Raw genomic sequence first — 57,671 nt, forward strand, 5'->3', positions numbered from 1 at the left:
TGGTATTATGGCAGCTATTGATCATATTAATGCTTTAAAAGATTTAGTTAAACGCTTTCCAAAATTTGCAGATTTACCAAAAATTTATGGGGGGGGGGTCTTATGGAGGATACTTATCTTTACTCATAGCAAAAATAGCTCCTTGGTATGTGGATGGTGTGATTGATAATTCAGGATCCGCCTTACCTCCTTTGATTTATATTTTAGGAAGAGAAATGGAAGGCGGTTGTGATTATGTATTTAATGATCCAAATACTCTAATAGAATGTTTTCTAAAGACCCACTGGACACGTAAAGAAAATTCACCTTATTTTTTTAATAATGAAAATTATTTTATTAGAACATTGTTAAATAAAGATCATTTGATTTTACAAAGTCAAAAAAATAAAAATATCATTTATGTGAGTTATCATAGCAAAGAAGATCCTCTAACTCCAGCAAATTTTAAAGAACAAACCATGCAAATATTAAAAATTTTAGGATATGATGTAAGCTTAAATTTGATAGATGAAAATAAAATTGATGGAAAATTTATTAAAAATTTAGATCATGGTTGTGGTATACCTGATAAAGCCTTATTTAGAAAAGAACTTCCTTTAATGCTTGAAAAACTACAAGGAAGAAAATCTTTAATACAAGAAAATTCCATCTCTTATCCTTGTGGAAATAAAGTATTTACTTTTAAAGATGTGGGAGATAAATTTAAATTAGAGATAAAAGATTAAAACCTTAAAGGTTTTAATCAAGCTTTGCTAAATCGATTAAATCACTCACTTTTTGACAATTTTTCAAGTCCTCGGCTGTGATTTTTAAAGCAAAAAGATTTTTATAAAGCACCATCACAGATACAAAAGCCAAACTATCCCACTCATCTATATCATCAAGTAGCATATCTTCATTTAAGTCTTCATCTCTATGCATAGCTTCTTTAAGCTCTTCTAAAAATTCAGTTTTTGTCATTATTTCTCCTTTGTGTAAATTAAAATATCTTTTGTGTATAAATCCTTGAAATTTAGCACCGCACTTCCCCAACTAAGCCCTGCGCCAAAAGCACTTAAACTCGCTTTAAATTCTTTTGGAGTATCTAACTCGCAAAGTAGGGCAGGTAGTGAACAAGCACTTAAATTAGCGTATTTTTCCATGATGAAATTAGGAACTTTATCATCATTAAGTTTTAATTCTTCTTTAATACAATCAATCAAATACGCATTAGATTGATGAAAAAGATGAAAAGCAATGTCTTTTTCTTCTACCTTGGAAAATTCTAAAATTTCTTTAAAGCTTTTAGGTTCGCATTCTAAAGCCATATTAAAAATATTTGCTCCGTCCATGTAAAGATTTTCTAATTGTCTAAACTCCTCAGTTTGCATGAGCGAATCATCGTTAAAAATATCTGCTTTAGGTATTCTCATCGCACCTTTTGGAATGATGAGTTTATCAAAATATTTTCCATCACTTCCAAGCTCAAAAAAAGCTTCATTAAAATCCGTTTTTTCAATCAAAGTTGCACTTACTCCATCGCCAAAAATAGGGGCTAAATTCATATTTTTAGGATGGATGAATTTGCTTAAAGTATCCCCGCAAATGAGTAAAATTTTACCTAAGCCACTTTGTATTAAAGAATGAGCGACAAATAAGCCGTATAAATATCCTGCACAAGCTTGTCCTAAATCAAAAGCTATGGTTTTAGAGCTTAAATTTAAAAGCCGATGTAAATAACAAGCCGTAGAAGGCATGAAAAAATCAGGACTTTGAGTTACTACGATGAGTGCATCAAGGCTATTTTTATCTATATTTAAACCTTGCAAAAGTGTATTGGCTGCGTGTTTTCCAAGATCACTTACGCAAGTGTTTTCATCGCAAATATAACGCGTGTTTAAACCTATGACTTTTTTCATTCTTTTAAGGGTTTTAATATCGTTTGAAAAAACGTTCTCTAACTCATCATCAATGCAAATTTTATGTTCAGGTACGCTTACGCAAATGCCTGAAATTTTGGCTTTATCAAATTTAGTTTTCATGGATTATAAGTCCTTTAAAATTTAAATTTTGAAATGAAACAAGGGCTGAGTTTTTTTCAATTTCTTTAGAAATTTGTTCTAAAAAGCTTAAAAATGGCATATTTCTTTCGCCTTTTTGATAATAAAGCCTTGCATTATTGTTTTTAAGATTGAAGAATTTTAAAGCTAGTTCAAAGGCTTTAAAAAACATTCTAGTTTCAAGTTTTCTACCTAAAGCCCTACAAGAAATACAAAGATCATCGATAAATAAATTTCCTTCTTTGCAAGAAAAAACAAAAATAGCGATAATCCCACTATCGCTTAATTTATCACTCATGCTCACACTTACAATGAGTTCTTTTTGCATATATTGTGCGACTTTTTCTTGATTTAAGCGTGTGTAATTAGCGATAAATTGATTGGTTTTGCCTAAAAGTTCGCTAATGCGAGGGATATTTTGTAGATCATTTTTGCTAAAATTTAAGCTGATTTCAAGATTTTGAAAATATTCTTCATCACTTAAGCTTTTAAGCTCTTCTCTTAAAGCATTGGCTGCTATATCTTTGGCACGAATTTGATCTTCTTTGGTATTTGAAAGTTTTAAAAGATTAGGAAAAAGCTTGATTTTATAAAGTATATTTTCATCACATAAAAGTGTTTTAACACCTGTAAATTTGGTATTTTCAAGCTCGGCGATATTATCATCTATAAAAAGCATAGCGTTAGTATTTATATTAAATTTTTTAGCAATTTTTAAGATATTTTCACCTTTTGGCTCCCAATTGATCATTCTAGCATCAAAATCATCCCATTGTAAGATGAAATCTTTCCTTGTTTCAAAAAGTTTTTTTGCGTCTTTTTCTTCATTTTTTGAAGCTAGGGCAAGTAAAAAGCCTTGTTTTTTAAAAGTTTTAATTTTTTCTTGTAAGGTTTTGTGCAAAGGACTTAAATTAAGATTATCTATACCCTCTTCACCTAAAATTCCTTGATACAAGGTATTATCAAGATCAAGCACAAGAGCTTTAAGAGCAGGTTTTATGAGTGCAGGAATGAGACTGAGTCCTAAAATTTGTGCTAAGAAAATCAAGGCTTTATTATTAAGCTTAGAGCCTGTAAGTTCTTCTTTAGCTAGGTCTAAAATATCTTCTTCATCAAAATACTCTTTTATGAGTTTTTCTATGTTGAAAATTTCGCAATTTAAAATTTTTTTATCTGTTTTAAATTCTCCTAAACTAAGGACTAAAATAGGGTTTTGTGAAATTTTTCTTAATTCTAGAAGTTTTTCTTCTAGAAAATTTTGCACATTATTTTTATAGCGGGTTAAATCCAGCCATAAAAGTTCTAAATTAGCTTCTTTAAAATTATCAAAACTCAAGCTATCATCATAAGAGCTGAAATTAAACTCAGCTCTTAAATTGGCAAAATGTAAAAAAGGAGCAATGATACTTTGCACTCCTTCAAAAGCATGATTTCTATGGATATTGATAAGAAGATCTTGACTTTTACTAAAGTCTAATTCTTTGGCAAATTTTATAAGCTCATTGCGTTTTAAATGAGGCGAGAAAAGATTCATTTTAGCTCCACAAGTTCGATTAAAAGCCTATTTGGCATCATGATAAAACAAAGTTTAGCAAAATAGCTTGCTTGCATAATAGGAACAATGCAAATGCCTCCTTGTTGTTCTAAAAGAATTAAATCTTGGGCGATATTTTTACTTTCATAGGCTAAATGATACATTTTGGTATTATTTTTCAAATAGCTATCTAGTGGACCTTTATCGTTTAAATTTTGCAAAAGTTCAAATCTATACTGTGGAAATGCTTCATTGCAAGGAATGATAAATTCGCCTCTTACTCCTTGTTTTTCATCTATAAATTCTGCTTCTTTGTAAAAACCTAGTTTAAAAAAACATTCCCTTTCTTTTTCTAAATTTTTACAAGCCACACCTATATGATGAAGGGGTAAATTGAGTGTTTTATCAAGCATTTAAAACTACTGCCATAGTGATAGCATTTTTAAATTTCAATGCTTTTTCTAAACTATAATCATTTGCCATAAAACATTCATAAGTCTTAAGCTTTAAGCCCGATTTTTCTATTAAATCTTTAACTTCATCAGGATGGGAAAATAAATAAATATGATCAATAGCAGGAGCATTGATAGGAATAGTTGCAAAAATTTCTCCTCCATCACTAAGAAGCTCTTTAGATCTTTTAAGAAATTCAAGAGGTTTTTCTACATGTTCTAGCACTTCTCCAATCGCTATCAAATCAGCTTTTTTATCAAAATCATAAGTAAAAAAATCTTGACATAAAAAATCACATTTTGTAATCAGTTCTCCTATTTGTTGTTTTACCATCTTTTGAGTAAGTTCGCAACTCGTTGGAGAGATATCAAGTCCATAAAAGGCGGAAAATTTACCACTTTTAACTGCTCTTGCAAAATATTCTCCATGACCAGGGCCTATTTCAAAATAAGTTGTTTTTGGAGTGAAATTTTGCAAATATTGTGAAAAATACTTTCTCACTTTAATATGAGCTATCCAAACAAAAGAAGAAAGAGCTAAGCCTATCATGTATTGTTTCATATAGCTTTCATTAAAATAAACTTTATCCTTAACTTCATCAAAGTTAGAATAACGATAAGTCCCATTTTCTATGAAAAATTTTGTTTCTTCTAAAGTATCGTTAAGGATCAATAAATAACAATCGCATTGTTCTTCTATGTTGATACCATCTTGAATATAATAAGAAATTAATTTATCAAATTCTTCTTCGTCTTCTTGTGAAAATTCAATTTTTTTAAGATATTTAGAATGGATAGGATTTTTTTGAGCAATGGCTTGAAATAATTTTTCAATATTTTCTTTCATTTTTTGGCCTTTAGGGTTTGAATTTTTTCTAGTAAAGCGTTTTGGGATTTTAAGAGACTTAAATCTTCTTTGCTAAATTTGATTTCAAATTCTTCTTCTAAACTCATGATGATATCAATATGAGCTAAAGAAGTCCAGTTCTTGCAATTTTCCATGTTTAAATTTGTATTTTCATCTACTTTGGTTTCAAGTATATTTTCTAAAATTTCATAAAATTGTTTTTCCATTGTATAGCACTTTCTTAAGAATGTTGAAAATTAATATATTGTATCATAATTTTCTATTAGAATTGTTTGGTTTGTATCTAATTTTTCCCATAAAATTTCTATATATTCTTTAGCGTTGTAAATGTTTATATGATCTCCTGCAAAATTATTTTTTTTAAAATTTTTAGTACTATTAACAATATTGATAATGTTAATTAAATTGGGTTCAGAAGATATGTCAAGTTTTCTAACATAATAACTAATGGTTTTATTGTATGATATATTGTTTTCATCAATTAAAATTCCAGAGAAAATTTTATGATATCTGTAAAATACATTAAATTGTTCTTCTGCATAATGTGTTAGTGTATGCCCTTGGCCTCCAAATGTCATATATTTTCCATTCTCTTTGGTTAAAACCTCATAAACACAATTTTCTCCAAAACAACTTGTTGTATCTTTTAAAAATAATTCTTCTTTTGCTCCTTTTATAGCAAAAGAAAATATAGGATCATTTGTGCGTTTTACTCCTGTTTGTTTGCGAAAATATTCATTTAATGCTCCCATTTTTGTTTTGGAATTTATTTTGTCATAAACTTCATTTTTACAAAAACTATAAGTAAAGGTTGGCATGATCAAAGTGCCTTCTTTGCCTATAACTTCAAAAAAACAATTGAGTATAGTCTGTAAAAATTCATTTCTAGAAAGCAAAGGCATGCCAAAGTTAAAAAGTTCTGTATGTACGCATAAAATATCACCCCTTTTTATACCTAGTTGATAAAAAGCATCTATTAAATCTTTATCGGAGTATTTTTTGCCATTGTGTTCTAAAAAATATTTCATTTTACTAGTCCATAAAATTTTATTTTTTCCAAAAGTTCTTTAAATTTATAAGCTTGCATATTTAAGATATTGGCTATATCGATGATATCATTCTCTCCATCGCAGTAAGCTAGAAAATTACAAGCTAAAGGAATGTCATTGGCAGTGCTAAGGGTATGATATAGTCCTCTTTTGCCAAGATTGGGTTCGCATACTATGGTGTTTTCATATACGGCGTTGATTTCTAGATTTAAAATTATTTCTTGCATGCTTTGAAGTCCACCCATTAAACCTTTTTCAGAGATAAAATTGAGATCATCTTTTGAGTTATGATATCCATCATAATCACCATACCTTGTGCGACATACTCCTACTATACCAAGATTTACAAGCGGAGCATTGTATTGTCTTTCATCGCTTCCACGATCTAAAAAACTAAAAGCTTTGAAATTTTCTTTATTTTTAAGCGTATGCAGGGCGACTTTATCGCTTAGAGTATTTTCTTTAGGCGTGTGTATGAGTGAGTAAGCATGATCATCGCCTAAGCAAGAAAGCACAAAGCCTGCTTTAACATGTTTTTTTAAATGTTCTAAATGTTTACTAAGATAGACTATAGAGCCTATGGTTTCAGGGATGATGACAAAGCGGTAATTATATCTTCTTTCTTTTAAACTCAAAAGCCATTTTGCTAGAAAAATAGCTACCACAGGCCCGCTAAGCTCATTATTTGCCATGGAAGGGTGGCAAAGATAGGTTGAAATTAAAATTTCATCTTTTGAATTTTGCGTACTTGGTAGGATAAAATCAGCATAATCTAAAACCCCATTTTCATCATGTTTCGCATCGATATAGACTTTGTATTTGCCTTTTTTAAGTTTTTTTCTTTCATTGTGTGTGAGACAAAATCCCCAACGCCTTTTATAGTAACTCGTTACGTAAGGAATGGCATCAGGTATTTCTTCTATGGAGTAAAGATGATCTTGAAGCTCTTCTAGTTCGATTTCTTGATCGATGGCTTCGCTATAGTTTAGAAGGTGTAAATTATGCTTTTTAAAATCACAAATTTTTTCTCCCTCTGGAGTGATGATATAGGCTTCTTTAACATTCCATTCATCAGGGACTATCCAGTCAAAAACCTTTGTACCACTTTTTATAGAGTGAAATTTGAGTATACCCCCCCCCCAGAGTTTTATTTAAAATTTCTAAGCTATCTCTAAAACCTTGCCCTGTGATACTCCTAGCGATAGGAAAAAGTTCACAAGCTAGTTCATACATAGCCTTTCCGGTTTGGCTAAAATCTTGACCTCTAAAGTCTAGCTTATCCACAATATCCCTTTTTAACTTTTTCAAGAATGCTAAATAAAGTATCTTTTATAAATTTTGCATCTTTTAGATTCATTTCTTGATGACAAGGTATGCTAAGCTCGGCTTTGTAAAAATTATCCGCATTTTGGAGTTTTATTTCTCCTAAGAGTTTTTTATAAAAACTAAACTCATAAGTTGGTTTATAATGTACCTGTACGCCAATTCCTGCATGAAGTAAGCTTTCAAAAAGCTCTTCTTTTTGACAATAAAATTCAGGAAAAAGCAAAATAGGATACAAATGTCTTGAACTTTTTTTATAATCTTTGATTTTTATCGTGGAAAAATAAGGATTTTTTTCAAATTCCTTATCATAAAAACTTGCGATTTCTTCTCTTTTTCCAAGATTGTGATCGAGTTTTTTAAGCTGATTTATCCCTAAAGCACAAGCAACATCACTTAAGCGGTAATTATAGCCAAGTTCTACCATATCGCTATCCCAAAGTCTTTTTTTAATTATGCCGTGACTTCTTAAAAGCTTGATTTTAGCGATAAGCTCTTCATTATCACTCACCACAGCCCCGCCTTCAAAAGTGGTAATAGGCTTAACAGGGTGAAAAGAAAAGATAGAAAGATCGGCTTTTTTCCCTACTTTTTCACTTTTATACAAAGCGCCTAAAGCATGGCTTGCATCATCGATTAAAGGAATATTATATTTTTTAGCAAGGTTTGAAATTTCATCCATTTCAACGCTATTGCCCGCAAAATCCACTACGCTAATAACTCCTATATTTTCACTATCTTTTAAAAGTCTTGCTTCTAGTTTTTTTTCATCAATATTGCCATCGTTTTTAATGTCGATAAACTCTACCTTGGCCCCAGCCATTAAGGCCGCATTAGCTGTAGCAGCGAAGGTTAAAGGAGTGGTTAAAACGATTTTTTCTTGGACACCTAGTGCTGTGTAGGCAAGATGAAGGGCTGAAGTGGCTGAGTTTAACACACAAGCGTATTTTACATCCACATATTCACAAAGGGCTTCTTCAAATTCATCTACCTTTTTACCCCCTGTTAAAATTTCATCTTTTAAAGCTTTTATAAGTGTATCTATATCACTTTGATCGATGTTTTGATGAGAATAAGTAAGCATTTTAAAAACCTTCGGTGTGATTGATGATTTCTAAAAGTTCTTTTTCACTTGCCCATAAAGGATTATTATCCGAGCTATAAGAAAAACCATCTTTTACTTTTTGTCCTTTTTCACCTAGGGCATTGATACTAAAGTCATTATCTTTATCTACAAATTTAATACTCGGGCTTATAGCATAGTAGTTTTCAAATTCATAGGTTAAATGACTATCATCGCTTGAAATCATGATTTCATGTAGTTTTTCTCCTGCTCTTATACCTATGATTTTATGGCTTAAATTAGGAGCTAAAGCATGGGCTAGATCGGTGATTTTCATAGAAGGAATTTTAGGGATGAAAATTTCTCCTCCATGCATTCTTTCAAAATTACTCAGCACAAATTTTACTCCATCTTCAAGGCTGATCCAAAAACGAGTCATTCTTGTATCAGTGATAGGAAGTTCTTTAGCTCCTTCACTGATGAGTTTTTTAAAAAAAGGCACCACTGATCCTCTTGAGCCTACAACATTGCCATATCTTGTAACACCAAAGCGTGTTTGTTTGTTACCTGCTATATTGTTTGCAGCGACAAAAAGCTTGTCGCTTGCAAGTTTGGTTGCACCGTATAAATTTACAGGATTGCAAGCCTTATCTGTGCTAAGAGCGATACATTTTTTAACCCCATTTTCAAAACAAGCATCGATAACATTTTGCGCACCGTGGATATTGGTTTTTATACATTCCATAGGGTTATATTCAGCAATAGGCACATGCTTCATCGCGGCAGCATGTATAACAAAATCCACATCACGCATAGCAGCACTTAAACGCTCTTTATCTCTTACATCTCCTATAAAATAACGCATACAAGGAGCATTAAAAACGCTTGCCATTTCAAATTGTTTGAGCTCATCACGAGAATAAATGATGATTTTATTAGGTTTATAGTTTTCTAGCAAAACCTTAGTATAGGTTTTTCCAAAAGAGCCTGTTCCGCCTGTGATTAAGATATTTTTTCCGTTAAACATTTTGCCTTCCTTTGCTTAAGTTTTTTTAAAATTAAAGCAACAAGTGTTCCTATTTTAAAATTCTTGGCAAGGTTATGCCAGTTTGGGCTTGATACTTGCCTTTTTTGTCTTTATAAGTGGTGTCGCATTTTTCATCGCCTTGTAAAAACAACACTTGTGCTATGCCTTCATTAGCATAAATTTTTGCAGGTAAAGGTGTAGTGTTTGAAATTTCTATAGTGATATGTCCTTCAAAACCCGGTTCAAAAGGGGTAACATTGACGATGATGCCACATCTTGCATAAGTGCTTTTGCCAAGACAAATAGCTAAGACATCATCAGGCATTTTAAAATACTCTATAGTTCTAGCTAGGGCAAAAGAATTTGCAGGAACTATACATACATCGCCTTCAAAATCTACTACATTTTCTTCTACGAAATTTTTTGGATCTACTACGGTTGAATTAACATTGGTAAAAATTTTAAACTCACGCCCTACGCGTATATCGTAGCCATAACTTGAAAGTCCATAGCTTATTACACCTTTTCCTATATTTGCTTCGCAAAATGGCTCGATCATCTTGTATTCTAATGCCATTTTTCTTATCCAGTTATCTGCTTTTAAGCCCATTTTTAACCTTTTAATATTTGTAATTTTTTATAAGGATTATAACCTAAAAAATCTATATTTTTTATGATTTTTTTCTTTTTTAAAGTTAAATTTTAAGTTTTTTTATATAATACAAGATTAAGTTCTTAAATTTTAGGAGAATTTTATGACAAAAGAAGAAATTAAAGAGTTAGTAAATCTTTTTGCTGAAGCAAATATTAGTAAAATTAAGATCAAAGAACAAGATGGTTTTGAAATAGAACTTGAAAGAGATATGTGTTGCGATGTTCCAGCTCCTGTTTGTCCTCCAGTTCCAGCTCCACAACCTATCAATGTAAGTGTTGTAAATGAAGCTCAACCTAGCCAAAATGCAAAATCAAACAAGCCAAGTATAAACAGCCCTATGGTGGGAACTTTCTATCAAGCTCCAAGCCCAGGTGCAGCACCTTTTGTAAAAGTGGGTAGCACGGTTAAAAAAGGCGATACTATAGCTATTATCGAAGCGATGAAAATCATGAATGAAATTGAAGCGGAATTTGATTGCAGGATTGCTGAAATTTTAGTTGCTGATGGTCAGCCTGTAGAATTTGGAATGCCTTTATTTGCGGTGGAGAAATTATAAAATGGAAATTAAAAGCATATTAATTGCTAATCGTGGAGAAATAGCACTACGCGCTTTAAGAACGATTAAAGAAATGGGTAAAAAAGCAATTTGTGTGTATTCTGAAGCAGATAAAGATGCTTTATATTTAAAATACGCTGATGCAAGCATTTGTATAGGAAAAGCAAGAAGTTCTGAAAGTTATTTAAATATCCCAGCTATTATCACAGCAGCTGAAATTGCTGAAGCAGATGCGATTTTTCCAGGATATGGATTTTTAAGTGAAAATCAAAATTTTGTTGAAATTTGTGCTAAACATAACATTAAATTCATAGGTCCTTCTGTAGAGGCTATGAATTTAATGAGTGATAAATCAAAAGCTAAACAAGTAATGCAAAGAGCAGGCGTGCCTGTAATCCCAGGAAGTGATGGGGCTTTAGCAGGAGCTGAAGCAGCTAAAAAACTTGCTAAAGAAATAGGCTATCCTGTGATTTTAAAAGCAGCTGCAGGTGGTGGTGGTCGTGGTATGCGTGTGGTTGAAAATGAAAAAGATCTTGAGAAAGCGTATTGGTCGGCTGAAAGCGAGGCTATGACAGCATTTGGCGATGGAACTATGTATATGGAAAAATATATTCAAAATCCGCGCCATATAGAAGTGCAGGTTATAGGAGATAGTTTTGGTAATGTGATTCATGTGGGTGAAAGAGATTGTTCTATGCAAAGACGCCATCAAAAACTTATCGAAGAATCTCCCGCGATTTTGCTTGATGAAAAAACACGCACTAGGCTTCATGAAACTGCTATTAAGGCAGCCAAAGCTATAGGATATGAAGGTGCGGGAACTTTTGAGTTTTTAGTTGATAAAAATTTAGACTTTTATTTTATAGAAATGAATACACGTTTGCAAGTTGAACACTGTGTAAGTGAAATGGTAAGTGGGATTGATATCATAGAACAAATGATTAAGGTAGCAGAAGGTTATGCCTTACCATCTCAAGAAAGTATTAAGCTTAATGGGCATTCTATAGAATGTAGAATTACAGCTGAAGATTCTAAAACTTTCTTGCCAAGTCCAGGTAAGATTACTAAATACATTCCACCAGCAGGACGCAATGTAAGAATGGAAAGTCATTGTTATCAAGATTACAGCGTGCCTCCTTATTATGATTCTATGATAGGCAAACTTGTAGTTTGGGCAGAAGATCGCAATAAAGCTATTGCAAAAATGAAAGTAGCTTTAGATGAGTTGCTTATAAGTGGGATAAAAACAACCAAAGATTTTCATCTTTCTATGATGGAAAATCCTGATTTTATTAACAATAACTACGATACAAATTATCTTGCAAGACATTAAAACTTCCCTATTAAAGGGAAATTTTAATTGTAATTTTTATCTTAAATATTCTATATTGATTTTAGAGCGGAGTTTATCAAAATAATCTTGTATAAAATTTTGTCTTTGTTCGCTTACATAAGCGTTTAAAACTTCATTTTTAACTTGCTCATATTCAGGAGTTTGTGCTCCATCTTTGCTTTTAACTTCATAAAGCTCATAGCCATTTTTTCCATTTAAAACAGGGGAAAAGCCTCCAACAGGAATTTGCGATAAAAGCCCTAAAAGTCTTGGATCGGCATTGCTTGTGTTTAAAGATGCATTTTGTGGTTTAAGGATTGTTTTTTTTGTATTTTTGATATTTTCTAAAGTTTGAGGATTATTTAATACATAAATATTTACATTAATTTGTGTATAAAAAGTGAATTTATCTTTATTTTGTTCGAAAAATTTTTTTGCTCCATCATCACTAAAATCAGTTTTTGCCATACTTGCGATTTTTTCATAAAGTTTTCTTTTTTCTAAATCTTTTTTAAAATTTGCATGAAATTGTTCATAGCTTTGATTTTTGGATTTTAAATTTGCTTTGAAAGCATTTAAAGTGGTTTTGTTTTGAGCAAGCATTTTATTTATAGCATCATCAAGCTCTAGATCATTGACTACAATACCTAGTTGTTTCATTTGTGAAATTTCCATTTTTTCATTGATGAGTACGCCTAAAGCTTTATTTCTATCAATTTTAAGTGCTTTCATAGTTTGATCTATATCATAAGTTGTGATAGGCTCTTTGTCTACAACTACAGCTATAGCATTAATGGTATTTGCGCTAGCTAAACTTGCAAAAAATGCAAAACTTAATAAAATTTTTTTCATTTCAAACCTTTATTTAAGTATAAATATCGCATTATATCAATAAAAATTTAAGAAAAGGCAAAAAATGCACGAAAAACTTACAACGCGTTTTGCTCCAAGCCCAACAGGGTATTTGCACATAGGTGGACTTAGAACAGCTCTTTATAATTATTTATACGCTAGAAAAAATGGTGGAAATTTTTTACTTCGTATTGAAGATACGGATTTAAAAAGAAATTCTAAAGAAGCTACTAAAGCAATTATCGAAGCTTTTAAATGGTGCGGTTTAGAACATGATGGAGAAGTAACTTACCAATCAGAGCGTTTTGATCTTTATAAAGAATATGTCAAAAAGCTTTTAGATGAAGGCAAGGCGTATTATTGTTATATGAGTAAAGAAGAATTAGAAGAATTGCGCGCCAAGCAAGAAGCCGCCAAAGAGCGCCCAAGATATGATGGAAGATATAGAGAATTTACAGGCACGCCACCTCAGGGTATAGAACCTGTTGTGCGTATTAAAGCGCCTCAAAGTGGCGAGATTGTTTTTGAAGATGGGGTTAAAGGCGAGGTAAGATTTAAAGCAGAGGATATAATGGATGATTTTATTATTGCAAGAAGTGATGGAACTCCAACTTATAATTTTACTGTTGTTATTGATGATGCTTTAATGGGGGTAAGTGATGTGATTCGTGGGGATGATCATCTTTCAAATACTCCTAAACAAATTGTGCTTTATGAAGCATTGGGTTTTAAAATTCCTAAATTTTTTCATGTGGCTATGATACATGGAGAAGATGGTAAAAAGCTTTCAAAAAGACATGGAGCAACTGATGTTATGGAATACAAAGAAATGGGAATTTTACCTCAAGCTTTGCTTAATTTTCTTGTGCGTTTAGGTTGGAGTCATGGTGATGACGAGGTTTTTTCACTAGAAGATTTGAAAAAACTTTTTGATCCTTATCATATTAATAAAAGCGCATCTTGTTATAATGCTAAAAAGCTTGAATGGCTTAATGCTCATTATATTAAAACTTTGCCTTTTGAAGAGATTAACCGTCAGCTTAAAGATCTTGGCTTTGATTTATCTGTTTATGAAAAGGCAGGATTTTTACTTGATTTATTAAGAGAGCGTGCAAAAACCTTGCATGATATTATCAATAGTGCAAAAAGCATAGTTAATGCACCGCAAAATTATGATGAAAATGCAGTGCAAAAATTTGTTAACGAAAATAATTTAGAATTGCTCCAAGCATTTGCTAATACACTTAAAGATCAAAAAACAGGTAAAGATTTTGAAGATTTTACAAATGATTTTTTAGAAAAAAAAGAAGCAAAGTTAAAAGATTTGGCTCAGCCTATACGCATAGCTTTAACAGGGAGTGCGGTAAGTCCTAGTATTTTTGAAGTATTAGAATTTTTAGGGGTTGATGAGTGTAAAAAAAGAATAGAAAATTTTTTAAAAGTTAGAGGAAAATAAAATGAATTTAAAAGAAGAAGCTTTAAAATACCATTTAGGTGGGAAAATTGATATTGTACCAAGTAAGCCAATGGCTACAAGTCATGATCTATCTTTGGCGTATAGCCCAGGAGTTGCAGAACCTTGCCTTGAAATCGCTAAAGATAATGAGCTTGCTTATACTTATACAAATAAGGCTAATTTAGTAGCTATAGTTAGTGATGGTTCTGCTGTTTTAGGACTTGGAAACATAGGAGCACAGGCTTCAAAACCTGTTATGGAAGGTAAGGCTTGTTTGTTTAAAAAATTTGCAAATGTCAATGCTTATGATATAGAAATTGATGTTCATAGTATAGAAGAGATTGTAAATTTTTGTAAGGCTTTGGCTCCGACTGTGGGTGGGATAAATTTAGAAGATATAGCTGCTCCAAAATGTTTTGAAATTGAAGCGGCTTTGCAAGATTTAGGAATTCCTGTAATGCATGATGATCAGCATGGAACGGCTATTATTTCAACTGCGGGACTTATGAATGCTATGGAGATAAGTGGTAAAAAATTTAAAGACATTAAGGTGGTTGTAAGTGGCGCAGGTGCCGCAGGTATAGCAAGTGCTAAGATGTATAGAAATTTAGGGGTCGAAAATATTATTTTAGTAGATAGCAAAGGTGTTGTTTCTAAGGATAGAAATGATTTAACTCCTCAAAAGCTTGAATTTGCTGTTGATTCTAAGGAAAAGACTTTAAAAGAAGTTTTAAAAGGAGCTGATGTTTTCCTAGGACTTAGTGCGCCAAAAATTCTTGATGATGAAATGGTTTTAAGTATGGCAAAAGATCCTGTAATTTTTGCTTTGGCAAATCCTATCCCTGAAGTGATGCCTGAAGATGTGGCTAGACTTAGAAAAGATGCGATTGTAGGAACAGGAAGAAGTGATTATCCAAATCAAATCAATAATGTTTTAGGTTTTCCTTTTATTTTCCGTGGGGCTTTAGATGTGCGTGCAAGTAAAATCACTGAAAATATGAAAGTAGCGGCTGCTAAAGCATTAGCAGATCTTGCAAAACTTCCTGTAAGCGATGCGGTTAAAAAAGCTTATAATTTAAGCACTTTAGAATTTGGAAGAGATTATGTTATACCAAAACCTTTTGATGAAAGAGTAAAAGCTGCAGTTAGTACAGCTGTAGCAGCAGCTGCGGTAAAAGATGGTGTGGCTAAGGTGAAAAATTTTGATGAGAAAGCTTATTTTGAAAGCTTAAAATGAAAAATATTCATTGTATCAATCATCCATTGATCGAACATAAATTAGGAATTTTAAGGGCTAAAGAGACAAAGCCCTTTCAATTTCGTATGTTAATCGATGAAATTTCATCTTTTTTGCTTTTTGAAGCGAGTAAAGATTTTTCTTTAAAAGAAATTGAAATTTCAACACCTATACAAAAAGTCACGGTAAAAAAACTTGATGAAAAGATTATGATTTGTCCTATTTTAAGAGCTGCACTAGGAATGCTTGAAAGCGTTTTTAAGATGATTCCTGATGCAAGTGTTGGATTTTTGGGATTTGTGAGAAATGAAGAGACTTTAAAGGCGGATTTTTATTTTCAAAAACTTTCCAAAGATGCAAAAAAACGCACTGCTATTGTTATAGATCCTATGTTTGCTACAGGTGGGACTGCTATAGAGGCTTGTAATTTTTTAAAAAGCCAAGGAGTTAAAAAAATAAAATTTATATCCATGCTTGCTGCTCCACAAGGTTTGAAAAAATTTAGCCAAATGCATGATGATGTAGAAGTTTTTGTGGCTTGTATTGATGAAGGTTTAAATGAAAAAGGTTATATTATCCCAGGGCTTGGAGATGCAGGAGATAGAGTGTTTAACACTCTTTAAAAGAGATGATTTTTGGAAAAATTGATTATATTAATCTTTTACCTTTGCATATATATCTTAAAAAATATCCCTTACCCAATGGTTATAAAGCAAGTATGGAGTATAAAAAAGGAGTTCCAAGTAAGCTAAATAAAGATTTATTTTATAGAAGAATTGATGCAGCTATCATTTCAAGCATAGAAAGCGCTAGAAAAAAATATAAAAATTTAGATTTGGGTATTTGTGCTAATAAAAGAGTTTTAAGTGTATTAGTAGAAAAAAATACATCAAATGCCAAAGATCCAAGTTCAGCAACTTCAAATGCTTTAGCTAAAGTATTAAAACAAGATGGAAAAGTAATTATAGGTGATAAGGCTTTAAAGCTTTATCTAAAAGATCCTTCTAAATATATCGATTTATGTGCAAAATGGCATGAAAAAACAGGATTGCCTTTTGTTTTTGCTAGATTTTCTTGTGTGCAAAAAAAAGCTTTATATAAACAAATTTTGAAAAAATTTCCAAAAACAAAGATTAAAATTCCTTATTATATACTGCAAAATTATGCCAAAACAAGGGATTTAGATATAAAAGATGTTAGATATTATTTAGATGAAGTTATATATCATAAAATTTCTACCAAAGAAAAAACAGCCTTAAAGCGTTTTGTAAAGGCTTGTAAGGCTTTAAATCTTGCTTAGTGTTCAAATTCTCTAAGTTCTTTAACTGTTCCAAGGAGTATTACAACATCTCCACTATAAACTGTCGTGGTTTCTAAATCAGGTAGTATTTCCCAGTCGCTATTTAATTTTTTATAAGAAATCACTTTCATATTTTGTGCTACATGTTTTAAAGAATTTCCTGCTAATTTTTCATCTATATTGATCTTAATAGCTCGTATAGTATTTGCTGAAAGATCAAAAACTTCATAATCAGCATCTTTAGTTAAAAATTCTTTTACTAGTCTTTTAGCACTTTCTTTTTCAGGATAAATAACCTTTGTTGCGCCTAACTTAGAAAGAATTTGACCATGGATATTAGAGGTTGCTTTAGCAATGATATTTTTAACACCTATATCCTTAAGCGCCATAAGAGTAAGGATTGATTTTTCAACATTTTCTCCTATGCTAACAATAACAACTTCAACATCATGAAAGCCTGCTTCTTTTAGGGCTGAAATATTTGTAGAATCTAAAATATAAGCATAGCTTGGAGGATTTTGTATACTTTTTAAAGCTTCCTCATCTTTATCCGCAACGATAACAGTATGACCTCCAGCAATGAGTTCATCTGCTACAACTGAGCCAAATTTTCCAAGTCCTATGATTCCATAATTAAGATTTTTCACGATTTTACCTTTATAAATTAACCTTTCCTTCAGGGAATTTTAAATGAATAGCTTTGTCTTGTTTGAATACCGAGAGTAAAAAAGCAAAAACACCTATCCTGCCACTTAGCATCATAATGATGATAATCACCTTGCTAGGATCACTAAATAAAGCACATAAAGATAAAGTTCCACCATTTCCTACTGAAATTCCTACGGTTGCAAAAGCCGAAGAAGTTTCAAAAAGCAAGGCTATAAAATCAAATTTTGACTCTAGCAAGGAAAGCAAAATAACAGCTATTACTATATAAACAGCTGAACCTACGGCTATAATAAAAGCTTTAGATATAGTTTCTCTTGGAATTTCATGTCCAAAAATTCTAACTCTTCCATCGCGGATACTCCAATAAGCATAGAGTAATAAAACCATTACAGTTGTTACTTTCATACCTCCAGCTGTTCCACCTGGTGCACCACCAATAACCATAAACAATGATCCAAAAAATAAGCTTGCATCATGCAAATGTCCCATATCTAAGGTGTTAAATCCTGCTGTGCGGTAATTAATAGCGATAAAATATGAGCTTAAAATTTTATCAAAAAATGAAAAATGTCCTATGGTTTGAGGATTTGAGTATTCAAAAGCAAAAATAATAAGCGTTGAAGAGAAAATAAGAAAAATACTTGCAACAACAACCATTTTTGTATGTAGGCTTAAATTTTGCAATTTTTTTCTTTGAAAAAAGTATAATTCAACCAAAACAAAATATCCAAGCCCTCCAATAATAATCAAAGAAGTGATAATAAGATTAATTGCTATATCATGTTTATAAGCTATAAGTCCATGTTCAAATATAGTAAATCCAGAATTATTAAAAGCACTAATAGAATGAAAAATTCCAAACCATAAAGCTTTCTTAAAATTCATTTCAAGGGCAAAACGCATGGTAAGAAGTATAGCACCTATCAATTCTATAGTAAAAATGAACAGCAAAACCTTTTTAAAAAATTTAAATAAACCATCCATTGATGGATAAAATAAAGACTCTTTTAGTAAATTTCTTGCACTAAAACCAACTTTTTTGCGTATGAGTATATAAACAAATAAACCTATACCCATATATCCTAAACCGCCAATTTGCACCAAAGCTAAGATAATAATTTGCCCTGCTAAGGTAAAATCAACCGCAGTGTTCTTAACTACTAATCCTGTCATACTAACAGCAGATGTGCTTGTAAAAAAGGCATCCAAAAAATCAATAGGAGTTGTATGCGCCCAGCTTGAATGTAGCAATAAAGCTCCAAACAATGCAATAATAATATAACCAGCTAGTAAAATTTTAAAAGTTCGTCTATCTAGTCCAAATTGTTTCAAAAAATTTCCATTTGATAATGATCTAAAGCGGGTATTCTATCTTATTAAAACTTTAAGGGAAATAAAATTTTATTTTTGTATTTAAACTTAAATTAAAGAAAAAAAGATACAATTACATTTTTACTTTATCAAACATTGTGGTTGGATAGCTCAGTCGGTAGAGCAGCAGACTGAAAATCTGCGTGTCGGCAGTTCGATTCTGCCTCTAACCACCACTTTATCTTTCGAAAAATCACATCACATACTTTTTTATATAAGATTGAAATATTTAAAGAACTAAAAGTTATTTTTTAAAGAAAGAGTCTATAGCTTATATGTAGAATGGTGGATTTAGCAGGACTCGAACCTGCGACCAACCGGTTATGAGCCGGTTGCTCTAACCAACTGAGCTATAAATCCGCCTAAGTTGAATTAAAAGATAAAATTATATCTTATTAATGCTTAAAAATATTTTATTTAGCCTTTATATCCGTCCAAAAATATCTAAAAGTGATTAAATGCTGTAAAATTCCAAAAAAAATCATAAAAATAGTAAAAGAACTTCCACCATAACTAAAAAAAGGCAAAGGGATCCCAACTACTGGTGCAAAACCTATAGTCATTGAAATATTTACTGCCGCATAAATAAAAATAAATAATGCAACACAATTAATAGCAACTCTAGCAAAATAATCATCTTTAAGTTTATAATTTAAACTAAGTAGATGAAAAATAAGTAAAATATAAAATATAATTAATGTCAATCCCCCAATAAATCCAAATCTTTCTATCATGTAAGCGAAAATAAAATCACTAGTTGAAATAGGTAAAAATTTAAAATGAGTTTGCGTAGCTTCATCTTGAGATTTTCCGGTTAAACCACCATTTCCAATAGCTATCATTGATTGGGCTACTTGATAACTTGGTTTTTCTGAAATAAAATCATGAATTCTTTGCTTTTGGTAGGGTTTTAAAAGATGTGTATAAATAATAGGAGAGCTAACACTTATAGCTATAACAATACTTAACCAAATTTTATAATGAACTCCCATGATAAAAAGTACTCCAAAACCAACAAGTAGTAAAACCATAGCACTTCCTAAATCAGGTTCTTTTGCAATTAGCAAAAAAGGCAAGATGATGTAAAAGCTAAGTTTGATGAATTGTTTAAGTTTGTATCCATTTTTTGGAGGAGGATTTTGATAAATAAGATAGGCAAGCATTAAAATAAAACTAGGTTTAAAAATTTCAGAAGGTTGTATAGTAAAGTGAGTAAAAGGAATTTCAAGCCATCTTTTAGCACCTAATTTTTCAACCCCAAAAATATCTACGCTTAGCAATAAAAAAATATTAATCCAATAAGCAACAGGAATAATCCAAATAAATTTCCTTATGGGAAAGAAGAAAAAAACCATAAAAGCAAACAATCCCACACAGGCATAAACAAACTGTTTTTCTGCTAAAAAAGGATTAGCTTCAAAGATTAAGAAAAATGAAATAAGAATTATGGGTAAAAATAAAATGGGTTGCATATAGTCAAAATGAGTTAAAATTCTTCTATCTAATCTAAACAAAATTTGCCTTCAGTTGGTAATATAAAGCTATAATTATAAACTAAAATTTTAAATTTATCAAAACCTCTAAGGAAAAAATGCAAACTTTTTTAGTAGATGAAAATTCAAGGCTTGATGTATTTTTGGCTAAAAAATTAAACCAAAGTCGCAATCAAGTTGCTTTACTTATAGAAAAAGATTGCGTACAGGTTAATGATAGAATTCAAGATAAAAATTCATTTAAGCTTAAAAATGGTGATATTATTTCTATTGCAAGTTTAAAGCTTTGCAATGAGATAAAACCTCAGTTTGAAGTGGATTTTGATATTGATGTGTTATACGAAGATGAAGACTTGCTTGTTTTAAATAAACCTTCAAATTTAGTCGTTCATGGAGCAAGTAGCGTTAAAAATGCCACTTTGGTGGATTGGTTAATAGAAAAAAAATATACTTTATCAAATTTAGGAGGAGAGATAAGAGCTGGTCTTGTTCATAGATTAGATAAAGATACAAGCGGAGCTATACTGATAGCGAAAAATAACTTCACCCATCAAAAATTAAGCGAACAGCTTGCAGATAAAAGCATGGGAAGAATTTACCTTGCGTTAATTGATTTGCCACTAAAAGAAGATAAAATTATAGTAGAAAAATTTTTAATGCGTTCGCCTTCTAATGCTATTAAAAAAATAGCCATAGATAAGGAAAATAAATTCAGTAAAAACGCAAAATCAGCTTTTATAAATGTAGTAAAAACTGAAAATTTAACTTTGATGGCTGCTAAGCTTTTTACAGGAAGAACTCATCAAATTAGAGCGCATTTGGCTAGTTTAAATCGCCATATTTTAGGTGATAGTTTATATGGTTATAAGGGTAAGTATGATTGTAGGATAATGTTGCATGCTTATTTTTTGTATTTTATCCATCCAAAAACCAAAGAGCAAATTTTTGTTAAAGCACCTTTGATGGAAGATTTTAAAAATATTATGTTTAAACAAATTAATTTAGGAGAGAATGATGAAAAGATTTCGCTTGAGTTTTTACTTGAGTTTTTTAACTCTTTTGCTTAGTGCTTGTAGTGTTTCGCAAATGAATTCGCTAGCTTTAAGTAAAGAGCCTGCTGTAAATGAAAGCTTGCCAAAAGTTGAAAGTTTAAAAAGTCTTAGTGATATGAGTAATATTGCTTTTGAATGGGAGCCTTTATATAATGAAAATATTAAAGGATTTTATTTGTATCGTTCTAGTGATGAAAATCTTGATTTTAAACTTGTAGGCACTATTAAAGATAAGTTTCAAACTCATTATGTAGATACTAAATTAGAGCCTGGTACTAAGTATCGTTATATGATGAAAAGCTTTAATGAGCAAGGACAAATTTCAGAAGATGGCAAGGTTATAGAAGTCAGCACAGCTCCAAGACTTGAAGCTGTTCCTTTTGTTCAAGCTGTGACTAATTTGCCTAATCGTATTAAACTTATTTGGCGTCCGCATCCTGATTTTAGGGTTGATTCTTATATTATTGAAAGAACCAAAGGTGATGATAAAGAATTTAAAAAAATTACAGAAGTAAAAAATCGTTTAAACGCTGAATACATCGATAGTGATTTAAAACCTAATGAAAATTCAAGCTATAGAATTATTGCTGTGAGTTTTAATGGGATAAAGAGTGAGCCAAGTCAAGTTGTAAGTTCTACAAGCAAGGCTTTACCTCCTCAAGTTGAGCATTTAAGTGCTAGCACAGATGGTTCTAATAAAATCATTTTAACTTGGGATGCTCCTACGTATGAAGATTTTTCTTATTATAAAGTTTATTCTACGAGCTCAAGTTTCCTTCCTTTTAGTGTTTTGGCAAAGACTGATAAAAATTCTTATGAGGATATGGTAGAAGGAGCAGGTAAAAGCAAGTATTATAAAGTAACAATGGTGGATAAAGATGGTCTTGAAAGTCCTATGCCAAAAGATGGTGTAGAAGGTAAAACTTTAGGTAACCCTTTGGCTCCTAGTATTATTTTGGCTCAAAGCACAAGCGAAGGGATAAATTTAGAATGGAGCGATAATGATACTAGAGCTGTTGAGTATGAAGTAAGACGCTATGGCGGGGAGCAAAATGCTGTTTTTAAAGGCATTAAAGAAAAGCGATTAAAAGATGTAAAAGCTTTACCAGGGATGGAATATAGTTACGAAGTTATTGCTATTGATTCAGCCGGGCTTCGTTCAGAACCTTCAAGCAAAGTTAAGGCAGCTCAGTAGTGCCAAATTTTAAAAGCAAAAAGATCAAAGAAATAAATCTGCCTTATAGCAAGGATGATGTTGAATTTCTTTGGCTTGCTAAGAATGATAATGTTAGTCTTATTTATACAAAGGTTCAAGAAGAGAGTTTTTTTCTGCAGATTAAAAAAGCACAAAATGGTTTTGTGATTAAAGGCGATAAACATACAAAACCTTCTAAAATAGGTTATTTGCAAAAGGCTTTAAAAATCTTTAAAGAAGGTTTTTGTGAGGATATTATCAATAAAGCTTTTGGACTTAAAAACAATGCTTTAATTGAAAAAACACCATTTATTGTTGATAATTTTGATGAGCTTTTATCTAGACTTCAAGGTAAAATTTATATAGAAATAGGCTTTGGATCAGGAAGACATTTGCTTTATCAAGCAAAAGAAAATCCAAATGTTTTAATTTTAGGGGTGGAAATTTACAATCCAGCTTTAACTCAAGTAGCTAAACTTGCTAAAGCACAAAATGTAAATAATATTTTGCTAATCCAAAGTGATGCGAGATTGTTATTGAGTGTATTAAAATCAAAATCAGTTGAAAAGATTTTTCTACATTTTCCTGTTCCTTGGGATAAAAAGCCTCATAGGCGAGTTATTGGGAAAGATTTTTGCAAAGAATGTGCTAGGGTTTTAACCCAAAATGGTCGTTTTGAGCTTAGAACAGATAGTTTTGAGTATTTTAATTTTACTCTAGAACAATTTTTGACTTTTCCTGCTCCAAAATTTAGTCTTAGAAAAAATGAAAATTTAGAAATTTCAAGCAAATATGAAGATAGATGGAAAAAGCAAGAAAAAAATATATATGATCTTTGGGTGTGGAATTTTAACCAAGAGTGTAAAAACTATGAGTTAAATGAATTTAATCTCTCATCGGTTGAATTTTCTAAAGAGGATTTGAAAAAAATAGAGCAGAACTTTAAAAATATTACTATAAAAAAAGATGATTTTTTCTTGCATTTTGAAAGCATCTATAAACAAGATGAGAATTTGCTTTTAAAGGTTGCTTTTGGAGCTTTTAATAAGCCTGAACATTGTTATTTACATCTTGATAAAACGATCGATTTTGCTTTTAAAGAACCATTTAAAATTCAAGAAAATATTAAAGCGATAAATGAATTAAAAGAAATTTTAAAAGTTCAGTTTAAAATATAATTTTTCTTGAAAATTAAGCAAAAATAAAGCATAATTTAAAAATTTAAAAAGGGAAATTAAGGAAAAAGGATGCCTAATTTAATCCAAGCAAATAAACTTACTTTAGGTTATGATGAATTAGTTATTAAAGAAGCGAGTTTTGCTTTTAAGGATGATGATTTTGTTTTTATTACGGGTAAAAGCGGGAGTGGTAAGAGTACGCTTTTAAAGTCTTTTTATGGAGATTTAGAACCTATTTCTGGTAAGCTTGAAGTATGTGGATCTTTGATGAATAAAATTGGAAATTTAGAACTTTTAAAATTGCGTCAAAGAATAGGGATTATTTTTCAAGATTATAAACTTGTACAAGAATATAGTGTTGAAAAAAATGTTATGTTGCCTTTAATGATTAAAGGTTATAGCAAAAAAGTATGCCATGATCAAGCTGCTAAGCTTTTAAAGCATGTAAATTTAACTTTTAAAGCAGATAAATTGCCTAATCAACTTAGTGGTGGTGAGCAACAACGCGTCGCTATGGCTAGGGCTTTAGCTCATAATCCAAAGCTTTTGCTTTGCGATGAGCCAACGGGAAATTTGGACGAGTATTCTTCTGATATTATATGGACTCTTTTAAAGTCTGCTAGAGAGCTTTTAGGAACTTGTGTTATAGTGGTAACACATAGAATTCCTAGTAATTTAAGAGTGGATTATCGTCGTTTTAATATAGAAAATGGAAAAATGAATGAAATTTTTTAAAACACATTTATCTTTAATTTTACCTTTACTTTTTATGATGTTTGCTTTTGAATTTATTTTGATTACAAATGCAACTTTAAAGCATTATGAAGAACTTGTTAATAAAGATTATAATATTATAGTTGTCAGCAAAACTGAACTTGATCAGAATGTAGTAAAAACAAAAGTACCATTTTTTGCTGGACTTGAATCTTTGGATCCTAAGGATTTAATCGATCGTTTGAAAAATGATGTTTCTGAAAAGAATTTGAAAGTTTTAAAAGATTCTCTGCCAAAATTTTATACTTTAAAATTAAATTCTTTGCCCGATCAAAATGAACTAAATTCGATTAAAAATCAACTTTTAAATATTGTAGGTGTTAGTAAGGTTGAAACTTTTTCCAAAACCCATGATAAGATATACTCTTTGCTTATTTTGATGAAATTTGTTTTTTGGTTATTTTTGTTTATCATTATTTTACTTGCCTTTGTTTTGTTTTTAAAACAGATGAGAATTTGGCTTTATGAACATACCGATCGTATTGAAATTATGTGTTTATTTGGAGCTCCGTTTTGGTTTAGATCTTTTATGCTTTACAAGGTGGTTGTGGTTGATTGTTTTATCGCTTTTGTTATTTTACTTGCCTTTTTTACCCAAATTTTTGATCTTTCTATTATCCAAGAAAGTTTAAAGGCTGTAGATATTATTTTTCCACCTATTAATTTTATTTTACATTTGACTTTAATTTTTTTAGCTACTTTGTTTATTTGCTTGTTGTGTGTAAATACGGTTATGTTTAAGGTTAAAAGATGAGAAAAAATATTCTTATCTTTTTTTGTTTTTTTTTATTTGTTGATATAAGTTTAGCAAACGCTATAAATGAAAAAACAAAAAGTTTAGAAGAAAATAAACGCATACAAGAACAGCTAAATAAAAAACTTGAAGATTTGGCTAGTGATATTTTAAATGGTGAAAAAAGTTTGAAAGATTTAAGTTTGCAAATTGAAAGCTTAAATTCACAAACTTCTAAGCTTGAAGCAAGTGCTAAGGCTCAAAATCAAGAGTTAAACACCCTTACAAGCCAAAATGAAGATTTGCTTAAAAGTAAATCAAATATGGAAGGTAAGCTTATATCTTTAATGGCTAAAGATTTTGCTTATGATTTACCTATCCCTCAAGGCTATATTGAAAGTGAAGAAAGTTTTATGGCTTTTGAAATTTTAGGAAGTTTAAACAAAGTTTTAAATGAAGAAATTTTTAAAATTTCTAAAGATTATGAGGGAGTAAGCAGGCTTATTGATGATAAACAAGCTCAGATTAAGAAAATCAATGAAAGTCTTAAGGATTACAACGCTCAATTAGCCAAGCTTCAAAGTTTAAAACAAAAACAAATTAGCGAAATTAATAAACAAAAAACAGATCGAGCTATATATGCAAAAAAACTCGATGATTTGCAAGCTCAGCAAGAAGAGCTTAGAAAAACATTAAATCAATTAAAAATTATTAATGATAAAGAAGATGCAAATTCAAACAAAAATGATACTAAAATAGTAAAAAATAATCAAAAAATAAGACAATTAGGTTCAAGCTATCAAGGAAGTTCAGTCAAGCGTTACACAGGAAAAAAAACCATAGCTCCATTGGATTCTTTTACTGTGAAGCAAAAATTTGGAAATTATGTTGATCCTGTTTACAATCTTAAAATTTTTAACGAGAATGTAGTTTTAAGAAGCAATAAAAGCGATGCAGTTGTTAAAAATGTGCTAGATGGAAAAATAGTTTTTGCCAAAGATACTAGTATGTTAGCTCGAGTTGTTATTGTTGAACATGATAATGGCATACATACAATATACGCACATTTAGATAAGATTGCTCCTAATATTAAAGTTGGTAAGAATATCAAAAAAGGTGCCGTAGTGGGTAGAATAAAAAATGATCTTACTTTTGAAGTAACTCAAAAAAATTTTCATATCAATCCTTTGGAACTCATTAGCTTAAATTAGCTAAATTTAATGGAATTTAAAATATAATTTCAAGTTAAATAAGGAGAAATAATGCAAGAGAGAAAAAGAGTTTTAGTAAAATTTTCAGGAGAGGCTTTAGCAGGTGAAAATGGCTTTGGTATAGAAAATTCTATTTTAAAATTCATAGCTTCAGAGATTAAAGAACTTATAAAAAATCAAATAGAAGTAGGCATAGTTATAGGCGGTGGTAATATTATTCGCGGAGTAAGTGCTGCTAAGGGCGGATTGATTAAAAGGACAAGTGGAGATCATATGGGAATGCTTGCTACGGTTATCAATGCTATTGCTATACAAGAAGCTTTGGAAAGCTCTGGGCTTGAAGTTAGGGTTCAAAGCGCCATTCAGATGGAAGCATTTTGTGAAACTTATATTATGAGAAGAGCGCAAAGACACTTAGAAAAGGGTCGTGTTGTGGTTTTTGCCGCAGGTACTGGAAACCCTTATTTTACTACAGATACAACAGCTATTTTAAGAGCTGTGGAAATTGATGCAGATATGGTAATAAAAGCTACAAAAGTTAATGGAGTTTATGATAAAGATCCAAAACAATTTGATGATGCAGTATTTTTAAATACTTTAAGTTATGATGAGGCTATGCAAGATAATATTAAAGTGATGGATGATACAGCTATAGCTTTAGCTAAAGATAACAAACTTCCTATTGTGGTTTGTAATATGTTTGAAGAGGGTAATTTACTTAAAATCATACAAGGTGATACTAGCCTTTGTTCAATCGTTAAAAATAATTAAGGAGAAAATTATGGATAAAAGAATAGAAGAAGTAGCAGCAAAAGCTTTGGAAAAAATGGGTAATGATAGATATCGCCTTTCTTTAGTGGTAGCAAAAAGAGCGGAACAATTGGCGAATGGAGCAACCCCTTTGGTAGACTTTGATAAAAATAAAAATAAACTTGCAGATATAGCTTTATATGAAATTGCAGAAAATAAAATCACTTTAGAGGGTTTAGTTGAAACCAATCGATGAAGAATTATTGCTTGAACAATTAATCGATAATGTAAAAAATTGTAAAGATTTAGAAGCTGCTAAGGCTTTGCTTTTCGAAATTTGTGGCCATGATGCCATTCTTGAAAAAGCGGTAGATTACTGTATATTTTGCCATGAAGGGCAGTTTAGAAAAAGTGGAGAGCCTTATGCGGTACATCCTATTTTAGTAGCAACACTGGTTGGATTTTTAAGTGAAAATAAAAGCAATATTTTAGCTGCTTTATTGCATGATGTGATTGAAGATACAAACTGCACTGAAGAAGAACTTAGAGAGCAGTTTGGTTCTGAGGTTTTAAAACTTGTTTTAGGACTTACTAAAATTATAGAAATTAGAGAAGATAATCTCATTTCATCAAAATCTAAAAAAAGTTTAACTAAATCAGCCTTGACTTTCAGAAATATGCTTTTAGCAAGTATTGAAGATGTTGGGGTTTTGATTGTGAAGTTATGCGATAGGCTGCATAATATGCTTACTCTTGATATTCTAAGAGAAGATAAGCAAAAAAGAATCAGCGAAGAAACTTTAGTTGTATATGCCCCAATAGCCCATAGACTTGGTATTTCAAGCATAAAAAATTATTTAGAAGATCTTAGTTTTAAATATCTTATGCCAGATGAGTATAAGCTTATTGACAATTATATCAACTCCAATAATCAAGAAATGCAATTAGGTTTAAATGAATTTATTTCCAAAATCGAACTTTTATTTTTGAGCAATGGCTTTAGACAAGGTAGTTTTGAAATTCAAAAACGCATTAAACATAGCTATTCTATTTATCTTAAAATGCAGAGAAAAGGCATTGGTATTGAAGAAGTTCTTGATTTGCTTGGGGTAAGAATTTTGGTTGAAAAAGTAAGTGATTGTTACTTGGCTTTGGGAATTTTACATACACATTTTAATCCCTTGGTTTCGCGTTTTAAGGATTATATAGCCTTGCCTAAACAAAATGGTTATCAAACTATACACACCACACTTTTTGATGCTAAAAGTATTATAGAAGCACAAATTCGAACTTTTGATATGCATAAAATTGCGGAATTTGGTATAGCAGCGCATTGGAAATATAAAGAAGATGGCAGTGTGGTTGCGCCTCGTCTTGATTGGCTTACGGATATTTCAATGCAAAGTATAAACAATCTTGAAAATGCAGAAGATTATAATGCTATTGAACTTTATGAATATGCTAAAGATAGTCTTTATGTTGAAGATGTCGCAGTTTATTCTCCTAAGGGAGAAATTTTCACTTTGCCTCGTGGTGCAACGGTTCTTGATTTTGCTTATGAAGTGCATACCAAAGTAGGGCTTCATGCAAAAAGTGCTTATGTAAATCGTATTAAAGTACCTTTGTTAACCGAGCTTAAAAATGGCGATATTGTGCGAGTGGTTACTAGCAATGATAAATTTTATCGCTGTTCTTGGATAGATAGTGTTAAAACAGGAAAAGCAAAAGCGAGTATAAGGGAATTTTGTAAGCAAAAAATCAGAGAGATTAATCTAGCAAGTTCTATTAATATGTTAAGTTTTATTTTTGGAGTTGATAAAAACAGAATTGAAACTTGGATAGAAAAAGAAAATTTAGCCAGACGCATTAGACAAGTAGCAACAGATAGTGCTTATTTGAAAGATATAGTTAATGGTCTTAAAAAATACGCCAAGAAGTCATATTGGTTTGATAAATATGAGATTAAAGAGCAAAAAATAGGAAATTTTACTCTATATTGTAACAATAAAATCGCTAATGTGGATTTTGATTTTTGCTGCCATCCAAAAAGAGGTGATGCTGTTTTAGCTTTTGTTAAAGGTGGTAACGCTATTGTCCATCATAAGTTTTGCGATAGAGCTGATAAAATGATAGATAATAATCAAGATATGGTATTTATAAAATGGGATTCTAACATCCCTAAATCTTATAAATTGATTTTTTCTTTGGAAAATAAAAAAGGTGTTTTAGCGGAATTTTTGGCATTTTTAGCTAAAATGCAGATAAATCTATTAACAATTAATTTATCAAGTGATTTAAATTCGGCGGTAGATTATTTTGAGATTACAATGGAAATTCCTGATAATATCAACCCAGATAGTGTCAAGGATAGGTTAAAATCTCGTTGTAAAATTTTAGATTTTACATCTTTAAATGATGCTTATAAAGAAGGTTAAAAAGGTTTATTATGGATATAAAAAAAATATTAGCAGAAGTTAAGCGTGGTTGTGCAGAGCTTATTGATGAAGAAAGAATAGAAAATTTAATTAAAAATTATTATGAAAAAGGTGAAAATTTCTTTATAAAAGCAGGATTTGATCCTACAGCACCTGATTTGCATTTAGGCCATAGCGTGCTTTTAACAAAAATGGCTTTTTTGCAAAAACATGGAGCTATTGTGCAATTTTTGATTGGAGATTTTACAGGACAAATTGGCGATCCAAGTGGAAAAAGTGCAACGCGTAAAAAGCTGGATAAAGAGCAAGTTTTAACCAATGCTAAAACTTATGAAACACAGGTTTTTAAGGTTTTAGATAAAGAAAAAACACAGATTAAGTTTAATTCTGCTTGGCTTAATGAACTTGGAGCTGCGGGTATAGTAGAGCTTACTTCAACTTTTAGTGTAGCTAGAATGCTTGAGCGTGACGATTTTACCAAGAGATTTAAAGAGCAAAGCCCTATTTCGATTTGCGAGTTTTTATATCCTTTACTTCAAGGATATGATAGCGTGGCTTTAAAAAGCGATATTGAAATGGGTGGAACGGATCAAAAATTTAATCTTTTAATGGGAAGACAGCTTCAAAGAGTTTATAACATAGGAAAAGAACAAGCTGTGATTATGATGCCTTTACTCGAAGGTTTAGATGGTGTAAACAAAATGAGTAAGAGTTTAAATAATTACATTGGTGTTACAGAAAAAGCTAATGATATGTATGCTAAAATTTTAAGTATTAGTGATGAATTGATGTTTAGATACTATGAACTTTTAAGTCAAAAAAGTCTAGAAGAAATTGCGCAGATAAAAAAAGATATAGAACAAGGTAATTTACATCCTAAAAAAGCTAAAGAAAATTTAGCTTTAGAGATTACAGAGCGTTTTCACTCCAAAGAAGAGGCTGATAATGCTAAGTCTGAATTTGATAGAATTCATTCTCAAAATGCTTTACCAAGTGATATGGCTGAGTTTGAAATACAAGGGAAAATTTGGCTTGCTAAGGCTTTGGTTGAATGTGGTTTGGAAAGTTCTACTTCTGCAGCAAGAAGAAGCATCAGTGCTAATGCAGTAAGTGTAAATTCTCAAAAAGTTAGCAACGAGCAAATGCATTTAGAACAAGGAGAATACATCTTACAAATAGGTAAAAGAAAATTTGCAAAATTAAAGGTAAAAGAATGAATTTACAACCCTTACAAATAGGAAAACATACTATAAAATATCCCATTTTTCAAGGGGGAATGGGACTAGGCATAAGCTGGGATAGACTGGCATCTGCGGTTTCTTTAAATGGTGGACTTGGGATTATTTCTTCTGTGGGAACAGGATATTATGAAGAAAGAAAGTATGCAAGTAAAGAATTAAATGCTAAGCCTTATGGAAGTGAAAATTTTTACTCACGCAAGGGTTTGCAAGCTTTGATTAATAATGCAAGAAAAGTTTGTGGCGATGCACCTTTGGGGTGTAATATCTTATGTGCAAGTAATGATTATGCAAGAATAGCACGCGATGCTTGTGAAGTTGGTTTTAATGTGATTGTTTCAGGTGCTGGACTTCCCACAAATTTACCTGAATTTGCTGCAGATTTTCCTGATGTGGCTTTAGTGCCTATCATTTCATCTGCAAAGGCTTTAAAAATTATTTGCAAAAGATGGCAAAGCCGTTACAATCGCTTGCCTGATGCAGTGGTTTTAGAAGGGCCAAAAAGTGGAGGTCATCAAGGTTTTACTTATGAACAGTGCTTAGATCCAAATTATCAGTTAGAAAAATTAATCGCTCCTGTGGTAGAAGAGGCTAAAAATTGGGGATCTTTTCCTGTGATTGCTGCGGGTGGAATTTGGGATAAAAAAGATATAGAAAACGCTATTTCTTTAGGGGCTAGTGGTGTTCAAATGGGAACGCGTTTCATAGGAACTTTTGAATGTGATGCGAGTGAAGAGTTTAAAAGCGTTTTGCTAGCTTCTAAAGAAGAAGATATAGAGCTTATTAAATCTCCTGTGGGCTATCCTGCACGTGGGGTTAGAACCAATCTTTTAAATTTGGTAGATAAAAGAATGGGTCCAAAGATCAATTGTATAAGCAATTGTGTAGCACCTTGTGGACGCGGAAAAGAGGCGACTAAAGTAGGGTATTGTATAGCAGATAGGCTTTTTGATGCGTGGTCAGGTAAAAAAGAAACAGGACTTTTCTTTACAGGTGCAAATGGATATCGTTTAGATAAGCTTATCAGTGTTAAAGAACTTATGGAAAAATTGGTTAATGGTGAATAATGGCTAAAATTTTTGTATTTTTAGTATTTGTTTTCACAACTCTTTTTGGAGCTTATGAAAATGAACTTGCAAATTTCGATAAAAATTTTATCGGTTCTAAAAGTGAAGTACAAGTAAAATTTCACCATCAGCTCAAAAGCCTTTATATACAAAGTGTTATTAATGAAGATGAAAAAACTAAAATTGAAATTTTAAAAAGATTGATCATCAGTTCAAATACTTTAAATTTAGATGACAAGTCATATGCTAATGAGTTAAAAGAAAGTGGTATAAGTGAAGCAAGTATCAATGCTTTAAGAAAGGCTGTTATTAAAGATATTAAGGTTCAAAATATTTCTCAAGACACTGAAAAATCAACTTTTGAACCTATAAAAACAGTTCAAAAAAATGAAAAAAAATCATCTAACGAACAAATAAAAAATACAGAAAAAACAAATTCTAAAACTTCGCAAGCACCAAAGAGTAGTATCGTTTCTAAAGCAAAAAGCGATGATAAAATTTATGTTTTAAAGTCAAGTAAAACAAACCAAGGTGTAGAGTTTGAACTAAATGCAGATTTGGATAAGGATCAATTAAAAAGTTTTGCTTTAGACGAAAAAGGAAACTATCGTTTTATTAGTGATTTTGATGGGGTTTTAGAAGGGGGTAAAAAAGAGTTTAAATTTGATGACTATCGTTTAGTGATTTCACAATTTAATCCCAAAACCATACGCATAGTGGTTTATGCTAAAGAAAAAATTCCTATTGATATATCTTTTAAAGAAGAAAAATTAATTTTTTCAAAAGAAACTGCTAGTCAAAAAAAGACTGAGCAAGTTAGTAAAATTTCAGAGAAAAAGCAAGATCAAAAAACAGAAATTAAAACCAAAGTTTTAGAAACAAAAAAACAAGATAAAAAAACCAATAACGAAAAAGAAAATCAAGAGCCTTTATATGTTTTAGATGTGGATAAAATTTCTAATGCTGTGGTGTTAAATTTAAGCGATGATTTAGATGAAAAAGAAATAGCAGTATTTGATACCAAAGATCAAAAATTCCGATATGTTGTAAGTTTTAAGGGTGTGTTAGAAGGCAATAGAAAAAGCTTTACTTTTGGACAAAATGTGATTACAGTTACTCAATACAATCCAAAAACTGTTCGTGTGGTTTTGAGTGCTCCTAAAGAATTTAAACTCTTAAAGGAGTTGGATAATAAAAATCTCACTTTAGGTTTTTATACACAAACTACAAATCAAAATGTGAGTAAAAAAGCAAATCAAAGTTCTAGTAAAACTTTAAATACAAATTACAAATCAGGAAAGCTTGTGGTTATCGATGCGGGGCATGGTGGAAAAGATAGCGGTGCCTTAAGTGATAAAAAAGGAAGTTTAAAAGAAAAAGATATAGTTTTAAGCACGGCTTTAAAACTTGGAAATGAACTTAAAAAACGCGGTTATAAAGTGCTTTATACCAGAAGTTCGGATAAATTTATCAATCTTCGTGATAGAACCAAATATGCCAATGATAAAAGAGCGGATTTGTTTATTTCTATACATGCTAATGCAGCACCAAATGCCACAAAAGCTAAAAGTAGCGAAGGCGTGGAAACTTTCTTTTTAAGTCCTGCAAGAAGTGAAAGAAGTAAAAAGGCAGCAGAAAAAGAAAATCAAGGGGATTTTGAAGAGATTAATTATTTCTCAAAACAAAGTATTTTAAATTTCTTAAATCGTGAAAAAATCGTTGCTTCAAATAAACTAGCCATTGATGTACAAAAAAATATACTCACTCAAACACGCAAAAAGTATAAAATCGTAGATGGCGGTGTAAGAGAAGCACCTTTTTGGGTTTTAGTAGGTGCGCAAATGCCTGCAATTTTGATTGAAATTGGCTATATCACACATCCAAATGAAGGCAAAAGAATCGCCAATAAAGCTTTTCAAGATTTATTAGTTAAGGGTATTGCTGATGGAGTTGAGAGTTATTTTTATAACAACCGATGAAAAAAGCTAAGCTAATCTTTAAGGATAATACTCCTTTTTCTTTGGATTTTGATGATTTTTATTTTAATTCCAAAGATGGCTTAAATGAAAGTAAATTTGTTTATACTCATTCTTTTGAATGGAAAAATCAAGAAAATTTTATTATCGCAGAGAGTGGTTTTGGTATAGGTTTAAATTTTTTTCTTACTTTGAAACGCTTTTTACAAACTACCCCTTCTAAGCGTCCTAAAAAACTTTTTTATATTAGCGTAGAAGCTTTTTATATCGAAAAAGAACAATTAAGAGAAATTTATCAAAAACTAGGATTTTATGAAGAGTTTAAAGAGCTTTTAGAACAATTTTTAAAATTTTATCCTAAGGCTAAAGAAGGAATTTATCGTTTTTATTTTGAAGATTGTTTTTTAGATCTTGTTTTTGAAGATATAGCTGTTTTAAAAGAATTGGATTTTAAAGCTGATGTTTGGTATTTAGATGGATTTTCTCCAAATAAAAACTCGCAAATGTTTGATGAAAATTTAATCTTTGAAGTGGCAAGACTTTCTAAAAAAAATACACAAATTTGCACCTTTTCTTCGGCAGGTTTTTTACAAAAAAATTTAAAAAAATATGGTTTTAGAGTAGAAAAAACCAAAGGTTTTAGAAAAAGAGAAATGATTAAAGCTTATTTGGAAAATGAGCTTGAGTTTAAAGACAAAGAAGCGTATTTTTCAAGAACATTTTCATCTTTAAAAAATAAAAAAGTAGCTATTATTGGTGCGGGTATATCAAGTGCTGTTTTAGCTTATGAGCTTAGTTTAAGGGGTTTTGAAATAGATGTTTTTGAAAAACATTTAGAATTAGGCAAGGGTGCAAGCGGAAATGAAAGTGGAATTTTAAGCTCTTTAATCTTAAAGCCTAAGGTAAATTTAGGGGAGTTTTCAGAGCTTTCTTTTATAGAAGCAAGCCGTTTTTATAGACAAATTTTAGATTTAAAATTTAAAGGTGTGATGGAGTTTGCACATAATGATTTGATGCAAGAAAGATTTAACGCACAAAGAGAAAATATTTTGTTTAAAATTTCAAAAAATCAAGCTTTTTTAGAAGGGGGTGGAGTGATTTTTCCAAAAAATTTGGTTAAAAATCTTTTTGAAAAAAGCAAAGCTTGTATATATTTTAATCATGAATTTCAAGCTTATAAATTTGAAAATGAGTGTTTTAGTTTAAATTTTAAAAATAATATTGTTAAAAGTGATTATGCGGTTTTGATTTATGCTATGGGTGCAGATACAAAAGACTTTGTTTTTTATGATGAGATGAAATTAAGTAAAGTAAGAGGTCAAGTTACACATCTAAAACCTTTTTTAGATACCCCATTTCCTTTATCTTCTAAGGCTTATATTTGCCCTATAAAAGATGATTTGCAAGTGATTGGAGCAAGTTATGATAGGCTTAATGCAAGTTTAGAATCAAAAGAAGAAGATGATAAACAAAATATAGAAAATATAGCCGAATTTATAGATAAAAATACAAAATTAGAAATCATAGGTTCTAAAGTAGGTTTTAGATCTTATTCGAGTGATCGCTTTATGATAGTTGGAAATGCTTATGATGAAGCGTTTTATAAAGAAGAATATAAAGCTTTATTATGGACAAAAAATAAGGAGCAAAAACCAGCTAAAATGTCTTGTAATTTGTATTTTAATTTTGCTCATGGGTCAAGGGGTTTTAGTACAAGTGTTTTAGCGGCAAGGTATTTGTGTGCATTGATAAATAATGAACCCTTGTGTTTAGAAAAAAAATACATCCACGCTATTCACCCTGCAAGATTTTTGATTCGTAAACTTAAAAAAGGCTTATGATTAAGCTTTAATTAAGAGTGATGCTAATATTTGCTTATGATGGTAAGTTTTTAACTTTATTTTAACTTCCTTTATTTTATTATTATAGAGAATAAATTTCATGTTATAAAGGAAATATAATGATTGATTATCATCAAATAGAGTCGCGTTTATCGACTCTTGAAAAGCTTCCTTCTTTGAAAGACAATGATAGTATTACAAAAGCATTAGAAAAGTCAGGTTTTTCTAGAAGGGATTTTATGAAATGGGCAGGTGCTATGACGGCATTTTTGGCTTTGCCAGCGAGTTTTACTCCTATGGTGGCAAAAGCTGCTGAGCTTGCTGATAGGCTTCCTGTTGTGTGGCTTCATATGGCTGAGTGTACAGGCTGTAGTGAGAGTTTGTTAAGAAGTGATACTCCAACGATTGATAGTTTGATTTTTGATTATATTTCTTTAGAATATCACGAAACAGTGATGGCTGCAGCAGGTTGGCAAGCTGAAGAAAATTTAGAAAGTGCCATTCAAAAGCATAAAAATAAATACATTTTAATGGTTGAAGGTGGTATCCCTATGGGTGATACGGAGCATTTTTTAACCATAGGTGCACATGGAAAAACAGGCTATGAGCTTTCAAAAATGGCAAGTGAAAATGCTTTGGCGATTTTTGCTATAGGAACCTGTTCTAGCTTTGGAGGAATTCAAGCCGCAAGACCAAATCCTAGCAACGCGCAGCCTTTAAGCAAAGTAACAAGTAAAACTGTGATCAATGTTCCAGGCTGTCCTCCAAGCGAAAAAAATATAGTGGGTAATGTACTTCATTATTTATTATTTGGTGAGTTGCCAGCACTTGATGTGTATAATAGACCAAAATGGGCTTATGGTTTAAGAATTCATGATCTTTGTGAAAGACGCGGACATTTTGATGCGGGTGAATTTGTACATGCTTTTGGAGATGAAGGAGCAAAACAAGGTTTTTGTCTTTATAAAGTAGGTTGTAAAGGACCTTATACTTTTAATAACTGCTCAAGAGAGAGATTTAACCAGCACACTTCTTGGCCTATTCAAGCAGGGCATGGTTGTATAGGTTGTTCTGAGCCTAATTTTTGGGATACTATGGGACCTTTTGAAGAGCCTATGGCTAGTCGTAAATTTGATACTGTTTTTGGTTTGGGTGCGGATAGTGTTTCAGATAAAATCGGTATAGGTGTGCTTACACTCACAGGCGTTGCTATAGCAGCACACGCAGTTATATCTTCCATGCAAAAAGATAAGGAATAAAAATGAGTCAAAAAATAATCGTAGATCCTATTACAAGAATTGAAGGGCATTTAAGAGTTGAAGTTGTTGTTGATGATAACAATGTGGTAAAAGAAGCTTATGCGGGCTCTACTTTGTGGCGTGGTATTGAAACCATAGTAAAAGGGCGTGATCCAAGAGATGCGGGTTTTATGACGCAAAGAATTTGTGGAGTTTGTACTTTTTCACATTATAAAGCAGGTATAGTTGCTGTTGAAAATGCTTTAGGTATTACTCCGCCTTTAAATGCGCTTTTAACAAGAACTTTAATGAATGCAGCTTTATTTTTACACGATCATATTGTGCATTTTTATCAACTTCATGGGCTTGATTGGGCTGATGTGGTAAGTGCTTTAAGTGCTGATGTTAAAAAAGCAAGCGATGAAGCTTTTAAATACACTTCAAATCCTTATGCAACAGGTGCGGATAAACTTCTTGAAGTGCAACAAAGACTTAAAACTTTTGTAGATAAAGGAAATTTAGGACCTTTTGCTAATGCGTACTATGGTCATCCAACTTATCGTTTAACTCCTGAGCAAAATTTAATCGTTCTTTCTCACTATCTAGAATGTTTAAGAATTCAAAGAATCATTGCTCAATGTATGGCGATTTTTGGAGCTAAAAACCCACATCCACAAAGCTTAACCGTTGGTGGTGTAACTTGCGTTATGGATTTACTTGATCCTGCAAGAATGGGTGAATATATGGTTAAATTCCAAGAAGTGCAAGACTTTGTTAATCGTGCGTATTATCCTGATCTTGTGATGGCAGGAAAAGCTTATGCACATGAAGCAAGTGTTTTAAATGATATAGGGGTAAATAATCTTTATACCTTTAAAGAATTCCAAATCGGAAGAGATGAATGGCTTTTTGAAAGTGGTATTATCAAAAATGGAGATCTAAGCAAGGTTTATGAAGTAGAAGAAGCTAAGATTACTGAAGAGGCAACTCATTCTTGGTATGCAGACAATGAACCTTTACATCCTTATGATGGCAAAACAAATCCAAATTATACAGGACTTGTAGATGGAGAAAGCGTAGATCATCATGGAAATAATGTCCATTCTAAAGTGTTTGATACTAAGGGTAAATATAGCTGGATTAAAGCTCCACGCTATGAAGGAAATCCTATGCAAGTAGGACCTTTAGCAAATATCGTTGTAAATTATGCTAAAGGTAATCAAAATGTTGTTCCTGTGGTAGATGAGTTCTTAAAAGAAACAGGACTTCCTTTAAATGCTGTATTTAGCACACTTGGAAGAACAGCTGCTCGTTGTATTGAAGCAAAAATCGTTGCAAATAATACTTTAAAAGCGTTTAATAATTTAGTTGAAAATTTAAAAGTAGACCAGAGTACTTGTGCTCCTTATGTGATCGATAATTCTAAAGAATACAAAGGACGCTATATGGGGCATGTGCCACGCGGAACATTAAGTCATTGGTGTAGAATTAAAAATGGCGTCATTGAAAACTGGCAAGCTGTGGTGCCTTCTACTTGGAATGCAAGTCCAAAAGACGCAAATGGCGTAGGTGGAAGTTATGAGCAATGTTTGATAGGACTTAAAATCGCTGATGTAAAACAACCGCTTGAAATCATTAGGAAAATTCACTCTTATGATCCTTGTATTGCTTGTGCGGTGCATGTAATGGATGCTAAGGGTAATAATCTAAGCGAATATAAAGTGAATGTCAATTTATAAAGGAGGCTTTCATGCAAAACAAAGAAGAAAAATTGCAAAGAAAAGCTGAATATGAATTTAGCATAGGTTTGCGTTTAACGCACTGGGTAAGAGCTATTGCTATAGTGATTCTTATTGGCACAGGGTATTATCTTTCTTATGTGTTTCAAAGTCCTATTAGTAACGGTGAACCCGTAAATTTTATGCAAGCAAAATATCGTTTAGTACATCAAGCGGTGGGTTTTATTTTAATTGCTTGTATTATTTTTAAGGTATATTTGTTTTTCTGCGATAAGGTAAGTGCAAAAGAACGCAGAAGTGTATGGGATATTTTTAATATCAAATTATGGATAGAACAAGTAAAATTTTACATTTTCTTAGGAAAACACCCGCATTTAAAAGGGGTTTATAATCCTTTGCAATTTGTAACTTATTTTTTCTTTTATCTTGTGATGTTAGGTATCATTCTTACAGGGCTTATTCTTTATACTCATACTTATCATGAGGGCTTAGGTGGGCTTTTATATCATATTTTAAGACCGCTTGAAGCTGCAATGGGCGGCTTGGCTGATGTAAGAACTTATCATAGAATTTTGATGTGGGTGATTATGATTTTTATACCAGTACATATTTACATGGCGATTTTTAACGCAGTAAAAGGTAAAGATGGTGCTATGGATGCTATTATTAGCGGATATAAATATGTAAAAGAAGAAAAGCATTGAAATTCTTAGTCCTTGGAATAGGCAATATCATGTTTGCAGATGAAGGCTTAGGCGTTCATCTTTGCAAGCAACTTGAAAAAAACTACAAATTCACTCATCCTGAATTTACTTTAGATTTTGTTGATGGTGGAACCTTGGCTTTGCAACTTAGCTACATCATCGCTCGATACGATAGACTTATTGTTTTAGACTGCATAGAAGCACAAGATGCGAGTATAGGAGATGTGTTTTTCTTTCCTTATGATGCCATGCCTAATAAAATTAGCTGGAGTGGAAGTGCCCATGAAATAGAAATGCTTCAAACCTTACAGTACATGGAACTTGCAGGAGATTTGCCTAAAACGCACATCTTAGCTTGTGTGCCAAAGCGTATTGAAGCAATGAGTTTTAAGATCTCAGATGAGCTTATACAAGGGGCTAAAATCATGGAAAAAACTTTTCTTGATTTTTTAAGCAAGGAAGGTTTTACTTATGAAAAGATTGCGGATTTTTCTTTGCAAGAATTAGCTGATATTTCTTATAAAAATTACTAAATTTTTGTTCTAAAATTCATAGCTTTATTTAAAGAGATTAAATCCACATTTTCTAAATTTACACCACTTGGAATTCCTTGAGCGATTTTACTAAAAGTTAGGTTTAAGCCTTTAAATTTATCTTCTATAAAAAAGATAGTTGCATCAGAATTAATGCTATGTGTCAACGCAAAAATGAGTTCAGAGGTATTTAGTTTAAGTATGATTTGCTTTAGTTTTTCAAGTTTTTCTTCACTTAAGTCATCTAAAACAAAATATAACCCATTGTAGCTTTGACTCTCTTCGAGTGTTAGTATATCTTTTGGACTTTCAACTATACATAAGATGTTTTTATTTCTTTCTTCATCACTACAAATTTCACAAAGCTCATTTTCGCTTAAAGCACCGCATTGCTCACAAGGTTTTATAAAGCGGATAGCATTTTCTATATTGTGTGCAAGTTTCATACCATCGATTTGATTATTTATGCAAAGGTGATAAGCAAGCCTTATGGCGGTTTTTTTTCCTATGGTAGGTAAATTCGCGAAACTTTCAACAAGTTCGTTGAATTTTTCTAGGCCTTTTGCCATTATTTTTCTTTATCTCCAAAGAAAATTTTAAAGCAATGTTTTCCATCATCATAAAAATAAATCAAATCAAAATTATGCAGTTTGCATACTTCTGAAACTATATAAAGTCCTAGCCCCATACCTTTGACCTGATTGTGTTTTTCTCTTGTGAAAGCTTCAAGATAATGTTCTATAGGCTCTGCTAAAGGCTTGCCTGGATTTTTAATGGTAAAACATTCTTTGCAACAAAAAAGCTCACAAGCGCCATTGTTTGAGTATTTTAAGGCATTATCGATAAGATTTTTTAAAATTACAGAGAAAATTTCCATATCAACATTGATTAAAGCATCATATCTTATATCGACTTTTACAACTTTATTAAAATCATCTCTCATAAGGTGTTCTTTAGCTTCCTCAAGTATAGTGCTAAAACGACTAGGTTTAAAGTGTAAGTTGTAGTTTTTTGAAAATAAATTTTCGATTTTGGCAAATTCATTGATCAAAGAATCCATGCGTAAAAATATAGCGATAAGTCTTTCTTTTTGTCTGTCTTCTTTGATCATTTCAGAAATGATTCTCCCTTTTCCTATAGGGGTTTTTAACTCATGCATAATTGTTCTTAGGAACAGTTGTCTTGATTGGATTAATTCTTGATTTTTTTTGAAAGCTTTTTGAAATTCAAAGGCGATTTTACCTACTTCATCTTCTTGATAGTCTAAAAAATCAGGTTGCTCCCCATTTGCAACTTTAGCAACTTGCCTTCTTAATTTTTTTAAAGGTTCTAAAGATTTTAATACCGAAAAATACATAAAAACAACCATCAAAGAAAAAGAAAAAAATCCTATTAATAAAAGATTATAAACTCTATCACTAGTATTTTCTTCATACAAGCCATCAAAATCTTTACATTGAACATCAAAATAAAGATTGCTATGATATTTTAAAGAAGAAAGGGTGCAAAATTCTCCATTTGCTTTAAAAAGTGATTGTCCATTATTTCTTATGCTTTTTACAAGATAGGGATTTTGTATAGTATTAAAACCGCTATTTTCAAGATAGGAACCTATTTTAGTGCCTGAAGTGTTTTCATAGGAGATGAGTAAATTTTTTATAAGATTTTCTTGTTTTAAACTTTCTTCTTCGTTGTAAGCACTTCCTTCTATTTTCAAAAGAACGATAAAAAGCACACAAACTAAGAAAAAAGTAACAACAAATAAAATAATTAGTTTGGTATAAATAGAATAATTTTTTGTCATCCTATTAGTTTATATCCTATACCTCTAACAGAAAAAATATGTTTTGGAGATTTTGAACTATCTCCTATTTTTACTCTTAAGCGACCGATGATAACATCGAGACTTTTAGAATCTTTATCTTTTAGATTTTTACAGCGACTTACAAGCTGTTCTCTTGAAACGCTATATCCGTGCTGCTGGATAAGATATTCTAAAATTTCAAACTCAGCAGGAGTAAGTGTTAAAACCTTATCTTCATAGGTAATCTCATGCCTTCTTTCATCGATTTTGAAAGCGGAGTTAATATTTTCATTATTTGCGTGTTCAACTCTTTTTGTGCGACGAATAAGACTCATAATCCTTGCATACATTTCTTTTGGATCGTAAGGCTTTGGTAGGTAATCATCGGCACCAATTTGAAGACCTACAACCTTATCGCTTAAGTCGCCTCTAGCTGATGAGATGATAATGGGAATATTGCTTTTTTGTCTGATTTCTCTACAAACTTCAAGACCATCAATTCCTGGTAAAGTTAAATCCAAGATTAGGCAATCATAGCCTTGAACGCCTACATTTAAGGCGCTTTTAGGATTTTCAAAATTTGTGATTTTAATATTAAACTGCGCTAAATACTCAGATAATAATTGCGCAAAATCAGGATCATCTTCTATCATCAACACATTAATCATTTTAGTATCCTTTAAATTTTATCTAAGATTTATAATATTTGCATAATTTTATTTAAAATTTGATAAATTATTGATTTTATTTTTGCTAAAATTAGATTTTTGAATTTTTAAGATTAAAATTCTAGCAAAATTTTAAATTTTTTAAAGGAATAATGTGGAAATAAGTTATTATGAAATTCTTGAAATCACGCAAAATGCTGATAAAGAAACCATAAAAAAAGCCTATAGAAAAATGGCTTTAAAATACCATCCCGATAGAAACCAAGGCGATAAAGAAGCAGAAGAGAAATTTAAGCTTGTTAATGAAGCCTATGAGGTTTTAAGTAATGATGAAAAGCGAGCTATTTATGATAGATATGGAAAAGATGCTTTAAAAGGCGGTGGATTTGGTTCTAGTAGTTCAGGTTTTGGTGGTTTTGAGGATTTAGGAGATATATTTTCTAGTTTTTTTGGAGAAGGCTTTGGTTCATCATCACGTCGTAGAAAAAGTTCAAATGATGAGAAAATCCCTTCAGATTTTATCGTTAATTTAAAATTAAGTTTTAAAGAAGCGGTTTTTGGTTGTAAGAAAAATATAGACTTTACTTATAAATGCTCTTGTAAAACTTGCAATGGAACAGGGGCTAAAGATGGAAAACTTCAAACTTGTCCAAAGTGTCAAGGTAGGGGACAGGTTGGAATTTCTCAAGGTTTTATTACTTTTGCACAAACTTGCCCTGATTGTCAAGGAAGTGGAGAAAAAGCTAGTGAAAAATGTAGCGATTGCAAAGGTTTGGGTTATAATGAAAGCAAAGATAGTGTAGAACTTAATATCCCAGAAGGTGTAGATACAGGTATGAAACTTCGTGTCAATGCTAAAGGAAATATCTCAAAAAATGGTACTAGAGGGGATATGTATGTTAAGATCATTGCTGCTGAAGATGATACTTTTATCAGAGATGATGATGATATATATATAGAATTTCCAGTGTTTTTTACTCAAGCTATCTTAGGAGAGAGTATAAAAGTGCCTACTATACGCGGTGAAGCGACTTTAAATTTACCAAAGGGTGCTAAAGACGGACAAAGATTTATTCTTGAAAAAGAAGGGGTAAAAGATGTTCATAGCTCTCGCATAGGAAATCAAATCGTTCAAATTTCTATCAAATTCCCAACTTCTTTAAATGATGAACAAAAAGAACTTTTAGAAAAACTAAGTGAAAGTTTTGGTATCAAAGATGGTATGCATCAAGAGCAAAAAGGACTTTTTGAAAAAATCGCTAATTGGTTTAAATCTTAATTTTCTCAAAGCTTTTTAGCTTGGGAAAATCTTTTGTATATAAATTTAAGTTTTAAAAATCAGGCATAAAAAAAGCGGAGTAAAACCCCGCCTTGAAGTTAGACTTGAAAACTTCTTAGAATTTGTAAAGAGCTTGAAGTCTTACAGTGCTATGATCAGCACTTTCTTTAGTGTTTACACCTTCATCTAGGTTCACATAAGAATAGAATGCTGAGAAGTTAAGTTTTGGAGAGTATTTGTAATCTACTCTTGCAACAGCTTCAAGTTTTTTACCGCCACCTAAATGATCAACAGTTTCTGTTTTTGTTCCACCGTATACGAAGTCAGCACCAACGCGAACTGTTTCGTTGAAAGTATATCCAGCAGTTACATAACCGAAAATATTTCTACCAGTGTCGCCATTTAGTCTTGAACCAGTAGTATAGAAAATTTCCTCACCTGCAAGTAAAGAACCAATATTGCCTTGATCTTCGATTACAACTGTAGAAGCTTTTTCTTTATCACCATAGTATAAACCACCAAGACTAGCATCCCAACCATTTAATTCAACACTACCTCTTAAAGCAAATAAGTTACCATTAGTATGTGTAGCTTTATCAAGTTCGCTATCAATGCTATTTCCTAAGTAAGCACCTTCAAGTGTCCAGTTGATTCCATCAAAGATGGTAGTGCTATAAGCTGCATCTACAGCATAAAAGAATGCTACTTGATCCCAATAAGCTAACCATAATTGTGGGTTGAATTGTCCACCTAAGAATTCATAAGAACCTACAGCAGCACCACCATAAAGATTTCCAATTGAATCTAATTTAAAAGGAGCTGACTTATCAGTAGATGATTTATTACTATGTCCTAATAAATCCGCACCTTGTTCTTCAGCCATGAAGCTATCTACAGCAAAAGCAGCTAGAGTTAAACCATCGATGCTGTTATTTACTACTTTAACACCTGTTCCAACTAAACCATCGATACCATTGTCTGTCCAGATAGTGTTTAGTTGTTGTTTACCAGCGATTACACTTGTAGCAACATCTTCATTTGTATAAGTTAAGTATAATTGACGAACAAAAAGTCCTTTTTGGGCATTTGTTGCGTTATCAACACCAGTGCCACCATCAGCAGCATTATAGTCAAATTGAACAAAAGCTTTGAAGTTATCAGCTATAGCAGCACTGAAGTTAACTTGTGCTCTATATTTGTGATCTTGTTTGCTGTTGTTTAAATTTGAGTTGTTAATGAAATTTTTATCAAAATTACCTGTATCGTATCTGTATCTTAATACACCCGATACATCAACATCTTTAATCGCTTCTTCAAGTGGAGTAGCGTTAGCTGCTGAAAAAGCACCTGCAGCAAGAGCTGCAACTAAACTAAGTTTAACTAGTTTCATGAGAATTCTCCTTGTCAAAATTAATAAAACATCATAATTGTAGCACATAAATTTGGAGTTTTTTCTTAAGAAGCACTTAAAATAGTAAAAATTTTAAATCCGAAGGATAAAAACATCTAAAGAAAAGCCTAGCTAAAGGGATTTAAGCTAGGCGTGTAATTTTAAGGAGTTTTTCTTATGAATGTTTTTCGGTTCATTTAGAAGTATAAGCCTGAAAAGTAAACGAGAAGTAATATATAGTTGTTTTAAATTATTTTGATAAAAAAACAAGTAAATTTTTACAAGCTAGGGATAAAATTTTATAAGTTTCATCAAAATTCCCGCTATACCAAGGATCAGGGACTTCATCGTAGTTTAGACTAGGACTAAAATCAGTGATTTTTAAAATTTTGTTTTGGGTGTTGGTGAAGTTTTTTAAAATATTTTTGAAGTTAGAATTGTCCATAGTGATTAAAAAATCGCTTTCATCGCAAAGTTTTTGAGTGAGTTTTTTGCTTGTGAAGTTTTTGTGTTCTATATTAAGTTGAGCAAGTTTGTTTTTGGTGCCATAGTGCATACTTTCTCCATCGTGTTCTCCTGAAGTTCCAGCACTGCTTATAAAAAATTCTTTTTCTAAATTTGCTTTTTTGACAAGATCTTTCATGATAAATTCTGCCATAGGCGAACGGCATATGTTGCCTAAGCATATAAAGAGTATTTTTTTCATTTTTATCCTTGAGTTTTAATTAAAAATTATAAAAAATATCATACAATAAATCCATGGAAAATTTCAATAGAACTTTGCTCGTGTGTTGGTTTGGTGTTTTTACCACAAGTATGGGGCTTAGTCAAATCGCTCCGATTTTGCCTTTTTATATCAAAGAACTAGGACATGTTGATACGAGTGAAATAGCGTTTTATTCAGGACTTGCTTTTGGGGTCACTCCGCTTTTTATGGCTGTTTTTTCACCTTTGTGGGCTTTTTTGGGCGCAAAGTATGGTTATAAAAATATGCTTCTTCGTGCAAGTTTTGGAATGTCGGTTTTAACCTTATGGCTTAGCTTTGCTCATAGTGCCTTAGAAGTGGTTTTTGTGCGGGGTTTAACAGGGATAATTTCAGGTTTTACTTCTGCTGCTGTTGTGTTTATCGCCGTGATAGCGCCTAAAGAAAAAGTGGCTTATGCTTTAGGAACTCTTTCTACGGCTTCTATAAGTGGAAGTTTACTTGGACCTTTGTTTGGTGGCTTTGTGGCTGAATTTTTTAGCATTAGTGCGGTTTTTGATGTGGTGGCTTTTTTGATCGCTTGCTCTTTTGTGACGATTTATTTTTTCATCCATGAGAGAAAAATTCAAAAAGAGGCGAAGAAAAATACTCAAAAAGTGAAAGAAAACAAAACCCTTATCATCGTTCTTTTTATCACTACTTTTGTGATACAATTTGGTACTTTTGGAGTGATGCCGATTTTAAGTATCTATGTTGAGCAAATTCATCAAGGTGGAAATTTGGCTCTTTGGGCGGGTATAGTGGTGGCTGCAAGTGGGATTAGTAATCTTTTTTTCGCACCAAAACTTGGAAAAATCGCTGATAAGATAGGGCCTAGTAAAATTATTTTTGGAGCTTTGATATTTTGTGGAATTTGCTTTTACTTACAGGCTGTAGCAAGTAATGTTTATATGCTTATTTTCGTGCGTTTACTTATAGGTGTAGGACTTGGAGGGCTTTTGCCTTGTGTGAATGCCTTGCTTAAAAAAAGTGTGAGTGCTAAAAATTTAAGTGTGATTTTTGGTTTTAATCAAACTTGTCAATTTTTGGGAAATTTTTGCGGTGCTTTTGGCGGAGGGCTTATGGCTTCTCATTTTAGCGTGGAATTTGTTTTTACTTTTGTGTGTTTGATTTTTATCATTAATGCTTTTATTTTCTTGGCGTTTGAGAAAAAATATATCTTTTCAAATCAAGGTTTATAAATTTAGAAAGGTTTAAAATGGAAATGATTTTATTTGTTTTAGTGATGATTTTACTTGTGCTTTTGTTTGTAGTGCTTTTTAGGCAGTATAAAAGCCCTAAAATAGAAGAAAAAAGCACGCAAAGTTTTAGCGATATCATGCAGCTTAAATCCATAGGAGAATTAAGTGTTTTTCAGGTTTTTAGCAAGGAGATTGTCACTAAAAAAGATAGTGCTTTTAATGGAATTTGGAAAAATCTTTTAGGGTGGTCTTTGAGTGAAAGGCAGATTGCTTTGATTTTTGAATTTGAGATCACTTTCTTGTATGATTTAAGGGATAAAAACTTTGATATTTTGCCTTTAGGGGACGATGCTTATAAGATCATCATGCCAGAGTGTAGATACAAACACAGCATCATAGATATGAAATTTTATGATGAAAAAAATGCTAAATTTTTACCTTTTTTACTGCCTGATTCTATCAATAGTACGGGGATTAGTTTTAGTGAAAGTGATAAAAACAAACTCATAAAAGAAGCCAAAGATGAGGTTAAAGACTTGTCTTTAAATCTTATCCAAAATTTAGAAAGCAAAATTCATAAAAGTGCTAAAGATACTTTAGAAGCTATTGCTAAAGGTTTTGGGGCTAAGAGAGTGGAATTTGAATTTAAGGATAACACACAAAAGCTAGATGTAAACTAGCTTTTTTCTTTTCTTGCTTGGGTAATGCTTTTTCCACCTAGTCCGTAATTATCCGTATCGATTTCATCGATAATTACCACAGTCGAGCTTTTATTTTTGTTTAAAACCTTAGCAAGCAAATCCGTTACTCCTGCGATAAGCTCTTGTTTTTGTTCTGTTGTAGGTTCTCCGTTTTCTTTGGTGATGCGTATATTTATAAAAGGCATTTTTAACTCCTTAAAATTTTATAATTATTCTAAAATCTAAAAAATTAAAATATTCTTTTATTTTGTAAATTTTTTGATTATTTCATAGTTTTGTAAAAGCTGTTCAAAAGAAAAATTTAAATTTGCAGGAGAAGTTGAGGGTAGAGCTATGGCTTCTAAGTGAGGGTGGAATTTAACAAAAAATCTATAAGCACTTTGTCCTGTAGTAAAAATGGCTTGAATTTTGGTTTGAGAAAGGATTAGGTTTAAATCATTGGCTTTTGCATAACTTATGGTTTTATCATCTGAATTTTTTATCTTGCAACTTTGAAGTACATCCCAAAGAGCGATATGTTTTTTTCTTAAAAAGGCTTGTTGTTCTGTGATATTTTCTAATTTTACATCAAAAAGTGTTTCTAGTATAGGCCAAAAACGATTTCTTGGGTGTTGATAATAAAAGCCGTCTTGTCTTGATTTAATAGAAGGAAAAGATCCTAAAATTAAGATTTTAGAATCTTTGTCAAAAAAAGGCTCAAAAGGATGAGTTAGAAATTCACTCACTCACACAAATCCACAGAAATTTTTCCGTTTTTAATTTCGCTAATTTTAACTTTTAAGCTTTGGTTTTCGCTTAAATTAAGATGCTTGCTTTTTGAACTATGCAATAAACCATCAACACCATTTTTAAGTTCCACAAAGGCTCCAAAAGGAGCGATTTTTTTAACAATACCTTGAAATTCTTGCCCAAGTTCAAAGCCTGATATATCTTTGTCTTTAGAGCCTTTTTTAGTTCCTTTTTGAGAGCTTGTGATGTTTATGATGTAGTCTTTTGCGGCTTTGATTTGCTCGTTTTGACTACCTGCTATTTTTACTTCACCTTTTTCGCGATCTAAGTCTATAGAAACGCCAAATTTTTCTATGATTTCTTTGATGGTTTTTCCAGCTTGTCCTATGATATCAACGATTTTTGAAGGATCAACGCTAAAAAGCTCAAGTTTAGGTAAAACTTCTTCATTGACTATGATTTCTTTTACAGCTTCTTCCATGATGTTTAGGATGTGAATTCTTCCTTCTTTGGCTTGATATAAAGCTTGTTTTAGTGTTTCTTGATCGATTCCGCCTAGTTTTATATCCATTTGAAGAGCAGTAACGCCGTCTTTGCTACCAGCTACTTTAAAATCCATATCCCCATCATGATCTTCAAGTCCCATAATATCTGTTAAAACAGCATGCTTGTTATCTTCAAAGATAAGCCCCATGGCTACTCCTGCAACAAGTTTTAAGCTTGGCACTCCTGCTGCTTTTAAGGCTAAAGATCCGCCACAAACCGTTGCCATAGAACTTGAGCCATTGCTTTCTAAAATTTCACTGACTAAGCGGATTACATAAGGATAGTTTTCATCCACGCTTGGATAAAGTGCTCTTTTGGCTAAATTTCCATGTCCTAGTTCTCTTCTTCCTGGAGCTTTGATAGGACTTGCTTCGCCTACTGAAAAACCTGGAAAATTATAATTTACCATAAAGCGTTCGCTTATAGGATTTTTTTCTGTAAGCAAGTCTATCATTTGAGCATCGTTTTCTCCGCCTAAGGTTGCAACAACTAGAGCTTGAGTTTGTCCACGAGTGAAAAGACAAGAGCCATGAGCGTTTGGCAAGATATTGGTTTCTATACTGATAGGACGAACCTCGTTTAAACTTCTACCATCAGCTCTTTTGCCTTCATTTAAAATTTGCTTACGAATAAGTTTGCGTTTGACTTTAGCTAAGGTATTTAAGACACTTTCTTCGCTCCAGTCTTTAGCGATTTCAAGATTTAAAATTTCTTTAGCGATTTTATTTAGTTCGCTTGCTCTTTCGCTTTTTGCCATTTGATTGATAGCTTCTTTGATTTGTTTTTGGAAATTATTTTCTATAAAAGCTAAAATTTCAGGATGTTCAATCTCATTTTTTAGTTCGATTTGAGAATTTTTTTTGTGTTTGCTAAAGGCTTCTTCATAAGCATTTGAACCATTTAATATAGCTTTTTGAGCTAAATTTAGAGCTTCTAAAATTTCATCTTCGCTAAGTTCATTCATATTTTGTGAAGTGGTTCGAGTTAAAACATCAGCATAAGGAGCTTCGATAAAGATTTCATTTTCTTTTTGATCAGGTAAGGTTCTCATTTCTATCATCAAAAGCTCATCTTTTACACCTGCTACATAGAGGTCTAGGGTGCTATTTTGAAGCTCTTCATTGTTTGGATTGAGTATGAAATTTCCATCTATCTTTCCTATACGCACACTACATACTGGAGCTTTCATAGGTATATCACTAAGATAAAGTGCCACGCTTGCGGCATTTAAGCTCATTACTTGCAAATCTACTTTAGGATCAGCTGAGAGAACCATCACAACGATTTGAGTCGGATAAGCATAGCCTTTTGGAAAAAGAGGGCGTAAGCTTCTATCAATAATGCGTGCTGTTAAGGTTTCTGCATCGCTTGGCTTGGTTTCTCTTTTGACATAACCACCAGGAATTTTTCCTGCGGCATAAGCTTTTTCGATGTATTGGACGGTTAGAGGTAAAAAATCTTCTTCAACTTGTTTTTCTTCTCTTGCAACTGTAGCTAGAACAACGCTTTTGCCTTGTCTCATTAAAACAGCACCGGCAGCTTGTTTGGCGATTTTATCTATATCAAATATTTCTGTATTTTTGTTAATTTCTATGCTGTATTGCATTATTTTTCCTTTTTTACCAGATAATAAATTCGTAAAATTTTTTAAAATATTTAGCAAATTTCATCCTTTTTAAATTTTGTTTTCACTTTCTGCTAAAGAGAAATCGTATTTTACTCCTCCTAAAGGATAGAAGTTGAAAATAAAATAAACTCCGCTTTGATTTTTAGCTGTGATACCACCACTTGTGAGTTGTGGATCGATTCTTTCTCTATACATTACAGAATAGTTCCAACACTTTCTTTGGTAGGTGTAGCCAAGTTCCCACATGTTTGCATGAGCTCTTTGAGTATCAAACCAAATTCCACCAAATAAATTGTAATTAGGTGTGGCAATATAATTTGCTCTTGTACCAATAAAGCTATATTTTCCATACTCATCGTTTTGATAAGCATGAGAAAACATCCAATTAAATTTTGAATTTGTATTGACTTCTATTTGGCTGATGACATTGGTAAAGCGACTTTGCTCATAAGAGTAAAGCACTTCGCTGTTGAGATTGATGTTTTCATTAAAATAATAAGTTAAAAGATTTTCAAGTTCATAGAATTCGTTTTGTTTATTGAGATAGTCAAGTGAAATTCTGTGTTTGAGTTTTTTTTGTCCTTCGTTGTTATAGAAATACTGCACAGCATAAAGACTTGTATGTTCGTTTTCTTTGTCGTATTCTTCAAGATAATCTTGCGTGATTTTACCTGATTTTGCTCCTGGTAAAACGTAATTCACCCCTAAATTTAAAGTATGAAAGAAATTTTCATAAGCTTTTGAAAGATCGGCGTAGAGATTAAAATCATGAGTGTTTCTGAAATAATGCTCATGGTTTCTTTCGGGATCGTTGCTATAATTTACAAAAGAAGCATAAAATTTTTCTGTAAAAGTAAAGTGTAAAAAATCTCCAAAAAAAGCATTGTGATACGAGATAGGCAAGTCTAAATTTAGCTCATTTGCATAAGAACCAGAAGGTCGGTAAAAATTATGAAATGAAGCATCAAATGAATAACGCAAGCGTTCATCAAAAAGGTTATTTAAAAATCTATGATATTGAAAGCTTGGATATTCTTGTAAGGTTGTATTGTTGTTAAGTTTAGATGTGTCGATATAATATCTTGCATAAGCTCCGTAAAAATTGTTTTCATCGGCTAAAAAATAATTGATTTTGGAGGTTACAAGCGAGTTAAGATCTCGATAATCCCTACTTCCTAAATTTAAATAATCCACATCGTTGAGATAGGTTGCATCTATCCATAGGCCTTCTTGAAAATTATCACTGAGTAAAGATTTAATTAAATCATCTCTTGAGTATTTTAGTTCTATTCCATAGTGGGTTTGATTTTTCAAATTTTCATCGTGAAAATAGGAGCTATTTTCCCTAAAAGCACCAAAATTTAATTCTCCTGTTGAATATGGAGAATCAAGAAATCTTAAAGTAGAATAAAGTCCAAAACCACGGTTTGTTCGAATTTGTGGATCAAGTTCTAAATCCCAATTTTCTTGAGTGGCTATATAAATAGGTTGTTCATAGTATAAGCCTTCGCTACTTTTTAAAACGATTTTTGGGATTAAAAGCCCGCTTTGTCTATGAGTATCAGCGCTAAATCCAAAATAAGGTAGATAAAAAACTGGGGTATTTTTAACATATAATCTTGCATTGTAAAGATGAACAAAATTGGTTTCCCGGTTAAGCCAGCCTTTTGAAAAACGAATTTCCCAATCAGGATCTTCAACATTGCAGCTTGAAACTGCTGAAATTTTGCTTTCAAAGACTTTATCATTTAGATGGCTTGTTTTGCTTTGAAACCATACTTCAAGATTGTTATTGGAAAAGAAAAAATTACTAAAATCGGCTTGATTGGAATTTAGGTTGATTTTAGCATAATCAGAATGCGATCTTTCGTTTTGTCCCCTTAGGATGTTAACATCGCCAAAAAGCTCAACATCTCCGGTTTTTTCATTGTAAATTGCTTTATTGGCAGTGATGAAATAAAAATCAGAAAAAATAATAACATCATTGTTTGCAGTAAGAATATCACCTTCTTTTTTTGCATCAAGAGCGTAAATATCAACTTGTGCTGCACTTAAAGCTATGCTAGTTCCTAGTAATAGGGAAAATTTACGCCACATCGACTACTATTGTCCTTGCTAGATAATCTTCCCAAGCTTTGCGTAAATCATTGCTTAAAGCCCAAGCAAATCCAAGCATAAATGCCATAGCACTAACCTGTCTTATGGCAGATCTGATGCAACTTTGGATGAGATTGGGTTTGTCAAGAAGATTTTCATCCAAGATGATAATTTTGCATAATATTTTTCCCAAACTCGCCCCATAAAGATAAGTAAAAATTGCTTGATAACTAAAATGAAGTAAGATGAAGCCAAGATAAAAATTTCCTATAATTTGAGTTGTTTCAAATAAATCTTTTGCTTGGATTAGACGATCATAAAAAATGATAAACACAATCAAAGAAATAACCATATCATCGATTAAAAAAGCTAAAACTCTTTTTCTAAAACTTGCTATTTTTAGATTTTCACGCTCTAAGCGGTCTTGTAAGTTTTCTTTCATTTAAGAACCTGATGAGCGATGTCTTTTCTGTATTGCTTTCCTTTGAAATTTACATTATCACAAAGTTTATAAGCATTTTTTTGTGCTTCTTCTATACTTTTTCCTGTGCCAACGCAAACCAAAACTCTTCCACCATCAGCCATTAATTTGCCATCTTCTAGGCTTACTCCAGCATAAGAGATATGAGAGTTTTCAGGAATGTTATTTACAGTAATTTCACTTTTTGGTGAACTTTTGTAAGGATAGTTTTCACTAGCGCATACAACCCCTACTGCAAATTCTTTTTTGATTTTGATTTTTGCGTGTCTTAAGCGTCTTTGAGTAGCAGCTAAAATAAGCTCTAAAGGATCTTCGATTAAAGGCATTAAAACTTCACATTCAGGATCGCCAAAGCGAACATTAAATTCTAATACATAAGGTTTATTTCCAACGATCATAGCGCCTATAAATAAAACACCACAAAATTCCGCTCCTTCTTTTTTCATGCCTGCTAAAGTCGGTAAAATAATATCTTTTTGAACTTTTCTAAGCAAGCTTTCATTCGCTAAAGAGCTAGGAGCGTAAGCACCCATTCCACCAGTATTTGGTCCTTGATCATTGTCGAGTAATTTTTTGTGATCTTGTGCTGCAGGAAGTAAAACAAAATCATTGCCATCACATACTGCAAAAATGCTTAATTCATAACCATCTAAAAATTCTTCAATTACAACGAGTTTTCCAGCATCTCCAAAGCTTTCTCCGCTCAGCATTTTAGCTGTTTCTTCTATGGCTTCTTTATGAGTCTTAGCTATGATAACACCTTTTCCTGCGCAAAGTCCATCGGCTTTTACTACTATAGGAGGGGTTAAACTATATATAAAATTTTTTGCTTTTTCAATGTCATTCGTGTTTAAAAATTTGGCTGTTTTGATACGGTATTTTTTAAGAAAGCTTTTCATAAAAGATTTTGAGGTTTCAAGCATTGCAGCAGCTTTACTTGGCCCAAAAATAGCAAGTCCTTGTTGTTTAAAAATATCTACAACCCCTTCAGCTAAAAAACTTTCACTTCCTACTATACAAAGATCAAAACCTTTTTCTTTTGCATAGGTTGCTAAAACTACTGGATCTTTTAGGTTTAAATTTGTTCCAAGACTTTCGGTAGCGCCATTTCCAGGAGCAAAATAAAACTCTAAATTTTTGTCTACTCTTCTTAAGGCTAAAGCAATAGAGTATTCTCTTGCACCACTACCCAAAATCATTATTTTCATTTATATCTCCTTTTAAACCCAAACAGCCGTTTAACAAAGATTGACCCCAAAAAGTCAAAGAAAACCGCTAGGTAATTTTTAAAGGCTGCAACTTCTCGCTTTTTTCAAAGCTCAAACGATGCCACAGAACACGGTAAATCACACAATCGCAGTTAATAAAAATGTGTTGGATCACTTTAAATACCACAAACTGTTTAGGCAAGGAAATTATAACTTAATTTAGCTTAAATTTCTATGTCTTAAATCAGTTTAAATTTGGTTTTTCCTGATTTGTCAAAATGCTTTCCTTGTAAAATAATATCGGCAACATTTTCCCAAACATGTTTTTCATCAATATAGACTATATCAAAGGTGTTATCACGCATTAAAGACTGATAATTTACTTTTTTAGGTGCGTATTTTACTAAATAATACGGATTTTGTGAAAAGTTTTCAATTTTTAATTTGCATAATAAATCTAAATCCGATGTGACAACTAAAAATTTTTTTCTTTGTTCTTTTGTGATTTTTTGAATATACACTAAAAGTTTTTGATCAAAAGGATTTAGAGCGGATTTATTTAAGCGACTTAAGTAATGTTCTGCAAAAGAAAGAGAACAGAAAGAATTTTCTATATTACTCATAGTAAAATAAGAATTTTTAACCCCTGATGATTTTAAAGATAAGTGCCAAATTTTAACATCCATTATGGTTGCGCATAGATTTAAACCTGTGACAATTTTTTTAAAGAGCTTTTCTCGTGAAAGTTTAAAAGCATTTTCGAAAATATTGTAATTTTTCTTATAAAAATCTTCCCTTATAGCATCAAGTCTTTTTAGTGTTGTTCTGTGGTATTCTGCTTCTTTTTGTAGTTTAGTTAATCTTTCTTGTCGAGCTTTAAGTTTTTCAGGGTCTGCATTGGCCGCATTGCTTTTAAGATTTATTTCAGATTGTAAAGTTTTCATTTGTGCTTCAAGCGAGGCTAGACGATTTTTTCTTGTATCTATGGTGGCTACTAAAGCTTGGTAATGACACTGCAAAGATAAAAAAGTTTCGTTAAAAATTTTAGTGATATTTGGTTTTTGATCAACTATCATTTGCTTGTATGAATTCTCTAAATGCATCATGATGCTTTTTAATGCGCTAAATTGGGTTTGGTCTATGCTATTATCCATAAAAATTAAAGTATCATAAGCTTTAAATAAAAATCTTTTAAGTATAAGATAATCAAGTATGCAAGGAATTTCCTTTTCATCTTGTAGATTGGCTTGAAGCGTTTCTACGGATAAAATTTCATGGGCAAAATATTTTTGTATAGCTTGAGGTATAGTAAAAGAAAGAGGAATTTTTTCTATAGTGTCAAAGTCTGTTGTTCTATAAAGTTCTGTTATATAAGCACTTCTTCTTGAGTTTTGCAAGTCTTCTAATTCATCATCATTATCAGTTTTCCAAAAATCATGCTCAGTGATAAAATCCCCTTCTTTAAATTCTTGAAATTTTGAAGGTTTTATACCTGTTATGGTTTTGCTTGTTTGAACGGGCTTGCCGTCTTCTGCTTTTTTTTCGCTAGAAAGAGTTCTAAATTCCACAAGCATGCCAACACTTGGCATACTTTTTTTATCATTCCAAATTTGGCGATTGAAGTCAAAAAAGGTATTTGCTGAGTTTGTAACGGTTCCACGTCCTGTAGAATCCATATAAATAGCTATTTTTCCATGCATATTTCTTCCTTGAAATTTCTTGAATAAATTCTAGCCTTATTTTTATAAAAATTTTATAATAAAAATAAGAGCTAGAAAAAATGGATCATTCCCATTCTATGGTTGCAGGTGGTTTGCTTGAGATATCATAAACAACGCGGTTTATACCTTCTACTTCATTGATGATACGGCGACTTATGTTTTCTAAAACTTCGTAAGGTAAATGTGAAAAGGTAGCCGTCATACCATCACTTGCATCTACAACGCGTATACAAACTGCATTATCATAAGTGCGGTTATCCCCCATAACCCCAACGCTTTTAACATTTAAAAGCACGCAAAATGCTTGCCAAGTTTTATCATACCAACCTGTACTTTTAAGTTCTTCAAGTAAAATTACATCAGCCTTGCGCAATAGTTCTAAGCTAGGGCGATTTACTTCTCCCATAATACGTATAGCAAGCCCTGGCCCAGGGAAAGGATGGCGATAAACCACTTCTTTGCTAAGTCCAAGCTCAAGCCCTAAAGCACGCACTTCATCTTTAAAAATTTCTTTTAAAGGCTCTATGAGTTTAAGATTCATTTTTTCAGGTAAGCCCCCTACATTATGATGGCTTTTAATGGTTTTGCTTGCACCTACAACAGAACTTTCTATGATATCAGTATAAAGTGTGCCTTGAGCGAGATATTTTACATCTTTATGTTTTTTTGCTTCTTCTTCAAAAACTTCTATAAAGGTATTTCCTATGATTTTTCTTTTTTGCTCAGGATCTCTAACATTAGCCAAGCGACTTAAGAAAATTTCACTTGCATCAATACTGATAAGATCGATACCTAAGGTATTTTTAAACATAAATTCAACTTGTTCTTTTTCTCCGCTTCTTAAAAGTCCATTATCTACAAAAACTACTATAACTTGTTCTTTTATAGCACTAGCTAAAAGTGCAGCAACTACACTACTATCTACTCCGCCACTTACTGCACAAAGCACTTTATCACTGCTTACTTCTTCACGGATTTTTTCTGCTTGAGTTTTTGCAAAAGAACCCATATTCCAAACGCTTTCACAATTACAAGCGTATTTAGCAAAATTTTTTAAGATATTTTTGCCAAATTCACTGTGTTGCACTTCTGGGTGAAATTGCAGAGCAAAAAATTTCTTATCTTCGTTGCCAAAAACACAAAAAGGGCTATTTTCACTTGTGGCTAAAACTTCAAAACCATTAGGTAAATTTTCTACCTTATCAGAATGACTCATCCAAACGGTTTGTTTTTTTGGAAGATTTTTAAATAAAGCGCTATCTTTTTTAACTTCTATGTTTGCTTTGCCGTATTCTTTATGTCCTGCAGGTGCTACTGTAGCTTTGTAATGATGTGCCATAAGCTGCATACCATAACAAATTCCAAGAATAGGTAAACCTAAGTCAAATATACCTTTATCGCAAAAATACGCATCAGTTGCATATACGCTTGCTGGACCTCCGCTTAAAATAATACCTTTTGGTTCTTTCGCCTTAATATCAGCTAAGCTCACATTAAAAGGTAAAATTTCTGCATAAACTCCTTGTTCCCTTAAG

General features: G+C 31.8%; 53 protein-coding genes, 2 tRNA genes and 2 pseudogenes (1 of these 57 running past the window's edge). 28 read left to right on the forward strand and 29 right to left on the reverse strand.

Annotated elements, in window-relative coordinates; all coding sequences use genetic code 11:
* Positions 1 to 725: pseudogene (locus ELQ07_RS00010) on the forward strand (DUF2920 family protein); the annotation flags it as partial.
* Positions 726 to 738: 13 nt separating this feature from the next.
* On the opposite strand, the gene ELQ07_RS00015 reads toward ELQ07_RS00010, so the two are convergent.
* From ELQ07_RS00015 to dcd, 11 genes and pseudogenes are all read right to left on the reverse strand, one after another.
* Positions 739 to 960 (reverse strand): acyl carrier protein, encoded by a 222-nt coding sequence (locus ELQ07_RS00015; protein ID WP_002786077.1) that lies wholly within the window; start codon positions 958 to 960, stop codon positions 739 to 741.
* Positions 960 to 2,021: a beta-ketoacyl-ACP synthase III gene (locus ELQ07_RS00020; protein ID WP_134224562.1), complete on the reverse strand. Its 1,062-nt coding sequence runs from the start codon at positions 2,019 to 2,021 to the stop codon at positions 960 to 962. The genes ELQ07_RS00015 and ELQ07_RS00020 overlap by 1 nt, the downstream gene beginning before the upstream one ends.
* Entirely contained in the window at positions 2,011 to 3,573 is a 1,563-nt protein-coding gene (locus ELQ07_RS00025; protein ID WP_134224563.1) for an HAD family hydrolase, read from the reverse strand. Before ELQ07_RS00025 ends, ELQ07_RS00020 begins: the two co-directional genes overlap by 11 nt.
* A complete protein-coding gene (locus ELQ07_RS00030; RefSeq protein WP_052801152.1) occupies positions 3,570 to 3,986 on the reverse strand; it encodes a VOC family protein in 417 nt (138 codons plus the stop codon). The genes ELQ07_RS00025 and ELQ07_RS00030 overlap by 4 nt, the downstream gene beginning before the upstream one ends.
* On the reverse strand, positions 3,979 to 4,872 hold the full coding sequence (locus ELQ07_RS00035) for a class I SAM-dependent methyltransferase (protein WP_134224564.1): 894 nt from the start codon (positions 4,870 to 4,872) through the stop codon (positions 3,979 to 3,981). The genes ELQ07_RS00030 and ELQ07_RS00035 overlap by 8 nt, the downstream gene beginning before the upstream one ends.
* Positions 4,869 to 5,099, reverse strand: a complete 231-nt coding sequence (locus ELQ07_RS00040; protein ID WP_134224565.1) for an acyl carrier protein — start codon at positions 5,097 to 5,099, stop codon at positions 4,869 to 4,871. The genes ELQ07_RS00035 and ELQ07_RS00040 overlap by 4 nt, the downstream gene beginning before the upstream one ends.
* Before the next feature lie 30 nt (positions 5,100 to 5,129).
* Positions 5,130 to 5,921, reverse strand: coding sequence for an N-acetyltransferase LegH (legH, locus tag ELQ07_RS00045; protein ID WP_134224566.1), 792 nt, complete (start codon positions 5,919 to 5,921; stop codon positions 5,130 to 5,132).
* Positions 5,918 to 7,226 (reverse strand): annotated as a pseudogene (locus ELQ07_RS00050) (DUF4910 domain-containing protein). Before ELQ07_RS00050 ends, legH begins: the two are co-directional and overlap by 4 nt.
* Positions 7,219 to 8,349, reverse strand: a complete 1,131-nt coding sequence (pseC, locus tag ELQ07_RS00055; protein WP_134224567.1) for a UDP-4-amino-4,6-dideoxy-N-acetyl-beta-L-altrosamine transaminase — start codon at positions 8,347 to 8,349, stop codon at positions 7,219 to 7,221. Before pseC ends, ELQ07_RS00050 begins: the two are co-directional and overlap by 8 nt.
* A gap of 1 nt (position 8,350) precedes the next feature.
* A complete protein-coding gene (pseB, locus tag ELQ07_RS00060; protein WP_038816875.1) occupies positions 8,351 to 9,355 on the reverse strand; it encodes a UDP-N-acetylglucosamine 4,6-dehydratase (inverting) in 1,005 nt (334 codons plus the stop codon).
* Positions 9,356 to 9,404: 49 nt separating this feature from the next.
* On the reverse strand, positions 9,405 to 9,965 hold the full coding sequence (gene dcd, locus ELQ07_RS00065) for a dCTP deaminase (protein WP_002861983.1): 561 nt from the start codon (positions 9,963 to 9,965) through the stop codon (positions 9,405 to 9,407).
* A gap of 145 nt (positions 9,966 to 10,110) precedes the next feature.
* Between dcd and accB the strand changes: the two genes are divergently transcribed.
* Together accB and ELQ07_RS00075 are read left to right on the forward strand one after the other, a co-directional pair.
* Positions 10,111 to 10,566 (forward strand): acetyl-CoA carboxylase biotin carboxyl carrier protein, encoded by a 456-nt coding sequence (gene accB, locus ELQ07_RS00070; RefSeq protein ID WP_002861982.1) that lies wholly within the window; start codon positions 10,111 to 10,113, stop codon positions 10,564 to 10,566.
* A 1-nt stretch (position 10,567) separates the two neighbouring features.
* A complete protein-coding gene (locus tag ELQ07_RS00075; protein WP_002854112.1) occupies positions 10,568 to 11,899 on the forward strand; it encodes an acetyl-CoA carboxylase biotin carboxylase subunit in 1,332 nt (443 codons plus the stop codon).
* Positions 11,900 to 11,935: 36 nt separating this feature from the next.
* Here the strand turns inward: ELQ07_RS00075 and salC are convergent, their stop codons facing one another.
* Positions 11,936 to 12,751: a peptidylprolyl isomerase SalC gene (salC, locus tag ELQ07_RS00080; protein ID WP_070248755.1), complete on the reverse strand. Its 816-nt coding sequence runs from the start codon at positions 12,749 to 12,751 to the stop codon at positions 11,936 to 11,938.
* Positions 12,752 to 12,815: 64 nt separating this feature from the next.
* Between salC and gltX the strand changes: the two genes are divergently transcribed.
* The 4 genes from gltX to ELQ07_RS00100 are packed head-to-tail and all read left to right on the forward strand — an operon-like array spanning position 12,816 to position 16,744.
* A complete protein-coding gene (gene gltX / locus ELQ07_RS00085; protein WP_052797616.1) occupies positions 12,816 to 14,207 on the forward strand; it encodes a glutamate--tRNA ligase in 1,392 nt (463 codons plus the stop codon).
* Between the two features lies 1 nt (position 14,208).
* Entirely contained in the window at positions 14,209 to 15,444 is a 1,236-nt protein-coding gene (locus tag ELQ07_RS00090; RefSeq protein ID WP_070248757.1) for a malic enzyme-like NAD(P)-binding protein, read from the forward strand.
* Entirely contained in the window at positions 15,441 to 16,067 is a 627-nt protein-coding gene (gene upp / locus ELQ07_RS00095) for a uracil phosphoribosyltransferase (RefSeq protein WP_134224568.1), read from the forward strand. The genes ELQ07_RS00090 and upp overlap by 4 nt, the downstream gene beginning before the upstream one ends.
* 5 nt (positions 16,068 to 16,072) lie before the next feature.
* The gene (locus ELQ07_RS00100; RefSeq protein ID WP_002857885.1) at positions 16,073 to 16,744 is read left to right on the forward strand and encodes a menaquinone biosynthetic enzyme MqnA/MqnD family protein; all 672 of its coding nucleotides are present in this window, start codon (positions 16,073 to 16,075) and stop codon (positions 16,742 to 16,744) included.
* Here ELQ07_RS00100 and ELQ07_RS00105 read toward each other — a convergent pair.
* On the reverse strand, positions 16,741 to 17,391 hold the full coding sequence (locus tag ELQ07_RS00105) for a TrkA family potassium uptake protein (RefSeq protein WP_002853664.1): 651 nt from the start codon (positions 17,389 to 17,391) through the stop codon (positions 16,741 to 16,743). The two genes, ELQ07_RS00100 and ELQ07_RS00105, sit on opposite strands and share 4 nt — an antisense overlap.
* Before the next feature lie 10 nt (positions 17,392 to 17,401).
* Entirely contained in the window at positions 17,402 to 18,745 is a 1,344-nt protein-coding gene (locus ELQ07_RS00110) for a TrkH family potassium uptake protein (RefSeq protein ID WP_002876757.1), read from the reverse strand.
* 139 nt (positions 18,746 to 18,884) lie between these two features.
* On the opposite strand from ELQ07_RS00110, the gene ELQ07_RS00115 reads away from it, so the two are divergent.
* Positions 18,885 to 18,960 (forward strand) — tRNA-Phe (locus tag ELQ07_RS00115).
* A 107-nt stretch (positions 18,961 to 19,067) separates the two neighbouring features.
* On the opposite strand, the gene ELQ07_RS00120 is transcribed toward ELQ07_RS00115, so the two are convergent.
* Together ELQ07_RS00120 and ELQ07_RS00125 are read right to left on the reverse strand one after the other, a co-directional pair.
* Positions 19,068 to 19,144: transfer RNA gene (locus ELQ07_RS00120), tRNA-Ile, on the reverse strand.
* Between the two features lie 53 nt (positions 19,145 to 19,197).
* Complete coding sequence (locus ELQ07_RS00125; RefSeq protein WP_002853654.1) at positions 19,198 to 20,298, reverse strand: FtsW/RodA/SpoVE family cell cycle protein; 1,101 nt, start codon at positions 20,296 to 20,298, stop codon at positions 19,198 to 19,200.
* A gap of 77 nt (positions 20,299 to 20,375) precedes the next feature.
* Between ELQ07_RS00125 and ELQ07_RS00130 the strand changes: the two genes are divergently transcribed.
* From ELQ07_RS00130 to ELQ07_RS00210, 17 genes are all read left to right on the forward strand, one after another.
* The gene (locus ELQ07_RS00130) at positions 20,376 to 21,344 is read left to right on the forward strand and encodes an RluA family pseudouridine synthase (RefSeq protein WP_052825470.1); all 969 of its coding nucleotides are present in this window, start codon (positions 20,376 to 20,378) and stop codon (positions 21,342 to 21,344) included.
* Positions 21,289 to 22,524 carry a fibronectin type III domain-containing protein gene (locus ELQ07_RS00135; protein ID WP_088303513.1) on the forward strand — a complete coding sequence of 412 codons (1,236 nt, stop codon included), beginning with the start codon at positions 21,289 to 21,291 and terminating at the stop codon, positions 22,522 to 22,524. The genes ELQ07_RS00130 and ELQ07_RS00135 overlap by 56 nt, the downstream gene beginning before the upstream one ends.
* Positions 22,524 to 23,702 (forward strand): tRNA (guanosine(46)-N7)-methyltransferase TrmB, encoded by a 1,179-nt coding sequence (gene trmB / locus ELQ07_RS00140; RefSeq protein ID WP_088303512.1) that lies wholly within the window; start codon positions 22,524 to 22,526, stop codon positions 23,700 to 23,702. Before ELQ07_RS00135 ends, trmB begins: the two co-directional genes overlap by 1 nt.
* Before the next feature lie 69 nt (positions 23,703 to 23,771).
* The gene (locus tag ELQ07_RS00145; RefSeq protein WP_002856386.1) at positions 23,772 to 24,437 is read left to right on the forward strand and encodes an ABC transporter ATP-binding protein; all 666 of its coding nucleotides are present in this window, start codon (positions 23,772 to 23,774) and stop codon (positions 24,435 to 24,437) included.
* Complete coding sequence (locus ELQ07_RS00150) at positions 24,424 to 25,230, forward strand: FtsX-like permease family protein (RefSeq protein ID WP_002853622.1); 807 nt, start codon at positions 24,424 to 24,426, stop codon at positions 25,228 to 25,230. The genes ELQ07_RS00145 and ELQ07_RS00150 overlap by 14 nt, the downstream gene beginning before the upstream one ends.
* Complete coding sequence (locus tag ELQ07_RS00155; RefSeq protein WP_002853860.1) at positions 25,227 to 26,420, forward strand: M23 family metallopeptidase; 1,194 nt, start codon at positions 25,227 to 25,229, stop codon at positions 26,418 to 26,420. The genes ELQ07_RS00150 and ELQ07_RS00155 overlap by 4 nt, the downstream gene beginning before the upstream one ends.
* 51 nt (positions 26,421 to 26,471) lie before the next feature.
* On the forward strand, positions 26,472 to 27,191 hold the full coding sequence (pyrH, locus tag ELQ07_RS00160; RefSeq protein WP_002854049.1) for a UMP kinase: 720 nt from the start codon (positions 26,472 to 26,474) through the stop codon (positions 27,189 to 27,191).
* Between the two features lie 10 nt (positions 27,192 to 27,201).
* Complete coding sequence (locus ELQ07_RS00165) at positions 27,202 to 27,426, forward strand: DNA-directed RNA polymerase subunit omega (RefSeq protein WP_002853464.1); 225 nt, start codon at positions 27,202 to 27,204, stop codon at positions 27,424 to 27,426.
* Positions 27,410 to 29,605: a bifunctional (p)ppGpp synthetase/guanosine-3',5'-bis(diphosphate) 3'-pyrophosphohydrolase gene (locus ELQ07_RS00170; RefSeq protein ID WP_070295730.1), complete on the forward strand. Its 2,196-nt coding sequence runs from the start codon at positions 27,410 to 27,412 to the stop codon at positions 29,603 to 29,605. The genes ELQ07_RS00165 and ELQ07_RS00170 overlap by 17 nt, the downstream gene beginning before the upstream one ends.
* A gap of 11 nt (positions 29,606 to 29,616) precedes the next feature.
* Positions 29,617 to 30,822: a tyrosine--tRNA ligase gene (gene tyrS / locus ELQ07_RS00175; protein WP_134224569.1), complete on the forward strand. Its 1,206-nt coding sequence runs from the start codon at positions 29,617 to 29,619 to the stop codon at positions 30,820 to 30,822.
* Positions 30,819 to 31,910: a nitronate monooxygenase family protein gene (locus tag ELQ07_RS00180; RefSeq protein WP_070295729.1), complete on the forward strand. Its 1,092-nt coding sequence runs from the start codon at positions 30,819 to 30,821 to the stop codon at positions 31,908 to 31,910. Before tyrS ends, ELQ07_RS00180 begins: the two co-directional genes overlap by 4 nt.
* Positions 31,910 to 33,889: an N-acetylmuramoyl-L-alanine amidase gene (locus ELQ07_RS00185; RefSeq protein WP_070316989.1), complete on the forward strand. Its 1,980-nt coding sequence runs from the start codon at positions 31,910 to 31,912 to the stop codon at positions 33,887 to 33,889. Before ELQ07_RS00180 ends, ELQ07_RS00185 begins: the two co-directional genes overlap by 1 nt.
* On the forward strand, positions 33,886 to 35,727 hold the full coding sequence (gene mnmC, locus ELQ07_RS00190) for a bifunctional tRNA (5-methylaminomethyl-2-thiouridine)(34)-methyltransferase MnmD/FAD-dependent 5-carboxymethylaminomethyl-2-thiouridine(34) oxidoreductase MnmC (protein ID WP_134224570.1): 1,842 nt from the start codon (positions 33,886 to 33,888) through the stop codon (positions 35,725 to 35,727). Before ELQ07_RS00185 ends, mnmC begins: the two co-directional genes overlap by 4 nt.
* A 119-nt stretch (positions 35,728 to 35,846) precedes the next feature.
* On the forward strand, positions 35,847 to 36,986 hold the full coding sequence (locus ELQ07_RS00195; RefSeq protein ID WP_002860472.1) for a hydrogenase small subunit: 1,140 nt from the start codon (positions 35,847 to 35,849) through the stop codon (positions 36,984 to 36,986).
* 2 nt (positions 36,987 to 36,988) lie between these two features.
* Complete coding sequence (locus ELQ07_RS00200; protein ID WP_096703103.1) at positions 36,989 to 38,704, forward strand: nickel-dependent hydrogenase large subunit; 1,716 nt, start codon at positions 36,989 to 36,991, stop codon at positions 38,702 to 38,704.
* 11 nt (positions 38,705 to 38,715) lie between these two features.
* Entirely contained in the window at positions 38,716 to 39,408 is a 693-nt protein-coding gene (gene cybH / locus ELQ07_RS00205) for a Ni/Fe-hydrogenase, b-type cytochrome subunit (protein ID WP_087684564.1), read from the forward strand.
* On the forward strand, positions 39,405 to 39,941 hold the full coding sequence (locus tag ELQ07_RS00210) for a HyaD/HybD family hydrogenase maturation endopeptidase (protein ID WP_002933633.1): 537 nt from the start codon (positions 39,405 to 39,407) through the stop codon (positions 39,939 to 39,941). Before cybH ends, ELQ07_RS00210 begins: the two co-directional genes overlap by 4 nt.
* Here the strand turns inward: ELQ07_RS00210 and recR are convergent.
* Genes recR through ELQ07_RS00225 form a run of 3 tightly spaced genes read right to left on the reverse strand, consistent with a single transcriptional unit; the run spans position 39,938 to position 42,413 of the window.
* Positions 39,938 to 40,510, reverse strand: coding sequence for a recombination mediator RecR (gene recR, locus ELQ07_RS00215; RefSeq protein WP_002901297.1), 573 nt, complete (start codon positions 40,508 to 40,510; stop codon positions 39,938 to 39,940). The genes ELQ07_RS00210 and recR overlap by 4 nt on opposite strands.
* Positions 40,510 to 41,745: an ArsS family sensor histidine kinase gene (locus ELQ07_RS00220; RefSeq protein ID WP_134224571.1), complete on the reverse strand. Its 1,236-nt coding sequence runs from the start codon at positions 41,743 to 41,745 to the stop codon at positions 40,510 to 40,512. Before ELQ07_RS00220 ends, recR begins: the two co-directional genes overlap by 1 nt.
* Entirely contained in the window at positions 41,742 to 42,413 is a 672-nt protein-coding gene (locus ELQ07_RS00225; RefSeq protein ID WP_002861955.1) for a response regulator transcription factor, read from the reverse strand. The genes ELQ07_RS00220 and ELQ07_RS00225 overlap by 4 nt, the downstream gene beginning before the upstream one ends.
* Before the next feature lie 154 nt (positions 42,414 to 42,567).
* On the opposite strand from ELQ07_RS00225, the gene dnaJ reads away from it, so the two are divergent.
* Positions 42,568 to 43,692, forward strand: a complete 1,125-nt coding sequence (dnaJ, locus tag ELQ07_RS00230) for a molecular chaperone DnaJ (RefSeq protein WP_087684567.1) — start codon at positions 42,568 to 42,570, stop codon at positions 43,690 to 43,692.
* 115 nt (positions 43,693 to 43,807) lie between these two features.
* On the opposite strand, the gene ELQ07_RS00235 is transcribed toward dnaJ, so the two are convergent.
* Positions 43,808 to 45,082, reverse strand: a complete 1,275-nt coding sequence (locus tag ELQ07_RS00235; RefSeq protein WP_134224572.1) for a major outer membrane protein — start codon at positions 45,080 to 45,082, stop codon at positions 43,808 to 43,810.
* A gap of 250 nt (positions 45,083 to 45,332) precedes the next feature.
* Positions 45,333 to 45,788 carry a low molecular weight protein-tyrosine-phosphatase gene (locus ELQ07_RS00240; RefSeq protein WP_070301023.1) on the reverse strand — a complete coding sequence of 152 codons (456 nt, stop codon included), beginning with the start codon at positions 45,786 to 45,788 and terminating at the stop codon, positions 45,333 to 45,335.
* Positions 45,789 to 45,841: 53 nt separating this feature from the next.
* Here ELQ07_RS00240 and ELQ07_RS00245 point away from each other — a divergent pair, with 53 nt between their 5' ends.
* A complete protein-coding gene (locus ELQ07_RS00245; protein WP_070301021.1) occupies positions 45,842 to 47,026 on the forward strand; it encodes an MFS transporter in 1,185 nt (394 codons plus the stop codon).
* Between the two features lie 17 nt (positions 47,027 to 47,043).
* Complete coding sequence (locus ELQ07_RS00250; RefSeq protein WP_002853958.1) at positions 47,044 to 47,706, forward strand: DUF4230 domain-containing protein; 663 nt, start codon at positions 47,044 to 47,046, stop codon at positions 47,704 to 47,706.
* Here ELQ07_RS00250 and ELQ07_RS00255 read toward each other — a convergent pair.
* The 8 genes from ELQ07_RS00255 to guaA form a co-directional block, all read right to left on the reverse strand.
* Positions 47,703 to 47,912 carry a 4-oxalocrotonate tautomerase family protein gene (locus ELQ07_RS00255; RefSeq protein WP_087684574.1) on the reverse strand — a complete coding sequence of 70 codons (210 nt, stop codon included), beginning with the start codon at positions 47,910 to 47,912 and terminating at the stop codon, positions 47,703 to 47,705. The two genes, ELQ07_RS00250 and ELQ07_RS00255, sit on opposite strands and share 4 nt — an antisense overlap.
* Positions 47,913 to 47,969: 57 nt before the next feature.
* Complete coding sequence (locus ELQ07_RS00260) at positions 47,970 to 48,452, reverse strand: DNA-deoxyinosine glycosylase (protein ID WP_070316992.1); 483 nt, start codon at positions 48,450 to 48,452, stop codon at positions 47,970 to 47,972.
* A complete protein-coding gene (locus tag ELQ07_RS00265) occupies positions 48,449 to 50,608 on the reverse strand; it encodes a polyribonucleotide nucleotidyltransferase (RefSeq protein ID WP_134224573.1) in 2,160 nt (719 codons plus the stop codon). Before ELQ07_RS00265 ends, ELQ07_RS00260 begins: the two co-directional genes overlap by 4 nt.
* A 69-nt stretch (positions 50,609 to 50,677) precedes the next feature.
* Positions 50,678 to 52,726, reverse strand: a complete 2,049-nt coding sequence (locus ELQ07_RS00270) for an LPS-assembly protein LptD (RefSeq protein WP_096703105.1) — start codon at positions 52,724 to 52,726, stop codon at positions 50,678 to 50,680.
* On the reverse strand, positions 52,716 to 53,168 hold the full coding sequence (locus ELQ07_RS00275) for an RDD family protein (protein WP_134224574.1): 453 nt from the start codon (positions 53,166 to 53,168) through the stop codon (positions 52,716 to 52,718). The genes ELQ07_RS00270 and ELQ07_RS00275 overlap by 11 nt, the downstream gene beginning before the upstream one ends.
* Complete coding sequence (purD, locus tag ELQ07_RS00280; RefSeq protein ID WP_070316994.1) at positions 53,165 to 54,415, reverse strand: phosphoribosylamine--glycine ligase; 1,251 nt, start codon at positions 54,413 to 54,415, stop codon at positions 53,165 to 53,167. The genes ELQ07_RS00275 and purD overlap by 4 nt, the downstream gene beginning before the upstream one ends.
* Positions 54,416 to 54,654: 239 nt before the next feature.
* Positions 54,655 to 56,115: a hypothetical protein gene (locus ELQ07_RS00285; RefSeq protein ID WP_134224575.1), complete on the reverse strand. Its 1,461-nt coding sequence runs from the start codon at positions 56,113 to 56,115 to the stop codon at positions 54,655 to 54,657.
* Positions 56,116 to 56,200: 85 nt separating this feature from the next.
* On the reverse strand, positions 56,201 to 57,671 hold the 3' portion of the coding sequence (gene guaA / locus ELQ07_RS00290) for a glutamine-hydrolyzing GMP synthase (protein ID WP_070316996.1). 65 nt of this gene lie beyond the right edge of the window; the window shows 1,471 of its 1,536 coding nt (coding positions 66-1,536); its start codon lies off the right edge, out of view — the gene reads right to left on this strand; its stop codon occupies positions 56,201 to 56,203.

This window comes from Campylobacter sp. US55, from assembly GCF_004378955.1.
GTDB lineage: Bacteria > Campylobacterota > Campylobacteria > Campylobacterales > Campylobacteraceae > Campylobacter_D > Campylobacter_D jejuni.

Coding starts and splice junctions, on each gene's coding strand:
- ELQ07_RS00015 (WP_002786077.1), bottom strand. CDS start 960: ATGACAAAAACTGAATTTTTAGAAGAGCTTAAAGAAGCTATGCATAGA.
- ELQ07_RS00020 (WP_134224562.1), bottom strand. CDS start 2,021: ATGAAAACTAAATTTGATAAAGCCAAAATTTCAGGCATTTGCGTAAGC.
- ELQ07_RS00025 (WP_134224563.1), bottom strand. CDS start 3,573: ATGAATCTTTTCTCGCCTCATTTAAAACGCAATGAGCTTATAAAATTT.
- ELQ07_RS00030 (WP_052801152.1), bottom strand. CDS start 3,986: ATGCTTGATAAAACACTCAATTTACCCCTTCATCATATAGGTGTGGCT.
- ELQ07_RS00035 (WP_134224564.1), bottom strand. CDS start 4,872: ATGAAAGAAAATATTGAAAAATTATTTCAAGCCATTGCTCAAAAAAAT.
- ELQ07_RS00040 (WP_134224565.1), bottom strand. CDS start 5,099: ATGGAAAAACAATTTTATGAAATTTTAGAAAATATACTTGAAACCAAA.
- legH (WP_134224566.1), bottom strand. CDS start 5,921: ATGAAATATTTTTTAGAACACAATGGCAAAAAATACTCCGATAAAGAT.
- pseC (WP_134224567.1), bottom strand. CDS start 8,349: ATGCTTACTTATTCTCATCAAAACATCGATCAAAGTGATATAGATACA.
- pseB (WP_038816875.1), bottom strand. CDS start 9,355: ATGTTTAACGGAAAAAATATCTTAATCACAGGCGGAACAGGCTCTTTT.
- dcd (WP_002861983.1), bottom strand. CDS start 9,965: ATGGGCTTAAAAGCAGATAACTGGATAAGAAAAATGGCATTAGAATAC.
- accB (WP_002861982.1), top strand. CDS start 10,111: ATGACAAAAGAAGAAATTAAAGAGTTAGTAAATCTTTTTGCTGAAGCA.
- ELQ07_RS00075 (WP_002854112.1), top strand. CDS start 10,568: ATGGAAATTAAAAGCATATTAATTGCTAATCGTGGAGAAATAGCACTA.
- salC (WP_070248755.1), bottom strand. CDS start 12,751: ATGAAAAAAATTTTATTAAGTTTTGCATTTTTTGCAAGTTTAGCTAGC.
- gltX (WP_052797616.1), top strand. CDS start 12,816: ATGCACGAAAAACTTACAACGCGTTTTGCTCCAAGCCCAACAGGGTAT.
- ELQ07_RS00090 (WP_070248757.1), top strand. CDS start 14,209: ATGAATTTAAAAGAAGAAGCTTTAAAATACCATTTAGGTGGGAAAATT.
- upp (WP_134224568.1), top strand. CDS start 15,441: ATGAAAAATATTCATTGTATCAATCATCCATTGATCGAACATAAATTA.
- ELQ07_RS00100 (WP_002857885.1), top strand. CDS start 16,073: ATGATTTTTGGAAAAATTGATTATATTAATCTTTTACCTTTGCATATA.
- ELQ07_RS00130 (WP_052825470.1), top strand. CDS start 20,376: ATGCAAACTTTTTTAGTAGATGAAAATTCAAGGCTTGATGTATTTTTG.
- ELQ07_RS00135 (WP_088303513.1), top strand. CDS start 21,289: ATGATGAAAAGATTTCGCTTGAGTTTTTACTTGAGTTTTTTAACTCTT.
- ELQ07_RS00145 (WP_002856386.1), top strand. CDS start 23,772: ATGCCTAATTTAATCCAAGCAAATAAACTTACTTTAGGTTATGATGAA.
- ELQ07_RS00150 (WP_002853622.1), top strand. CDS start 24,424: ATGAAATTTTTTAAAACACATTTATCTTTAATTTTACCTTTACTTTTT.
- ELQ07_RS00155 (WP_002853860.1), top strand. CDS start 25,227: ATGAGAAAAAATATTCTTATCTTTTTTTGTTTTTTTTTATTTGTTGAT.
- pyrH (WP_002854049.1), top strand. CDS start 26,472: ATGCAAGAGAGAAAAAGAGTTTTAGTAAAATTTTCAGGAGAGGCTTTA.
- ELQ07_RS00165 (WP_002853464.1), top strand. CDS start 27,202: ATGGATAAAAGAATAGAAGAAGTAGCAGCAAAAGCTTTGGAAAAAATG.
- tyrS (WP_134224569.1), top strand. CDS start 29,617: ATGGATATAAAAAAAATATTAGCAGAAGTTAAGCGTGGTTGTGCAGAG.
- ELQ07_RS00180 (WP_070295729.1), top strand. CDS start 30,819: ATGAATTTACAACCCTTACAAATAGGAAAACATACTATAAAATATCCC.
- ELQ07_RS00185 (WP_070316989.1), top strand. CDS start 31,910: ATGGCTAAAATTTTTGTATTTTTAGTATTTGTTTTCACAACTCTTTTT.
- mnmC (WP_134224570.1), top strand. CDS start 33,886: ATGAAAAAAGCTAAGCTAATCTTTAAGGATAATACTCCTTTTTCTTTG.
- ELQ07_RS00195 (WP_002860472.1), top strand. CDS start 35,847: ATGATTGATTATCATCAAATAGAGTCGCGTTTATCGACTCTTGAAAAG.
- ELQ07_RS00200 (WP_096703103.1), top strand. CDS start 36,989: ATGAGTCAAAAAATAATCGTAGATCCTATTACAAGAATTGAAGGGCAT.
- cybH (WP_087684564.1), top strand. CDS start 38,716: ATGCAAAACAAAGAAGAAAAATTGCAAAGAAAAGCTGAATATGAATTT.
- recR (WP_002901297.1), bottom strand. CDS start 40,510: ATGGCAAAAGGCCTAGAAAAATTCAACGAACTTGTTGAAAGTTTCGCG.
- ELQ07_RS00220 (WP_134224571.1), bottom strand. CDS start 41,745: ATGACAAAAAATTATTCTATTTATACCAAACTAATTATTTTATTTGTT.
- ELQ07_RS00225 (WP_002861955.1), bottom strand. CDS start 42,413: ATGATTAATGTGTTGATGATAGAAGATGATCCTGATTTTGCGCAATTA.
- ELQ07_RS00235 (WP_134224572.1), bottom strand. CDS start 45,082: ATGAAACTAGTTAAACTTAGTTTAGTTGCAGCTCTTGCTGCAGGTGCT.
- ELQ07_RS00240 (WP_070301023.1), bottom strand. CDS start 45,788: ATGAAAAAAATACTCTTTATATGCTTAGGCAACATATGCCGTTCGCCT.
- ELQ07_RS00245 (WP_070301021.1), top strand. CDS start 45,842: ATGGAAAATTTCAATAGAACTTTGCTCGTGTGTTGGTTTGGTGTTTTT.
- ELQ07_RS00250 (WP_002853958.1), top strand. CDS start 47,044: ATGGAAATGATTTTATTTGTTTTAGTGATGATTTTACTTGTGCTTTTG.
- ELQ07_RS00255 (WP_087684574.1), bottom strand. CDS start 47,912: ATGCCTTTTATAAATATACGCATCACCAAAGAAAACGGAGAACCTACA.
- ELQ07_RS00265 (WP_134224573.1), bottom strand. CDS start 50,608: ATGCAATACAGCATAGAAATTAACAAAAATACAGAAATATTTGATATA.
- ELQ07_RS00270 (WP_096703105.1), bottom strand. CDS start 52,726: ATGTGGCGTAAATTTTCCCTATTACTAGGAACTAGCATAGCTTTAAGT.
- ELQ07_RS00275 (WP_134224574.1), bottom strand. CDS start 53,168: ATGAAAGAAAACTTACAAGACCGCTTAGAGCGTGAAAATCTAAAAATA.
- purD (WP_070316994.1), bottom strand. CDS start 54,415: ATGAAAATAATGATTTTGGGTAGTGGTGCAAGAGAATACTCTATTGCT.
- ELQ07_RS00285 (WP_134224575.1), bottom strand. CDS start 56,115: ATGCATGGAAAAATAGCTATTTATATGGATTCTACAGGACGTGGAACC.